The organism is Desulfobacula sp., assembly GCF_030611305.1.
Classification (GTDB): Bacteria; Desulfobacterota; Desulfobacteria; order Desulfobacterales; family Desulfobacteraceae; genus Desulfobacula.
This window is the reverse complement of sequence record NZ_JAUWQB010000020.1, coordinates 1-46,712: the sequence shown is the minus strand read 5'-3', so window position 1 is coordinate 46,712 and position 46,712 is coordinate 1. Positions and strand designations below refer to the sequence as shown.

General features: G+C 41.3%; 56 protein-coding genes. 33 read left to right on the top strand and 23 right to left on the bottom strand.

Features of this window, described 5'->3' with window-relative positions:
• The 6 genes from QAI40_RS05960 to QAI40_RS05935 all read left to right on the top strand — a co-directional run.
• Positions 1-1,053 (top strand): rhodanese-like domain-containing protein (locus QAI40_RS05960; protein ID WP_304511514.1); only part of this gene is annotated, 1,053 nt, incomplete at its 5' end.
• A gap of 43 nt (positions 1,054-1,096) precedes the next feature.
• Positions 1,097-1,447: a cytochrome c family protein gene (locus QAI40_RS05955; protein ID WP_299978703.1), complete on the top strand. Its 351-nt coding sequence runs from the start codon at positions 1,097-1,099 to the stop codon at positions 1,445-1,447.
• Between the two features lie 99 nt (positions 1,448-1,546).
• Positions 1,547-3,178, top strand: a complete 1,632-nt coding sequence (locus QAI40_RS05950) for a tetrathionate reductase family octaheme c-type cytochrome (RefSeq protein ID WP_299978705.1) — start codon at positions 1,547-1,549, stop codon at positions 3,176-3,178.
• The gene (locus QAI40_RS05945) at positions 3,179-3,823 is read left to right on the top strand and encodes a cytochrome b/b6 domain-containing protein (RefSeq protein ID WP_299978708.1); all 645 of its coding nucleotides are present in this window, start codon (positions 3,179-3,181) and stop codon (positions 3,821-3,823) included.
• A 111-nt stretch (positions 3,824-3,934) separates the two neighbouring features.
• On the top strand, positions 3,935-4,918 hold the full coding sequence (locus tag QAI40_RS05940) for a 2-hydroxyacid dehydrogenase (RefSeq protein ID WP_299978711.1): 984 nt from the start codon (positions 3,935-3,937) through the stop codon (positions 4,916-4,918).
• On the top strand, positions 4,915-6,264 hold the full coding sequence (locus tag QAI40_RS05935; protein WP_299978714.1) for a glycerate kinase type-2 family protein: 1,350 nt from the start codon (positions 4,915-4,917) through the stop codon (positions 6,262-6,264). Before QAI40_RS05940 ends, QAI40_RS05935 begins: the two co-directional genes overlap by 4 nt.
• Here QAI40_RS05935 and QAI40_RS17160 read toward each other — a convergent pair.
• Positions 6,174-6,419, bottom strand: coding sequence for a hypothetical protein (locus tag QAI40_RS17160; RefSeq protein ID WP_442875350.1), 246 nt, complete (start codon positions 6,417-6,419; stop codon positions 6,174-6,176). The two genes, QAI40_RS05935 and QAI40_RS17160, sit on opposite strands and share 91 nt — an antisense overlap.
• Positions 6,420-6,469: 50 nt before the next feature.
• Between QAI40_RS17160 and QAI40_RS05930 the strand changes: the two genes are divergently transcribed.
• Entirely contained in the window at positions 6,470-6,982 is a 513-nt protein-coding gene (locus QAI40_RS05930) for a DUF6125 family protein (protein WP_299978717.1), read from the top strand.
• Here QAI40_RS05930 and QAI40_RS05925 read toward each other — a convergent pair.
• Together QAI40_RS05925 and QAI40_RS05920 are read right to left on the bottom strand one after the other, a co-directional pair.
• On the bottom strand, positions 6,979-8,508 hold the full coding sequence (locus QAI40_RS05925; RefSeq protein WP_299978721.1) for a class I adenylate-forming enzyme family protein: 1,530 nt from the start codon (positions 8,506-8,508) through the stop codon (positions 6,979-6,981). The two genes, QAI40_RS05930 and QAI40_RS05925, sit on opposite strands and share 4 nt — an antisense overlap.
• Before the next feature lie 2 nt (positions 8,509-8,510).
• Positions 8,511-8,777 carry a hypothetical protein gene (locus QAI40_RS05920; RefSeq protein ID WP_299978724.1) on the bottom strand — a complete coding sequence of 89 codons (267 nt, stop codon included), beginning with the start codon at positions 8,775-8,777 and terminating at the stop codon, positions 8,511-8,513.
• Between the two features lie 117 nt (positions 8,778-8,894).
• Between QAI40_RS05920 and QAI40_RS05915 the strand changes: the two genes are divergently transcribed.
• A complete protein-coding gene (locus QAI40_RS05915; RefSeq protein WP_299978727.1) occupies positions 8,895-9,512 on the top strand; it encodes a class I SAM-dependent methyltransferase in 618 nt (205 codons plus the stop codon).
• A 92-nt stretch (positions 9,513-9,604) separates the two neighbouring features.
• On the opposite strand, the gene QAI40_RS05910 is transcribed toward QAI40_RS05915, so the two are convergent.
• The 4 genes from QAI40_RS05910 to QAI40_RS05895 all read right to left on the bottom strand — a co-directional run bounded on the left by QAI40_RS05910 (position 9,605) and on the right by QAI40_RS05895 (position 13,966).
• Entirely contained in the window at positions 9,605-10,171 is a 567-nt protein-coding gene (locus QAI40_RS05910; RefSeq protein WP_299978730.1) for a flavodoxin family protein, read from the bottom strand.
• 80 nt (positions 10,172-10,251) lie between these two features.
• Positions 10,252-11,511 carry a DEAD/DEAH box helicase gene (locus QAI40_RS05905; RefSeq protein ID WP_299978733.1) on the bottom strand — a complete coding sequence of 420 codons (1,260 nt, stop codon included), beginning with the start codon at positions 11,509-11,511 and terminating at the stop codon, positions 10,252-10,254.
• Between the two features lie 211 nt (positions 11,512-11,722).
• Positions 11,723-12,643, bottom strand: coding sequence for a DMT family transporter (locus QAI40_RS05900; protein ID WP_299978736.1), 921 nt, complete (start codon positions 12,641-12,643; stop codon positions 11,723-11,725).
• Positions 12,644-12,670: 27 nt separating this feature from the next.
• On the bottom strand, positions 12,671-13,966 hold the full coding sequence (locus QAI40_RS05895; protein WP_299978739.1) for an MFS transporter: 1,296 nt from the start codon (positions 13,964-13,966) through the stop codon (positions 12,671-12,673).
• Positions 13,967-14,179: 213 nt separating this feature from the next.
• Here QAI40_RS05895 and QAI40_RS05890 point away from each other — a divergent pair, with 213 nt between their 5' ends.
• Positions 14,180-15,094, top strand: a complete 915-nt coding sequence (locus tag QAI40_RS05890; RefSeq protein ID WP_299978742.1) for a DMT family transporter — start codon at positions 14,180-14,182, stop codon at positions 15,092-15,094.
• Positions 15,095-15,203: 109 nt separating this feature from the next.
• Here the strand turns inward: QAI40_RS05890 and QAI40_RS05885 are convergent, their stop codons facing one another.
• Positions 15,204-15,551 (bottom strand): DUF2784 domain-containing protein, encoded by a 348-nt coding sequence (locus tag QAI40_RS05885; protein WP_304511513.1) that lies wholly within the window; start codon positions 15,549-15,551, stop codon positions 15,204-15,206.
• Positions 15,552-15,747: 196 nt separating this feature from the next.
• Between QAI40_RS05885 and QAI40_RS05880 the strand changes: the two genes are divergently transcribed.
• The 5 genes from QAI40_RS05880 to QAI40_RS05860 all read left to right on the top strand — a co-directional run bounded on the left by QAI40_RS05880 (position 15,748) and on the right by QAI40_RS05860 (position 19,271).
• Positions 15,748-16,635, top strand: coding sequence for a DMT family transporter (locus tag QAI40_RS05880; protein WP_299978747.1), 888 nt, complete (start codon positions 15,748-15,750; stop codon positions 16,633-16,635).
• A 172-nt stretch (positions 16,636-16,807) separates the two neighbouring features.
• Positions 16,808-17,236 (top strand): acyl-CoA thioesterase, encoded by a 429-nt coding sequence (locus QAI40_RS05875; RefSeq protein WP_299978750.1) that lies wholly within the window; start codon positions 16,808-16,810, stop codon positions 17,234-17,236.
• Positions 17,237-17,430: 194 nt separating this feature from the next.
• Positions 17,431-17,874: a MarR family winged helix-turn-helix transcriptional regulator gene (locus QAI40_RS05870; protein ID WP_299978753.1), complete on the top strand. Its 444-nt coding sequence runs from the start codon at positions 17,431-17,433 to the stop codon at positions 17,872-17,874.
• A gap of 33 nt (positions 17,875-17,907) precedes the next feature.
• Positions 17,908-18,612 carry a pirin family protein gene (locus tag QAI40_RS05865; RefSeq protein WP_299978756.1) on the top strand — a complete coding sequence of 235 codons (705 nt, stop codon included), beginning with the start codon at positions 17,908-17,910 and terminating at the stop codon, positions 18,610-18,612.
• 29 nt (positions 18,613-18,641) lie between these two features.
• The gene (locus tag QAI40_RS05860; protein WP_304511512.1) at positions 18,642-19,271 is read left to right on the top strand and encodes a nitroreductase family protein; all 630 of its coding nucleotides are present in this window, start codon (positions 18,642-18,644) and stop codon (positions 19,269-19,271) included.
• A gap of 142 nt (positions 19,272-19,413) precedes the next feature.
• Here QAI40_RS05860 and QAI40_RS05855 read toward each other — a convergent pair whose 3' ends face one another.
• Complete coding sequence (locus QAI40_RS05855) at positions 19,414-19,725, bottom strand: cupin domain-containing protein (RefSeq protein ID WP_304511511.1); 312 nt, start codon at positions 19,723-19,725, stop codon at positions 19,414-19,416.
• A 455-nt stretch (positions 19,726-20,180) separates the two neighbouring features.
• Between QAI40_RS05855 and QAI40_RS05850 the strand changes: the two genes are divergently transcribed.
• A complete protein-coding gene (locus QAI40_RS05850) occupies positions 20,181-20,306 on the top strand; it encodes a hypothetical protein (RefSeq protein WP_299983640.1) in 126 nt (41 codons plus the stop codon).
• A 67-nt stretch (positions 20,307-20,373) separates the two neighbouring features.
• Positions 20,374-20,880: a rhodanese-like domain-containing protein gene (locus QAI40_RS05845; RefSeq protein WP_299983638.1), complete on the top strand. Its 507-nt coding sequence runs from the start codon at positions 20,374-20,376 to the stop codon at positions 20,878-20,880.
• Between the two features lie 97 nt (positions 20,881-20,977).
• Here the strand turns inward: QAI40_RS05845 and QAI40_RS05840 are convergent, their stop codons facing one another.
• Positions 20,978-21,181: a cold-shock protein gene (locus QAI40_RS05840; protein ID WP_299983636.1), complete on the bottom strand. Its 204-nt coding sequence runs from the start codon at positions 21,179-21,181 to the stop codon at positions 20,978-20,980.
• Between the two features lie 361 nt (positions 21,182-21,542).
• Here QAI40_RS05840 and QAI40_RS05835 point away from each other — a divergent pair, with 361 nt between their 5' ends.
• Both QAI40_RS05835 and QAI40_RS05830 read left to right on the top strand, forming a co-directional pair.
• On the top strand, positions 21,543-21,734 hold the full coding sequence (locus tag QAI40_RS05835; protein WP_299983635.1) for a hypothetical protein: 192 nt from the start codon (positions 21,543-21,545) through the stop codon (positions 21,732-21,734).
• Between the two features lie 108 nt (positions 21,735-21,842).
• Positions 21,843-22,421 carry a flavin reductase family protein gene (locus tag QAI40_RS05830; RefSeq protein ID WP_299983633.1) on the top strand — a complete coding sequence of 193 codons (579 nt, stop codon included), beginning with the start codon at positions 21,843-21,845 and terminating at the stop codon, positions 22,419-22,421.
• Positions 22,422-22,870: 449 nt separating this feature from the next.
• Here QAI40_RS05830 and QAI40_RS05825 read toward each other — a convergent pair whose 3' ends face one another.
• The gene (locus QAI40_RS05825; protein WP_299983631.1) at positions 22,871-23,806 is read right to left on the bottom strand and encodes a sugar phosphate isomerase/epimerase family protein; all 936 of its coding nucleotides are present in this window, start codon (positions 23,804-23,806) and stop codon (positions 22,871-22,873) included.
• A 513-nt stretch (positions 23,807-24,319) separates the two neighbouring features.
• Here QAI40_RS05825 and QAI40_RS05820 point away from each other — a divergent pair.
• Positions 24,320-24,643 (top strand): zf-TFIIB domain-containing protein, encoded by a 324-nt coding sequence (locus QAI40_RS05820; protein WP_299983629.1) that lies wholly within the window; start codon positions 24,320-24,322, stop codon positions 24,641-24,643.
• A 64-nt stretch (positions 24,644-24,707) separates the two neighbouring features.
• On the opposite strand, the gene QAI40_RS05815 is transcribed toward QAI40_RS05820, so the two are convergent.
• Positions 24,708-25,097 carry a M48 family metalloprotease gene (locus tag QAI40_RS05815; protein ID WP_299983628.1) on the bottom strand — a complete coding sequence of 130 codons (390 nt, stop codon included), beginning with the start codon at positions 25,095-25,097 and terminating at the stop codon, positions 24,708-24,710.
• Between the two features lie 310 nt (positions 25,098-25,407).
• Between QAI40_RS05815 and QAI40_RS05810 the strand changes: the two genes are divergently transcribed.
• Positions 25,408-25,788 carry a M48 family metalloprotease gene (locus QAI40_RS05810; RefSeq protein WP_299983626.1) on the top strand — a complete coding sequence of 127 codons (381 nt, stop codon included), beginning with the start codon at positions 25,408-25,410 and terminating at the stop codon, positions 25,786-25,788.
• Between the two features lie 304 nt (positions 25,789-26,092).
• On the opposite strand, the gene QAI40_RS05805 is transcribed toward QAI40_RS05810, so the two are convergent.
• Together QAI40_RS05805 and QAI40_RS05800 are read right to left on the bottom strand one after the other, a co-directional pair.
• Positions 26,093-26,854: a dimethylarginine dimethylaminohydrolase family protein gene (locus QAI40_RS05805; RefSeq protein ID WP_299983624.1), complete on the bottom strand. Its 762-nt coding sequence runs from the start codon at positions 26,852-26,854 to the stop codon at positions 26,093-26,095.
• Between the two features lie 27 nt (positions 26,855-26,881).
• Positions 26,882-27,049, bottom strand: coding sequence for a hypothetical protein (locus tag QAI40_RS05800; protein WP_299983622.1), 168 nt, complete (start codon positions 27,047-27,049; stop codon positions 26,882-26,884).
• 444 nt (positions 27,050-27,493) lie between these two features.
• Here QAI40_RS05800 and QAI40_RS05795 point away from each other — a divergent pair, with 444 nt between their 5' ends.
• A complete protein-coding gene (locus QAI40_RS05795) occupies positions 27,494-27,937 on the top strand; it encodes a PilZ domain-containing protein (RefSeq protein WP_299983620.1) in 444 nt (147 codons plus the stop codon).
• A gap of 258 nt (positions 27,938-28,195) precedes the next feature.
• Here QAI40_RS05795 and QAI40_RS05790 read toward each other — a convergent pair whose 3' ends face one another.
• From QAI40_RS05790 to QAI40_RS05765, 6 genes are all read right to left on the bottom strand, one after another.
• Complete coding sequence (locus QAI40_RS05790) at positions 28,196-28,447, bottom strand: hypothetical protein (protein WP_304511509.1); 252 nt, start codon at positions 28,445-28,447, stop codon at positions 28,196-28,198.
• On the bottom strand, positions 28,438-29,205 hold the full coding sequence (gene istB / locus QAI40_RS05785) for an IS21-like element helper ATPase IstB (protein ID WP_304511508.1): 768 nt from the start codon (positions 29,203-29,205) through the stop codon (positions 28,438-28,440). The genes QAI40_RS05790 and istB overlap by 10 nt, the downstream gene beginning before the upstream one ends.
• Positions 29,202-30,080 carry a Mu transposase domain-containing protein gene (locus tag QAI40_RS05780; protein WP_304511507.1) on the bottom strand — a complete coding sequence of 293 codons (879 nt, stop codon included), beginning with the start codon at positions 30,078-30,080 and terminating at the stop codon, positions 29,202-29,204. The genes istB and QAI40_RS05780 overlap by 4 nt, the downstream gene beginning before the upstream one ends.
• A gap of 38 nt (positions 30,081-30,118) precedes the next feature.
• Complete coding sequence (locus QAI40_RS05775; RefSeq protein WP_304511506.1) at positions 30,119-30,691, bottom strand: hypothetical protein; 573 nt, start codon at positions 30,689-30,691, stop codon at positions 30,119-30,121.
• Positions 30,692-31,069: 378 nt separating this feature from the next.
• Positions 31,070-31,843 carry a DUF4215 domain-containing protein gene (locus QAI40_RS05770; protein WP_304511505.1) on the bottom strand — a complete coding sequence of 258 codons (774 nt, stop codon included), beginning with the start codon at positions 31,841-31,843 and terminating at the stop codon, positions 31,070-31,072.
• 307 nt (positions 31,844-32,150) lie between these two features.
• Positions 32,151-33,164 (bottom strand): YCF48-related protein, encoded by a 1,014-nt coding sequence (locus tag QAI40_RS05765; protein ID WP_304511504.1) that lies wholly within the window; start codon positions 33,162-33,164, stop codon positions 32,151-32,153.
• A 459-nt stretch (positions 33,165-33,623) separates the two neighbouring features.
• On the opposite strand from QAI40_RS05765, the gene QAI40_RS05760 reads away from it, so the two are divergent.
• Positions 33,624-33,878: a glutaredoxin family protein gene (locus QAI40_RS05760; protein WP_304511503.1), complete on the top strand. Its 255-nt coding sequence runs from the start codon at positions 33,624-33,626 to the stop codon at positions 33,876-33,878.
• Positions 33,879-34,101: 223 nt separating this feature from the next.
• Here QAI40_RS05760 and QAI40_RS05755 read toward each other — a convergent pair whose 3' ends face one another.
• Together QAI40_RS05755 and QAI40_RS05750 are read right to left on the bottom strand one after the other, a co-directional pair.
• Entirely contained in the window at positions 34,102-34,362 is a 261-nt protein-coding gene (locus QAI40_RS05755) for a hypothetical protein (RefSeq protein ID WP_304511502.1), read from the bottom strand.
• A gap of 27 nt (positions 34,363-34,389) precedes the next feature.
• Entirely contained in the window at positions 34,390-35,676 is a 1,287-nt protein-coding gene (locus QAI40_RS05750) for an MFS transporter (protein ID WP_304511501.1), read from the bottom strand.
• A gap of 302 nt (positions 35,677-35,978) precedes the next feature.
• Between QAI40_RS05750 and QAI40_RS05745 the strand changes: the two genes are divergently transcribed.
• The 4 genes from QAI40_RS05745 (at position 35,979) to QAI40_RS05730 (ending at position 37,613) form a co-directional block, all read left to right on the top strand.
• Entirely contained in the window at positions 35,979-36,170 is a 192-nt protein-coding gene (locus tag QAI40_RS05745; protein ID WP_304511500.1) for a hypothetical protein, read from the top strand.
• 14 nt (positions 36,171-36,184) lie between these two features.
• A complete protein-coding gene (locus QAI40_RS05740; RefSeq protein ID WP_304511499.1) occupies positions 36,185-36,796 on the top strand; it encodes a hypothetical protein in 612 nt (203 codons plus the stop codon).
• A gap of 12 nt (positions 36,797-36,808) precedes the next feature.
• Complete coding sequence (locus tag QAI40_RS05735) at positions 36,809-37,138, top strand: hypothetical protein (RefSeq protein ID WP_304511498.1); 330 nt, start codon at positions 36,809-36,811, stop codon at positions 37,136-37,138.
• A 127-nt stretch (positions 37,139-37,265) separates the two neighbouring features.
• Positions 37,266-37,613, top strand: a complete 348-nt coding sequence (locus QAI40_RS05730; RefSeq protein WP_304511497.1) for a TraR/DksA family transcriptional regulator — start codon at positions 37,266-37,268, stop codon at positions 37,611-37,613.
• 638 nt (positions 37,614-38,251) lie between these two features.
• Here QAI40_RS05730 and QAI40_RS05725 read toward each other — a convergent pair.
• Positions 38,252-39,295 carry an OmpA/MotB family protein gene (locus tag QAI40_RS05725; protein ID WP_304511496.1) on the bottom strand — a complete coding sequence of 348 codons (1,044 nt, stop codon included), beginning with the start codon at positions 39,293-39,295 and terminating at the stop codon, positions 38,252-38,254.
• An 852-nt stretch (positions 39,296-40,147) separates the two neighbouring features.
• On the opposite strand from QAI40_RS05725, the gene QAI40_RS05720 reads away from it, so the two are divergent.
• The 7 genes from QAI40_RS05720 to QAI40_RS05690 all read left to right on the top strand — a co-directional run.
• A complete protein-coding gene (locus QAI40_RS05720; RefSeq protein ID WP_304511495.1) occupies positions 40,148-42,007 on the top strand; it encodes a thiamine pyrophosphate-dependent enzyme in 1,860 nt (619 codons plus the stop codon).
• Positions 42,008-42,028: 21 nt separating this feature from the next.
• The gene (locus QAI40_RS05715; RefSeq protein WP_304511494.1) at positions 42,029-42,616 is read left to right on the top strand and encodes an indolepyruvate oxidoreductase subunit beta; all 588 of its coding nucleotides are present in this window, start codon (positions 42,029-42,031) and stop codon (positions 42,614-42,616) included.
• Entirely contained in the window at positions 42,603-43,793 is a 1,191-nt protein-coding gene (locus QAI40_RS05710; protein ID WP_304511493.1) for a CaiB/BaiF CoA transferase family protein, read from the top strand. The genes QAI40_RS05715 and QAI40_RS05710 overlap by 14 nt, the downstream gene beginning before the upstream one ends.
• A complete protein-coding gene (locus QAI40_RS05705; protein WP_304511492.1) occupies positions 43,793-44,479 on the top strand; it encodes a GntR family transcriptional regulator in 687 nt (228 codons plus the stop codon). Before QAI40_RS05710 ends, QAI40_RS05705 begins: the two co-directional genes overlap by 1 nt.
• The gene (gene meaB, locus QAI40_RS05700; RefSeq protein ID WP_304511491.1) at positions 44,472-45,443 is read left to right on the top strand and encodes a methylmalonyl Co-A mutase-associated GTPase MeaB; all 972 of its coding nucleotides are present in this window, start codon (positions 44,472-44,474) and stop codon (positions 45,441-45,443) included. Before QAI40_RS05705 ends, meaB begins: the two co-directional genes overlap by 8 nt.
• A gap of 13 nt (positions 45,444-45,456) precedes the next feature.
• Complete coding sequence (locus QAI40_RS05695; protein ID WP_304511490.1) at positions 45,457-45,855, top strand: cobalamin B12-binding domain-containing protein; 399 nt, start codon at positions 45,457-45,459, stop codon at positions 45,853-45,855.
• 244 nt (positions 45,856-46,099) lie between these two features.
• On the top strand, positions 46,100-46,712 hold a 613-nt coding region (locus tag QAI40_RS05690), incomplete at its 3' end, for a methylmalonyl-CoA mutase family protein (RefSeq protein WP_304511489.1).

Genomic DNA, 46,712 nt, shown 5'->3' with positions numbered 1-46,712 from the left:
GCAACCAAAACAGTAAAAACCGCTGCAACTCCAGTCGAAGACACCTCATGGATGTTTCATGACATCGTGGATGCCAAATTTGTAAAAGCACACATGACTGTTCCCATGCCTGAAAATGTGATGATTGTTGATGCAAGGCCTTACAAGGGCAAATACATAAAAGGACATATTCCCGGGGCGATCAGCATTCCATTTTCTCAATTTGATAAAAAAACGAATCTTCTGCCAAAAGATAAAAACGTTCTCCTGATTTATTATTGTGAGGGAGTTAAATGCAAACTCAGTCACAAATCCGCCAAAAAAGCTGAAAAACTGGGCTATAAAAATGTAAAAGTATATGCAAAAGGATATCCGGAATGGATCGGCCTGAAAGGAAATTATGGTTCTCTCAGTGCTGAGCATGTGGCAAAACAGATCGCTGCAAACAACACTGTGATTGTTGATGCAAGGCCAAAGAAACCCAAATTTGACAAAGGACATATTCCCACAGCCATCAGTATTCCTTTTTCTCAATTTGATGCTCTCAACGGAAAACTGCCAAGGGATCTTAATACCCCGGTTATTTTCTATTGCGGTGGTCTTAAATGCCGACTAAGCCATAAATCAGCAGCAAAAGCCCTTGAAATGGGATACACCAAGGTGGCTGTATTTGCCAAAGGTTATCCTGAATGGAAAAAGACATATGGTGCTTCCAATGAGACCGTGCAGGTGCAGGCCGGTGAGGTTGAAGGGTCTATTGATCTTGAACGATTCAAATCCATTATCGCAAACAATCCTGAGTCCATCATGCTCATTGACGTAAGAGATGCAGACGAATTTGCAAAAGGGTCCTTTAAAACCGCCGTTAATATCCCGATCGAAAATCTTGAACCCAAAATCAAGGGTCTTCCCGATGACAAACCCATTGTTTTTGTTTGTCCAACCGGTGCAAGGAGTGGAGAAGCTTATTACATGATCAAAGACGTAAGAGAATCCTTAAAAGATGTCTATTATGTGGAAGCTGAAATTGATTTTAAAAGTGACGGAAATATTGAAATTAAAAAACCCAAATAACTTTAGGGTTTACTAAAAAATATAAAATTATAAAGGAACTAACATGTTTAAAAAAAATATGACCGCCCTCATGGTGATGGTATTTTTACTTGTATCTTTTTCCATGGCTTTTGCCTCTGAAGGACCGGACGGCAACGATAGAAAAGGCAAATACACATATCGGAAGGTATATAAAGCATGTGCGGCAACCGGCGAGATTGAATCTGCCACACCCAAAATAAGCCCTGCAGATAAAACAATGGGGCAGTGGAAAGAAATTTTTGAAAATAAAAATTTTGATGAATTCGGCTGCAAGGATAACTGGACAGGACTTCCTGATAAGGATATCCTTGACATTTATTCATATTTCTATAAACATGCATCAGATTCGCCCACACCTGCTAAGTGTAAATAAAAATTCTAAAAACTGATAAAAATTAAAAAGGGCGGCTATTTTTTCCCCGCCCTTTTAATTTAAGAATTAAGAATATTTAACAAGCTCATGGAGATGTCTATGGAAAAACGGTATTTTATAATGACCGGCCTGACTATGCTCGCTATAACAGCGCTGGTTTTATCCTTTCAGGCTGTCTTTGCATCAACTCCCCCTGACGAAGAAGAAGCATTGGGACGTACCCTTGCCAAACAGGCTGTGAAAGACAGTAAACGCTGGACCACAGTCGACCATGCAAAGATCGATGCCTTAAACCAGGATTTCACATCTGGAGAAGAAATCACTAAAGCCTGCTTGTCCTGTCATTCTGAAGCAGCCACCCAGTTCCATAAATCCATTCACTGGACCTGGCTCGCCTCTGGAGACAAAAGCGATATGCGATATGGCAAGGCAGGTTATTCTGTGAATAATTTTTGTATTTCAGGAAATGCCATGGAAGACAAAAGCTGTCTGGCATGTCATCCTGCCTGGAATAAGGAAGGGTCTCAAGGGACAGTCAACTGCCTCCAGTGCCACAATTCATCGGGATTTAATTTTGAAGAAGCCCTTGGGGACATTGAGGCATTCTCAGAAGATGATGATCCTGACACCAAAGAAATGGTGACCGATATCCAGCAGGAAATCAAAGAAGCAGTTTCCAAGGTAACCTTTCCCACAAGAAAAAATTGCGGAGAATGTCATTTCAAAGGTGGTGGTGGTGATGGCGTAAAACACGGCGATCTTGACACCTCTTTAACAAAGCCGAACCGGATGCTGGATGTGCATATGGGAACGGACGGCAAAAATTTTTCGTGTACCCGGTGTCACACCACGGTTGATCATAACATTGCAGGAAGGATTTATACAAATCCTGCTGTTGAAACACGAAAAAGCCTGATTGAAGATGATCTGGCTCCCAAAATCACCTGTGTCTCCTGCCATAGCAGTGAACCCCATAAAAATGATTCGAAAATGAACGACCATACAGATGTGGTTTCCTGTCAGGCCTGTCATATTCCAAAATATGCAAGGGTGAATCCCACAAAGATGTGGTGGGACTGGTCAAAAGCAGGCAGGATGAAAGATGGCAAACCTTATCATGTAGAGGGTCCCTATGGAAAACAGACTTACAAATCCATCAAAGGAGAATTCAAATGGGAAAAGAATGTAACGCCTGAATATTTCTGGTCCAATGGATCCCAGACCAGCACAACCGCCGATGATGTCATAGACCCTGGGCAAATTGTAAAAGTCAGCCATCCGGTTGGCGACAAAACTGATCCTGAGGCCCGCATTTTTCCGTTTAAAATTCACCGGGGGAAGCAACCCTATGATAAAATTCATAAAAAACTTCTGGCACCCCTGCTTTCAGGAAAAAACGGGTACTGGACAACATTTGATATGAATGACGCCATTGAACACGGCAATAAGGCCATTGGCATCCCCTATTCCGGAGAATTCGATTATGTGGAAACAACTTATGCTTTTCCCATCACCCATATGGTTGCCCCCAAAGAAAATGCACTGAACTGTACCCAATGCCATATCCGGAAAAACTCCAGGCTTGCCAATATTACAGGGCTGTATATGCCTGGACGAGACAGATCAAACTTGTTTGATACCATTGGATGGCTATCGGTTTTTGGTGCCCTGGCAGGTGTATTGCTTCACGGTATGGGACGGTTCTTTACACGGAACGGCAAGGAGAATTAAATGGAAAATAAAAATACAATCAAAATTTATCTTTACACAAGATATGAACGTTTCTGGCACTGGCTCCAGGCATTTATGATCATCAGCCTGATCGTCACCGGCCTTGAAATTCATGGGACATACAAATTGTTCGGCTTTCAGACGGCTGCCAACATCCATAATTTTGTTGGCCTGTCCTGGCTGATTCTATTTGCTTTTTTTGTATTCTGGCTATTCACAACAGGGGAATGGAAACAATATATTCCCACAACAAAAAAGCTGTTTTCAGTAATTCTCTATTACTCCTGGGGTATTTTTCAGGGCAAGCCCCATCCCGTGCAGAAAGCAAAGGGTGCTAAGCATAACCCCTTGCAGCGGCTGGCATATCTTGGTATTTCCGCCATGCTGCTGCCCGTGCAGATGGCAACAGGTCTTTTATACTACCTGTATAACGATATACCGCAGGTTTTGCCCCTATCGGTTTTGGCGGTCATACACACCCTGGTTGCACTTTTCCTTTTAAATTTTCTGGTCATCCACCTTTATATGACCACCACGGGTCATTCCCTTTTCAGCCATATTGCAGGAATGATTACAGGTTGGGAAGAAATTTACGAAACCACTGAAATTGCAGACTGGGAAACCCAGGCAACAAAAAAGGAATAAACCAGCTTTCGAATTCAGACCCCGTATTTTTTTATCAAAATCCTGATGCTGAACCCTGTTAACCTTAAAGTTGTTGTGATACATTGTGAATAACCGAAAGGACTGAACCCCATGAAAAAGAAAATACTGGTATCAAGGCTATACCCGAATGCAGGAATCAGGCTCCTGGAAAAAGAGGGTTTTCGTCTCACCATGTGGGAAAAAGAAAACCCCATGACACAAGTCGAGCTTATTGAACAGGCAAAGAGCCATCATGCCCTGCTCTGCACCCTGACCGACCGAATTGATCGGCATTTTTTAGATGACTGCAGCCACCTTGAGATCATTTCCCAGTTTGCCGTTGGGTATGATAATATTGATATTGCCTCGGCCACGCGCCTGGGCATTCCTGTCGGATTTACCCCTGATGCCATGAGCGAAGCCACCGCAGACATCACATTCGGCCTGATGATAGCTGTTGCACGGAAAATGTTTTTTCTGCATAAAACCATTATCAACGGCCGGTGGGGATATTTCACTCCTACGGGAAATCTTGGCTTTGAACTGAAAAATAAAACCCTGGGTGTATTCGGGCTTGGACGTATCGGTATTAAAATGGCCCAGCGCTGTAAAAACGCCTATAACATGGATATCATTTATCATAACCGGACCCGGAATAAAGCAGCGGAAAAACTTTTGGGTGCAACATATGTCGAACTTGACGATCTCCTGGCACAAAGTGATGTGCTGTCGGTTCATTGCGCATTGACACCAGAGACAAAAGAAATTTTTAACTGCTCAGCCTTTAAAAAAATGAAACCATCAGCAATTTTTATTAATACCGCCAGAGGACCTATCCATCATGAAAAAGACCTGACCCGGGCCGTCCTTGCGGGTGATATCTGGGGAGCAGGCCTGGATGTGACAAACCCTGAACCCATGCAGCCCGATAATCCCCTGTTGTTCATGGAAAATGTCTGCGTTCTTCCCCATGTAGGGTCGGGCACGATAGAAGCCAGAAATCAGATGTCTGTGCTGGCAGCCATGAATATCATCGAATTTTATCGGAACCGCCAGGTACCCCATATCGTCAATCCGGAGGTTCTGGAATCGTGACCATTGAAAATTCACTGTTACAGAAAATGAGACAAGATGCTGTCGATATCTTTAATGAGGGGCTTGGGGCAGTAGATCCAAAGATTTGTGTTCATCGCTGCTGCAGGCTTAAAAACAACGTTCTCAAGGTAAACAATAAGGCATATAATCTGGACAAATTCGAACGGATCATTGTTCTTGGCGCGGGAAAGGCCGGGGCATCCATGGCCTGTGCCGTGGAAGAAATCCTGCAGGACAGGATAACTGCTGGAATTGTCATTGTAAAGTATAACCATATTGAAAATCTGAAAAGGATAGCGATTGTCGAGGCCGGTCACCCGGTGCCTGACACAAACGGGGTTGCCGGTGCAGAGAAACTCTTAAAAATGGCCCGCCAGGCTGATGATAAAACCCTTGTCATCTGCCTGATCTCCGGTGGCGGTTCCGCGTTGATGACTCTCCCGGCCCATGGGATAACCCTGGAAAACAAACAGAAGACCACAAAGATACTACTTGGCTGCGGAGCCACTATTCATGAAATCAATACCATCAGAAAACATTTGTCCCGAATAAAAGGGGGACTTCTTGCACAAACCGTGTATCCGGCCCCCATGATTTGTCTTGTTCTGTCCGATGTGGTGGGCAACGACCTTGATATCATCGCTTCAGGGCCTGCTGTGGCGGACAAAGGAACCTTTGGGCAATGCCTTGAAATCATTGAAACCTATGGCATAAAAGATCACCTGCCCAAAACTGTTCTTCAGCACTTCAAGAAAGGTTCCAAAAACCTTATCCCTGAAACCTTGAAACAGGGAGACCCCGTGTTTGAAAACGTTTTTCATACCACCATCGCAAGTAATATCAACGCACTTTTAAGCGCTGAAAAAAAAGCAAGACAACTGGGATATCACACGCAGATTCTTTCTTCCATGATTGAAGGGGAAACCACTGACGTGGCAGATGTCCATACTGCCATTGCCCGGGAAATCCTTGCCACAGGACACCCTTTGAAACCACCGGCCTGCATCCTGTCAGGCGGCGAGACCACCGTAACCATAAAAGGGAAAGGGAAAGGGAAAGGCGGCCGCAACCAGGAATTTGCCCTTGCTTCTGCCATAAGGATAAAAGATCTTGAGCATATCGTCATCCTGAGTGCAGGCACGGACGGTACGGACGGCCCCACAGATGCGGCTGGCGCCGTTGCCGATCATACTACTATCCAAAGGGCTGTGGCCCTGGACCTGAAGCCTGAGCTATTCCTTGAGGAGAACAATGCCTACCCATTTTTTGACCGCATTTCAGATCTTTTCAAAACAGGGGCCACCAACACCAATGTCATGGACCTGCGGATTATGTTGATCCGGTGATCCCGGGAAGGATAGTCCTCCAGCATGGCAAGATCATCCGGGGTAAAGCCTTTTATGCTTTTATTCATCTGACGGTTGAACCTGTCCAGAAAAAAATCTGCCGGAAGTGGAACATCGTCTTTGCGGCTTCGAAGGGTTTCTTTTTGTAATATCATGCAAATGTTGTATAACAGATAAAATCATAACTATAAAAAAAGGATCTTCCATGAATTTAGACATTTTTAAAACCATGAGCAAAAAGGAGCTCCAGACCTATATTGAGTTTCTTTTATGGAACTACAGGGTCATGGATGCATTCTGGTTTATCAGGATAGCTGAAAAATTTGATCAGCCAACGGCAGAAAAAATCAATGAACAGGTCTGGGACCGTGTAGCAGGGTATGCTGCCAAAGATCTTAAGGAAAAATTTAATATTTCTGAAACGGGACTCAAGGGATTTGTCCGGGCATTAAAATTATTCCCCTGGTGTATTCTTGTGGGCTACAATTTTGAGGAAAAAAAAGATGAGGTGATCATTACGGTGCCTTCATGCCCCACCCAGGAAGCCCGTCTCAAACGCGGCCAGGGAGAATATGTCTGCAAACACATGCACATGAAGGAGTTTGAAAGCTTTGTAAAAGTGGTTGATGAGCGCATCAACGTGGAGTGTGTGTTTGCGCCGCCAGACCCTCACCCGGATGACATGTTCTGCAAATGGAGCTTCACTTTGCGGGATTAAGAAAGATCCCCTTTTCTGACCTTACCAAGGGAGGTCCGGGGAAATTGTGATTTAAAAGTTACCTTTTTAGGCCATTTGTATTTTGCAAGCTTGTCATGACACATGGCAATGACATCCGCCTGGGTCAGGGATGCACCAGATGACACGATGACAAAGGCATGCCCTGTTTCACCCCATGTCTCATCAGCCATTCCTATGACAGCCACATCCTCAATCTCCGGGTGACGCTTGAGAATTTTTTCTACTTCTGCCGGATAGACGTTTTCCCCGCCTGAAATATACATATCCCCTGCTCTTCCCTTCAGGTAGAAAAATCCGTCCTCATCCATGCGGGCCAGATCCCCTGTACGGAGAAACCCGTTTTTAATGGTTTCTTCTGTCTTCACAGGGTCCTGCCAATACTCTTTCATCATGATAGATCCCCGGACAACGATCTCACCTGTTTCACCCGGTTTTGCCGCTCTTCCCCGTTCATCCAGGATGGAGACTTCGGCATGAAAAACAGGCCGTCCCACAGTCCCCGGCTTTTTCAAGGGGTCATCTTCAGACACCCATAACAGGATTGAAGTTTCTGTCTGGCCCATGATCTGGCGGAAGGCAAGGCCAGCGTCAGCACATTTTTTGATCAGGTCCTGGCTAAGTTTTTCCCCGCCACCGGCACATACCCGCAGGGAGGAAATATCACTTCGCTTTTCCGGATCAACTTTTAACAATTCCCTGTATACTGTGGGAACCCCTAGAAATTTGGTAACCCGATATTTTTCAATATCTCTGTAAATCGTAATAGGATCGAATTTCCTGTGAAGAATAATGGTTGCCCCTTTATAAAAAATCGGAGCTGCCTGGATAAAAAGACCGCCCGAATGAAACAGAGGCAAAAAAATCAGCATGATATCACTGAAATGAAGCTTGAAAAAAATATCTGCATTCAGGCAGTTAAAAAATGTCTTTCGGTGGGATAGAACCGCCCCCTTTGGTTTCCCGGTTGTACCGGACGTATACATGATCACCTGGGGCTCTTCAGGATCGGCAGGACCAAGAGACCTTGTCAAAAAAGCCCGCTTCCCGTCAAATTTCCCGGTTTCTTCAACAAAATCAAATCGCCTGCCGTTGAACTGAGCCTTTCCCACAACCGCCACCATCATGGGAGGCAGATAGCTTTCCAGCTCAAGTGGGTTCACTGCATTGGCAAATCCATCTCCATGGACAAAAAGCCTTGGGCGGCAGTTTTTAATAAAATAATCCAGTTCAACCGATGTAATACGAAAATTTATGGGAACAAAAATAGCCCCAAGCCTGGCACATGCAAGAAACAGATCGAGAAACTCGGGACAGTTATTGAGCATCACGGCTACACGGTCACCCTTTTCAATCCCTATGGACTGAAGCCAGCAGCTTGTCCGGTCCGCCCGCCTGCAAAGCACTTGATAAGAAATGGTCTGTTCTTCAAATATGATCGCCGGTTTGTCCGGTGTCAACTCAGCCCAGCGCTGCACCCACCAGGCAATATTCATGGATTTAATCATTTTTATTGCAACCCGATATTATCAAAAAACTGTTTGCGTTTCATCCGGTATAAATCCTTATCTTCCTTAACCAGATAAAAAAACCGGTTGTTATCATCATCAAAACACTCAAACAGACCGGTATAATCTTTCTGGTCAGTAACATCGCAAATACGGGACACGTCATCATTAAATTTTTGACAGACCGTTGCCCAGTCTTCCTCTTTGGCCTTTTTTTTAACGGTGATTTTTTTTGATGCTTCTTTAAATTCCGCCTGGATGGATCTCATACTTTCTCCCCCAAACTCTATAATATTTGAATAAAAAATTAAACTTATCGAAATGATCTTAACAAATGACAGCAGATGATGTAAAACAAATTTAAAAAGGAACTAGGACTGGATTAAATGGGAATTTATCATAATTATATTTTTCCAAAACTGACCCACTGGGTTTGTTCTCGGAAAGATTTCATATATCAGCGTAAAAAGGTTGTTCCGCAAGCCTTTGGAAGAGTCCTGGAAATTGGCATCGGGTCAGGGCTGAATTTGCCATTTTATAACCCGGAAAAAATCGACTTTGTATGGGGTTTGGATCCTTCAAAACAATTGCGAAAAATTGCAGAAAAAAATGCTGCGAAGGTTCCATTCAATGTCGAATTCATAGATTCATCCGCTGAAGAGATTCCGCTTGAAAAGAATTCAGCAGACACTGTGGTGGTTACTTATACCCTTTGCTCGATCCCTGATGTGGTGAAAGCTTTAAATGAAATGAACCGGGTTTTGAAACCAGGGGGCGAATTGATTTTTTATGAACATGGGAAGGCACCGGATGATCATATTATCAAATGGCAAAACAGAATGAACCCCATATGGAAATTAGTCAGTAACGGGTGTAATCTGAACAGACCCATACCCCTCCTTATCGAAAAGGGTGGTTTTAAAATCAAAAATCTTGATATGAAGTATACGAGCAGTCTAAAACCGGTAAGTTTTAATTACTGGGGCGCTGCTGTCCATGGATAGCCCCCTTCCCTGTCCAAACCAAAAACTCCCTTAAAACAGTCTGCAATCCGCCTGTCCATACAAAAAATTCTGGATTTTACCTTATGAACTGATCAGCCGACAATCTTTCTGGCAAATTCAACAACCTGCTGTTGAACCAAATCATTGAGCTTGTCAGGGGTCGTGCACGAACCGATATAAAGCTCACCGGCATTAATGGCCCTGTGGGGTTTTTGCATGCGCCTGAAACCCGCAAACACTCCCTCTGCATTGTCTTCATATGGTCCGGCGCCCGTCACCAAAAGGGCCTGCCGCTGTCCTGCAACAAGGGATGCATGGTCTGGCTGGTGATAGTTTGTGTACAGACTGTAAGTTCTGTCAATCACTGCCTTGATCTGAGCGGTAAAGCCCCAGAAATACAATGGAGAGGTAAAGATAACCAGTTGTGAGTTTATCATTTTCCCCAGGATTTCAGGCACGTCGTCCTTTTGAATACACCCTATCGTATCGGGTTTTTCCTTGCACTTGGCGCATCCCATACATCCGTTCAGGTTTTGAGAATTCAAGTAGATAGTCTCAACTTCATGACCCAGGAATACGAGTTCTTCTTCAACCCAGCCAATTGCTCTGGCAGTATTGCCTTTTTTCCTGGCACTGCCCTGCAATACAGTTATTTTCATTGTGACTCCTTTTATTCAATTTTATTTTTTAACTTAAAATTTCATAATCGCTTTTACCGGAAACATCAATAGTATTTTGCTTATCGTGCCCTTCTACCGGCTTGTTTAATCGGTTTGAGACCGGAAGGAAGCCAGCCGCCGGAATTTTCCCTTCGCCTCCTGGCCTTTTGCGTATTTTTCCGAACAACTACCGGTGTCGGTGTCGAAACGGCTACGGGCATCCGAATCCCGGATTTCTTCACCGGAATCTGCAGTTTAAGGAGACGCTCAATTCCGACCAAAAGATTCTGCTCTTCCCGGCTTACCAGGGAATGTGCGATGCCATTAGCACCGGCACGACCGGTTCGGCCGATCCTATGTATATAATCTTCCGGAACATGGGGAAGGTCAAAATTAACCACATGGGGAAGCTGCTGGATATCCAGACCCCGGGCGGCAATATCCGTAGCGACCAAAGTCTGAACGGCACCGCTCTTGAAATCAGCAAGAGCCCGTGTTCGAGTGGCCTGACTTTTATTGCCGTGGATAGCGGCAGCACTGACACCATCACTCAAAAGCTGTTTTGTCAGCTTATTGGCCCTGTGCTTGGTCCGGGTAAACACCAGGGCCCGGCTCCACTTGCCGTTCCGGATCAGGCTTGAGAGCAGGAATCGTTTGTCTGTCTGGGACACCTGATACACCCTCTGGGTCACTCCTTCGGCTGCCGTATTCCTGCGGGATACTTCAATCAGAGCCGGATTGTTTAACAATCCGTCAGCCAGCCGCTTGATCTCATTTGAATAAGTAGCGGAAAAAAGCATATTCTGACGGTTTACAGGAAGACATTTGATCACCTTCCGGATATCGTGGATAAACCCCATGTCCAGCATCCGGTCAGCCTCATCCAGAACCAGAACCTCAACCCGGGATAAATCCAGTGTTTTCCGGCCCAAATGATCCAACAGTCTTCCGGGTGTAGCCACCAGAATATCCACACCGCGTCTGAGTTTTGTAATCTGGGGATTAATCTTTACACCGCCAAAAATTACAGCGGTATGAAGAGACAGATGCCTGCCGTATGTTTCAAAGCTTTCGCCCACCTGGGCCGCAAGTTCTCGGGTGGGTGTCAGGATGAGGGTGCGCGGGTGACGAAACTTCTTTTTTGATTCGCTCAGACGCTGAAGAATCGGCAACGCAAAGGCCGCCGTTTTTCCGGTACCCGTTTGGGCACCGGCAAGAACATCCCTGCCTTCGAAGACCATAGGAATCGCCCGGGCCTGAATGGGTGTGGGAATAGTGTAACCCTGTGCTTCAATAGCACGGAGCAGATCGGTCCGAAGACCAAGTTTTTCAAATGACATATATATTACTCCTGTCAAAGCCCACCCCATGTCACAGGGGCCGATCTAGGCGGAGATGATAAATTTTGTAAGGATTGAGTCAAACAGAAAGGAATCAACCACAACTCTTCAAGGTACCGACCGGATGGTACTACTAAAAAAAAGGCAGTATACCATAGATTTTTTTAAACGCAAGCCCCAAATCATGTATTCATAAAAAAAATGTCAGGGGTTAATCCAGGGCTTTCTGGATTATTATTACACCTGAAAGGGAGAGCACCATACCCAGAATAAACACTGGCCCCAGGTCCTGATGACCCGGAAGAAACCCCGCTGCCGCCGTTACTGCTGCAAGAAGGGCGGTTGCCGGGGGTTGAGCATTGGTTGTAATCGCCACCTGGACCGGCGTGAGATGCTGCAAAAGGATGTTCCACAATATCATCATCACAGAACTTGTGATCACAATCATATATCCAAGCCCGAACCATCCGGCTGTTGAAACCGCCGAAAAATCAAAAGCCATCATTGATCCGGCCGCCACGGGCAGCATGACGAGAACACCTAAAATCAGGCTCCAGGCCGTGACGGTCAGCGCATTCTTCTTCCTGCATATGTCACTGGCCATAACCGTATACAGCACCCAGCAGAAAACAGCACCGATCAGCCAGAGATCACCGGTTCTCATTTCACTGATCTGAGCCCCTGATGCCCATGGCCTTAAAACGATCACCACTCCTGAAAATGCAATAAAAACACCTGCAAGTTTCCGGAAAGAAGGCATTTTCCCGACCCGAATACTTGAAACCAGAAGCACGCCAAGTGGAGTCATGGCATAGAGAAGGGCGGAATGTCCCGGAACGGTAAGTTCAAGACCTTTTAAAAAACAATATTGATTCAACGGGACCAGCAATATGCCCAGCCCCAGAAGTCCAAACCATTCCCTTAAGGTAAAATCAGGTTTAGGGATTTTCCATCCGGTAAATATAAGAAAAATCACAGCAGACCCCAGACCCCGGGAAACGGTTAAGACCATGGGATTTGCAAAGCTGACAGTTGCAGCCTTGCTGAAAATAAACGTGCCGGCTGCGCCGAGCACATGAAGCGCCATGAACAGATACAGATAGTTTTTAGACATAACAGATTTTTGCTTCAATGATCATTCCTTTTTTTCATTTTTGATTCAGGCTATCTGGCGGCAATGGGTCTCTTTGGTAAAAAACAGGAGAAGGACAGATAAAATTATCCATGCCATCATGGGGATAAAGCCATATTCATAGGCATCAAGGGAATAAATTCTTACCCCGTCCATCATCTGACCCGTCCAATGATAATCCAGTATTCGTCCCACAAGCGGCTGGAGCAACATAGGCCCCATCATCACCCCCATATTGGTGAGGCCGGCGGCCGTTCCGGACAAGGACAAAGGAACAGATTCCATGACAAAGGCAAAACTGATGATGATGCAGCCTGAAAAAAAACCAGTAACAAAAAGGACCATGATCAGCTGAAAAAAGGGAAGGCTTTCTCTAAACAGGATCAATGACCACCCCAGAGCCACCACCATGATTGCGGCAAGATACAGAGATTTTCGTTTTCCCATATGATCGGACAGCCACCCTAAAAAAGGAGCCCCCATGGCCCAGCCAACGAGCAGGACAGAGGTGAGGGCAGCAGCCCTGGCCGGGCTCAAGCTGTGGTGAGAAATCAGGTAGGGTACCCCCCACAGGCCGGAAAAAGTAAGGATACATCCCGCAATTCCACCGGGAATAACAAACAAAAGCCAGATATTCCTATATTTAAACACTTTGAAAAGGTCCTGCCAGATTCTGCGCTCAGACAATGATACAGACGTCGGCATTGTTTTTGTAAAACCAGGATACCCTTTTTCCTGGGGCGAGTCCCGGACAACAAACCAGATCACCCCACCCAGCACAAGGGTCATCACACCAGTAACGCTGATGACCTGACGCCAGGCAAAGATATCCATGAGAAATCTTAAAGGAGGGCCTGCAGTTACAGCTCCAATGAGCCCGATGGATAAAGCATTGCCTGTAACAAATGCATAGATTTTTTTTGGAAACCAGGAAGAGGAAAGCTTTAACAGTCCCACAAAGGCAACAGCCACAGACCCGCCAATGAGAAGCCGGCCAAATCCGGCCCAGAAAAATCCAGGTGACAGGGCAAACAAAAGGGTGCCCAGGCCCGCCACCAGACAACCAGCGGTCAAAAGTTTTCTGGGACCTAAGGTGTCGGCCAATATACCCGTGGGAATCTGCATGGCCACATAAGCATAAAAATAAAGACCGGATAGATGGCCCAGACCCGAAGCAGAGATATGAAAATCCTGCATCAATTCCTGGGTCATAACTGCCGGGGCTACCCGCTGAAAAAATCCGGCCAGATAGAAAAGGGCCCCCAGGCCCCATATAAACCAGGCCAATGTCATGGGGGGGCCGGTCAATTTATTTGTTTCCATTGATATTAGTGGTTCTCCTTTTTCATGCTCAATTTGATATGATGCCCGATTGTCTTTACAACAAGATGGAGCTGTTTTCTTATATATTAAAACCTGTAATTTAAAGGAATATTTCATTTTTTGAAACACAATTCTTATGTTTTTGCTTCTGTGCTCTTTTTTTTCGGACAACCAGGGCATATTAGGCTATATTCAGAAAGGAGGAAACAGAACATGTCCGACATACTCAAAAAACATTCGGTTTTTGCCGGTTATCTTTTTGCCATTGGTGCCACAGCCATGTGGTCAGGAAATTTTATCGTCGCACGAGGGCTCAGCGACAGTATCCCGCCTGTCAGCCTTGCTTTCTGCAGATGGATGGTGGCAGTGATTGTTTTCACACCCTTTGCCATCAAAAATCTTATTCAGGAATGGCCGATCATAAAAAAACATATCACATACTTTTCAATCACATCCTTTCTGGGCATTACAACCTTCAACACCCTTATTTATTTTGCAGCGCAGACAACAACGGCAATGAATCTCTCGCTTATTTCCATCACATTTCCCATATTTATTATCCTCTTTTCCAGATTTCTCTATAACGAAGTTTTAACCGTCAAAAAAGGGGTTGGCATCACAATCGTTTTAAGCGGTGTCCTGTTTCTGATCACAAAAGGGAAAATCTCCACCCTCTTAAGTATTTCTTTCACTATTGGTGATGTCTGGATGTTAACAGCGTCGATCATATTCGCCGTTTACAGCCTTTTTTTAAAAAATAAGCCGGAAGGTTTGAGTATTAAGGCGTTGCAGCTTTCCACTTTTATCTTGGGACTGGTTTTTTTGTTTCCATTTTTCTTATGGGAGCTGTCCACGGTCCATCAATCCTTTTTAAATCAAACCACCATCCCGGCAATTCTTTATGTCGGGATCTTTGCATCGCTGTGTGCCTTTGTGCTGTGGAATAAATCCATTGTCATACTCGGCCCCTCAAAGGCAGGCATGGTATATTATACTCTTCCCCTCTTCGCTGGTTTTTTAGGATATATTTTTTTGCATGAGAGCATCGGCATGATTCATTTCTACAGCATGATATTTATTTTTTCCGGTATTATCGTCACGAATCATGAATCGAAAAACAAGAAATAAATTATATCAAAGTATCATACCAGGGAATGTAATGTGACTGATTTAGTCAGAGTACCAGCAGTACTCGCTTGAAAGATGGTGAATTCGCTTTTTGATTATTATTTTTTATTTACACCTTTCTTTTTTTTAAATAAACAGCATAAACAAGTAAATTAAAAGTCAACACCCCGAGCCCGAGAAAAATCTGAACCTGCCGTGTCAGCCCGTCAGGGTAAATAATCTTCAATAAATAATGGTGAATAAACCCATGATCATACCAGCTTTGCCCGGCCAGAGTCCTGAAATGGTTTTCCAGTGGCGTCAGGGGGCAGATCCAGCCGGCAAATTCAATAAGCACTGCCCAGAAAACCGCAGGAATGTGCAGCCATGACATCCATTTCCTGTAAAAAATGAGCAGGCCGCCGAACACCACAAACAGGATAAACGCGAAGTGTAGCATCAATGTGCAATTTGCCAAAAACAAATATATCAAAACGAAAACACTGGACGATATAAAAACAATATTAAAAAACTGATTGGATGTTTTGAAAAAAGTCGCATAAGAAATAGTACCATATAAAAAAAAGATTCAAAAGAACATGTTTTCTGAAGAATGTCCTGCTCTGGCTATTTAATTCATTGATTTTTATTTATTTTAAAGGCATAAATCCATTATGAAACCCAATAATGCTGCTTTAGATTTTAAAGGGGTGCTGCTGCTTATAATTCTTTGTGCAAGCTGGGGTTTTAACCAGGTGGCCATTAAGGTTGCAATTGAGAGTATCTCTCCGGTTCTCCAGGCCGGTATCCGGTCAATCGGTGCAACCATGCTAGTGCTGATATGGATGAACATACGCCGCATTCCTGTCCTGGCAAAAGACAATACCCTTTGGTGGGGAATCGCTGCCGGTCTTCTCTTTTCATTAGAATTTATTCTGATCTACTGGGGTCTTGATTTCACCAATGCATCACGGGCAGTCATTTTTCTGAACACATCACCATTTGCTGTAGCCTTAGGTGCCCAGCTCTTCATTCCCGGAGAAAAACTCAACAAAATCCAGCTGTCCGGTCTTTGCCTGGCCTTTATCGGCATAATTGTCGCATTCAATGAATCCTTAAACCTTCCCACCAGACAGATGCTCATCGGGGATGTCATGCTGACCGGTGCGGCAATCATCTGGGGTGCAACAACCGTCGTGATAAAAGCAGGCCCCCTTGCGTCTATTGCGCCGAGCAAAACACTTTTATACCAGCTTGCTGTTTCTGCAATAGTTCTTCCTGCCGTCTCCCTGGCATTCGGAGAGCCGGGTATCACAAGCATGACTCCTTTAGTTATCACAAGTCTTTTTTACCAAATTGTCTGGATCGCTTTTATCACCTATATTGCCTGGTTCTGGCTGATCAGCAATTACGCTGTATCAAGGCTGGCATCATTCACTTTTTTAACACCTTTTTTCGGGGTAATTGCCGGGGCTGTATTTCTCAACGAACAGATAACCCTATACCTTATATGTGCTCTTGTTCTGGTAGGGACAGGGATATACCTTGTAAACCGACGTTAAAATCGAGGATATTTTTTTGCTTTAATCTTCAGACTATTATGATTAAAAATAGCAATGATACCATCTCATTTAAACAATTTGTTCTTGACAACTGAGGAGTATGCCTCTAAGGAAATAAAAGAGAATGTTAATCCCAGATGATTTCAAGCAAGTGTTAAAATAAAGGAAGATCATGGAACGAACTGAAATTAAAATGATAGAAGATTTTATTTTTGAAACTGAACTTGCGGTAAGACTTACAGATATAAATTATGGTAACCATGTTGGAGATGATGCATTTGTTTCCCTTATTCATGAAGCAAGGGTAAGGTTTCTGAAAAGTTTCGGTTTTTCAAAATCAGATATTGCTGGAAAAGCGTTAGTTATTTCAGACCTTGCTGTTTCATATAAATCGCAATCGTTTTATGGCGATAAATTGAAATTTGAAATAGGTGCGGGTGGGTTTAACAAATATGGGTGTGATATATTTTACAAGGTAACAAATATAAAAACCGGTGACGTGGTCATACTTGCAAAAACAGGCATTGTTTTCTTTGACTTTACCAAAAACAAGATTACGACTCCCCCGGAGGCGTTTTCATCTCAGTTTTCACCTGCCTGATTAGATTCAAGAATAAAAAGCAATAAAGAAGCCGATAAAAATCGAGCATTCTCCATCCTAATCTGTGCGGATTGTAGCCAGAAGTGCTCAGTAAATTTTTAATCATTATTTTTTCACGTTATTGTCAGATAACTTGACTTATGTTTAATGTTGATTAGCTTAATATTAAACTAATGAACGTTGAGGTGATTATGATGCCTATTAAAAATTTGGAACATGAAACAAGAATTCTAAATCTTTATACCCGACTGATGAGGGCGACCAATACCGTAACAGAAAAGATGCATAAGCACCTTCAAAATCATAAACTATCCATCAGTCAGTTTGGTGTTTTAGAGGCCCTGCACCATTTGGGACCATTAAGCCAGAAGGATATCGGTGACAAAATTTTAAAAACCAGCGGAAATATCACTCTGGTGATTGATAATCTTGAAAAAAGAGATCTTGTTAAACGGACAAAAGATCCCGATGACAGGCGCAGGTTGACTATAACGCTTACTGGGTTGGGTCATGATCTGATTAAAAAAATATTTCCGGGTCATTCAAAAACAGCCCTAAAAGTCTTTTCTGTTCTTGAACCTGAAGAACAGCACACACTGGGCTTATTATTGAAAAAATTAGGAACCAAAAATAAATGATAAAGCGTAGATTCAAATAAAAAGAGAGTTATCATGATAAATATAATCAAATCAAAAGACAGGCACTTTAGCGACATGGGATGGCTTAAAACTTACTGGCTGTTTTCTTTCAGCAACTACCATGATCCGAAAAATGTCTCACATGGCATGCTCCGGGTTTTCAATGATGATGTTGTCGATGCCCATACCGGTTTTGATATCCACCCCCATGAAGAGATGGAAATTGTTTCCATTATTCTCGATGGAGAGATGACGCATAAGGATACCATGGGGAACGAAACAGTCATTCGGAAAAATGATGTACAACGAATGACCGCAGGTACAGGATTATTTCATTCTGAAAAAAATTCAAGTGATAAACCTGTACATTTTTACCAAATCTGGATTAAGCCGGACAAAAATCGCCTTGAGCCTTCTTATGACCAGAAAACCTACAACCCGGAATTGTGGAAAAACAAACTGGCTATTGTGGCATCAAACAAGCCGGATGAAAGTATCGTAAAATTAAATACCGATGCGTCACTATATCGTGCTCAATTGGATAAAGGCAAGGCTGTTGACTGTTACCTATATGATAATAGGATGCCCTTTATTTATGTGATAAGCGGCCAAATTGAAATAAATGGCGAAAAATTAAAAAAAAATGATCAGGCAAGAATCAGTAATGAAACTAAACTTTCAATTACCGCAGTTGATAGTTCAGATTTAATTCTGATTGATGTTCCGGCATACAATTAGAAAACTTAAATGACTTTAAGGAGATACTTATGAATTTTCAAGACATCGTACAAAAAAGACGTTCTATAAATTTCTTTGATCCAAAGAGAAATATTTCAGAAGATAATTTGATTAAAATGATTGAACTGGCAAGCAATACACCATCGAGTTTTAATCTGCAACCATGGAATCTCATGGTACTGAAGACCCTGAAAGAAAAGGAAAGGTTAAAAATCTTGGCTTGGGATCAACCCAAGGTTGTCGAGGCTCCAATTGTTCTGATTGTTCTTGCAGACATGGATGGATGGCAGGAAGACCACCCGACTTTTGAAAAAAACTGGAAAAAAAGTCTTGAAACAGGGTCAATGCAATTGGAACAGCGGGAATGGTTTCTCAATGCCACAAAGTCTCTTTACAACTGGAGCCCGGATGCCAATCTTGCTTTTGCTGCCAAGAACACTGGATTTTTTGCAATGAGTCTGATGTATGCCGCAACGAGCTTGGGGCTTGAAACTCACCCCATGGATGGATTCGACCATGAGGCCGTTAAAAAAGAATTTAAGATTCCTGATAATTTTTGGATACCGCTGTTGCTTGCAGTTGGATACAAACAACCTGATTTAGAATTACATCCAGCAAAATGGAGAAAAAAATATAATGAGATAGTGGTTTCGTTTTAGTTTATTGCTTTGTGATTAAGCACAGGGCCATGGAATTATACATTTTTATGGTCCTGTCTAATTATTGTTTCAAAAATTGATATTGAGCTAAACAAATCTTCAACACCTGTATCCACTTTTTAGGAGGAAGATCACTTAATTCTTAAGGCTGTTTTAATGACACGTCCAAAACCTTTACTGACTTATCGAAGGTTTTCCAACCATGTTGTTCCCCTGATGGTATAAAATAAGACTCGTTAGGCTTGAGTAATCTATAGTCTTCACCAATAAACATTTGTATTTGTCCCTCTAAAACCATACCGCACTGATCAAAAGTATGTTTGTGTCCTGCATCTTCTTTTCCTTCACCAATTTCCATACATACCATAATCAAGTTATCTCCAAATTCCGCCTTGCTCATAATACCCGGCCTGAATTCTTCCAATTTTAAGGTGCCTAAGTTCCAGAAAGCCATTTCACCCTCCCTTCATTGAATAGTCTGACATTGAACACCATAGGAATAAAGCTCTGAAAGTCTTATCAGTCTTAAAAATCATTTGATTAAAATGTTAAATCTTACCCTTTTTGGCTTTCTTATCTTTGCGCTTTTCTTTCAACGTTTTTTCTGATTTTTTCTTAACTTTTTTTTGAGTATCTCTTCCTTTAGCCATGAATTCCCCCTTTGTTTTGGTTGATTAAATATAATTATTGATTGTATTTCCATCATATTTGGATTGCAAGTAATCATTTCGTAACAATTTTAAAAATACCTGTAAATAAATATTAAAATTTGCAAAGGTAACATTATCGAGGACAATTATGCTCCTCAGCATAAATATATAAAACAAATAAAGCGGCAACTATAATTTATATTTCGATAATTCTAAAAATATAGTTGACAACTCGTTTTTTGATCTTTATACTTGGGTCATGAAAAATGAAATTGCGGCAAAAAAATTGGTAGAACTTGGGCACATCACACGACTTGAAGTCCTGAACGAACTTGTAGACTTTCTTAAATCTGAATGCTGTACTGGAGAAAATTGTAAACGCTAAAAAAATTTGCTTAAATATTTCGAAATATTTAGAAATATAGAATAAACCTAAAAAAGGAGGTAAAATTATGTTAAACACACAAATTTTAAAAAAAATGGAAGTAACCGACGATCTAAACCCCAACCAGGCTATGGACCTCATTAGCAAAGGCAATCAGAATCTGGTTATCCTTGATGTTTGCACTGCAAAGGAGTTTAAGGACCGGCATCTTGAAAATGCAGTAAATCACAGTTTTATTTCAAGATCTTTTAAGTCCGTTATCAATTCCCTTGATAAAACCAAGGCATACCTGGTTTATTGCACCGTCGGCGGGCGAAGCAAAATAGCAACGAAATTGATGAAACAGCTCGGTTTCCAAAAAGTCCACAACCTTATTGGCGGTACACTGCTATGGGAAGAATTTGAATACCCATTTGCGGAAAATGCCAATAAAGTACATGGATTCTCAATTTGTCCAATCCTGAACTCAATGCTGATTGTTAAAAAGAGCAAGAGATTGCTCTCCTCTGGATATAAAAAAATTGTCCGGTCTTTAGGAATCACGAAAATTGAATGCGAAAACGAAAACGGATGATTTCCTAAAAACAGAAAGACCCCGAACGATATCTTGTTCAGGGTCTTTTATTTTTCAAGTCATCAAGATGACTTTTTTAAGCAAAAAAAACTGTTACCTAAACAACGGTTACATTTGCTGCTGCAGGACCTTTCTGTCCTTCTTCGATGTCGAAAGAAACGCGGTCCCCTTCATTGAGGGATTTAAAACCTGTTGTGTTAATGCCTGAGTGATGTACGAATACATCTTTTCCGCCGTCTTCTTGTTCGATAAATCCAAAACCTTTTGAGTCGTTAAACCACTTTACTGTACCATTAGCCATGTTGGCAATCTCCTAAAAAAAAATAAAAAAATACAAGTTTCTAACTTTGGGGGTAATGCCGCTTTTTATTGTCGGGAATATACACCTTGGGAGGGAAACCTATGTGCTATTACAATATAGCACAATCTAAGTACAATATTAGAATGTCGATTAGAAGTCAAGCATTAAAAATTATTTTTAAATTTTAAGCGGCATGTTAGTCCTTATATTTGCGGATTATGGATAACTCCTAAGTGGTTTATCTAAAAACGTTGTTTATCTAAATTCAAAAACCCTTGAATTCTCCTTCCCCAAGTGTAATAAACCAATAATAAACCCAGTTTCGCATTCATTATAACCTGAAACAGGAGAGACGACCTTCATGTATCTATATGAAGAGAAACGAGCAGCAATCAGGGAATGTATTGAAAATCAGCGATCTAATTCAGAATTCAATTCAGGAAAAAACAAAGGGAATCATATTAAAAGATTTCATGATACAGCCGGGGGTAGGAAAGTTTCTCAGATTTTATTTGACGCCAGGGATGGGAAAGAAGTTTTTACACCGTTTTAAAAAAGTTTGGTTAAGATGAATTTTGTGATATTTAATCAACAATCACTTCACAATATTGATGAGTAGTGAAGTCAACTAAGCATAACATTATTTCTCAGGAGATTATAAATGAAAAAATCAATAGGCGCAAAAACCATAGTTTATCCCGCTCCCGTCCTTATTGTCGCTACATATGATAAAGATGGGAAAGCCAACGCCATGACTGTCGCATGGGGTGGTATTTGTTGTTCCAAGCCACCGTGTGTAACTGTGTCATTGCGTAAAGCCACATACAGTTATAATTGTATTGTTAAAAGTAAGGCATATACTTTGAATATTCCATCCCAGAAATATGTTAAAGAGGCTGATTATTTAGGTATGGCTACGGGTAAAACCGAAGATAAATTCAAGGCCACGTGCCTAACACCCATAAAAAGTGACCTGGTCAATGCCCCCTACATTGAAGAATTTCCTTTAATACTGGAATGTAAACTCATTCATACTTTTGAGATAGGATTACATACACAATTTATTGGTGAAATTATCGATGTTAAGGCCGATGAGTCTGTGCTCAATGATGATGGAATGCCGGATATCAAAAAAATTAATCCGATCGTTTATGCGCCATCCTGTCAAACCTATCACGGTATCAGTGATAAGATTGGGGATGCATTTTCAATTGGGAAGGGTATAAATCCTGGAAAATAACAACCGGTCATTTAAACACCAGTTTTTGTATGATGGGAATTCTCAGAACCGTACCAGAAGTGCTCAGTAAATTTGATATATTATAAAAATTAGTGCGGGGAAATGGCCGGGCATGATGCTAATAGTTTATATAATTGAATAAAAATTTCAAAGCTGAAAAATCTCCATATACCATATATAGGGTTGTGTAAAAATTTTAAAACATCCAGACTAATGAATACAATGGCTCACCGGTAGAATTTTGATTCCGGGCAGCATTACAGAAAGAAGTCAACGCCTTTGGATTAAAGGCTCACAGCAACTGTAGATAGACAAAAGGCTTACTAAGTACGCTCCTCAAAATCTTGCTAACTTCAATGCCGCGAAAACTCCCAGACTGATATTTGCTGAAATGTACAAAAGCTTCCGTTAATGTGAACCAGCTAAAGCTCACATAGCCCGATTTTTCCCTAAACATATACAAATAACGGCTTGACAGGAAATAACAGGCCCAGCCTCTTTTTATCTATGGATGCCCAATACGTTTCTACAGTAATCAATGTTCGGATCAGGGCAGCCCGTTCAGTCTCCATGGCGGACTCCATATCGTCCAGGGGACACTCAAGATCCAGCTCGATGTTGATCCGCTTCACATTCGGATTCTGACCGATCAGCTCATATGATTTTTTCATGTCCAGGTCCCCTTCGCCCACAGCTGCCCCGGTGAACTTTAGACCCCAGGGCGTGATGACGATTTTATTGTCCCTGAAATGGTTTGTAAAGGCACGGGGAGCCAGGTTTTTCACGGCTGAAATTGGACTTTCGGTGACATGGATGGCATTGACCGTATCTATGCAGGCCCCGACCATGGGATGATTGATTTGATCCAGGACCCAGATCACCTCCTCGGAAAAGGCATCCGTATGATTTTCAAGGGCCAGCCGGACCCCGGTCTTTTCAACCAAGGGGAGGGCGGCAATGACTCGTTCAACAACCGATTCAAGCTGGGTCATCATGTTCGGGTGGAATTTGCCGCCGGCAATGGGCCGCGGACGTTTCAGGTTCATCCCGATTTTGGTGAGATCTGCACCGATTCGGTGGGCAATATTGATCCCTTCTTCTACCTCAAATTGAACCGCAGAATCGTAATGACCGCTTTTCAGTGCAAAATTAAATTCCAGATACAGGTTCTTATCCCGAGCATATTCCCTGACGGTTTCAAGGTAATCAGGTGTCAGCCGGTCCAGGGCTTTGGCGTCCAGATGAAGGCCTTCCAGCCCCAGTTCAAGGGTGTAGTCCATCATTTCCATAAAGGTCATCTGCCGGTCCCAGGGCAGCTTGAACCCGGCCCAGTCCTCTGCAACGCCATGGTGATAAAGGCTGTAGGTGTGCATTCCCAAATGCATTTGAAGTCTCCTTTTCAAATTTTACCTTGATCATTGCAACAGCCTCTAATATACGTCCCATACTGCCGCTTTTCAAGCCAAAAAGTGCCCTTTATGAACCTACATTTCAAGTTTTAAAAAAAATTCGAAAATAAAAAAAGTAGGATTACTCAACGTATAATGATGATATAAAGACGGACTAAGTCATATGAAAATTCACTGAGTATATCTTTTTCAAATAGTCTCCCACCAAAAACTGCTGAAACCGTTTAAAAATAGACATAGGGCTTGCTTTTCAATTTGATAAAATCTATTAACCATTGTCAGATGAATTATTAAATTTGCAGACTACAAAGAGAACAAAAAAATGATTGCAACTGATTTTCAACATACTTCAGTGTCAGGCAATGAATGAGAGTGACGTCTTAAAGAGATGGAGATATGGTAATTTGTTATATTTTTTAAAGAATCTGATACGTGTGGGGCTGGCCATCATAAATAAGGTTGAACTAAGTTTAATAGAGGAGGTATTTCATGGTAAATGAACGTATTATTGTTAAACCCAGTGAAGAGGATCTTTATTTTAAAGAAAAAGACCGGTTGCTGATTGAAGAATTGAGAGTTGAGGCTGCAAAAGAAACTGAGGAATCTTATAGCAGTGCTCACAAGAACCACTGTTTTAGATGCGGTACCCACAGCTTGGTGGAAGTGGACCATAAAGGTATCAGTATCGACATATGTGTCAATGAAGGATGCGGTGCAGTTCACCTTGATCCGGGTGAAATGGAAAAGATCCTTGATGGTGAAAAAGGAGTTTTTAAGAATGTTAAAAACTCCGTATCTTCAATATTTAAATAGGTTTTTGTATATAAAAAACTATGGCCCGGATTGTCGGTATAGTGAAGAAGTAGCCTAAAGAACATTAAAACAGGCTGATAATCCGGGCAATCAATTTATCAAAGAATGAAGCGGCACCAATTTTTTCAGGTGGGTCAAGCTTCTTTTTCAGGCGCTTTGCCCTTGCAGCAGGTGCAGGATGACTGGATAAAAACGAATGTTTTTTCCCCAGGCCATCCAGTTTTTTTAAAGCTGATATGGCAGCATTAACATCAAATCCGTATTTTTTTAAAAACAGAATGCCAAAGTCATCGGCCTCCCTTTCTTCTGCTTGTGAAAACTGGGCGCTTAAAAGTGTCTGGGCCAGCCCACCCAAGACAGATCGCGCAATGTCTCCAGCAATATTTTCCTGGGAGGCGATTCCTTTCCGCACTGCGCTTGCAGCATATGGAAATTTCTCCTGTAATACTGCCATGAGATTATAAAGCTGAATTAAAATCTTAATGATGAAAAAAGATGATATGCTAAATAGTGGTTTTCAAATTTTGTCTGGATTGAGCCCTGCGAATTCCGGCCAACGCCTTTGTATTATATAGCATCTTGGAAAGCCTTATATCGGTTGTTGCCTTCATAGACTTATACTTTTTCTGCTATCTGAGAATATCTTAATGGCAAAGGTTAAAGTTGATAGGGTATTAAAAATCCTGTATATAAAAAAAATGATCAAACAGCTACTTATATGTTTATTTTGCGTATTTGTTTTTTTTGGGTGTGAAGATACCAATTTGCAGCTTGCAACAGAAGCAGGGATTGACGTGATTAAGGCCGCCACCTTAAGTGATGGAGAAGTTAAGCTCATTGCAACAATGGCCGCAAAACAGTCAGATTCAAAAAACCATATTGCAGGGACCGGAAATCCTTATGGAATGAGGTTGAAAAAACTTGTGGGGAATCGATACAATTCAGATGGGTATGTATTTGATTTCAAGGTTTATTGGTCATCTCAGATCAATGCTTTTGCCATGGCAGACGAAACTATCAGGATTTATAGTGGGTTGATGGACATGATGAACGATGAGGAACTACTTTTTGTGGTGGGACACGAAATGGGCCATGTGGTGGAAAAACATATTAAAAAAAAAATTATGCTGGCCTATTCAACTTGATATAAAAATCACTGATTCTTCTTGAAGTACTATCGTTTATAGATGGTATTATCTGTCATGAGTCAAATTCGGCAAATTACCGAGCGCTTCTTTCACCAGTCCGGGCTTTTAGAAATTTACCATGGTACAGGATATGGTATTGATAGATTTTTTAGTTTCAGATTAGAAATTATAGTATATGGGGAAAATCAAAATCAAAAAAAGGCAAACGCCCATTAAAATTTATTGGTGAGTAACCGGATTATTCAAAATCAATATCCAGGAATTTCGAAAAATGTGATCTATATGAATAAAGTTTGTAACTTTAGAATCTCAAAGAGAGGCAGCTTAATCCACCGTCCAGTTTTCTGAATTCGGATATATTTACTGTGACAGTTTTATACCCAGCATCTTTGACCCTCCGTTCCGTTTTAGGGAAACCAGCCGGGACAATAACGATGTCATTCACCCATATAGAATTTGCAGCATAATTTTCTTCCTTAGGAATAATTATCCTGTTGAAATTTTTGAAATCTGGATTATTGATGAATTCACCTGCAACAAGCAGGTTATTGTTTTCCAGATATGACAGGCCTGTTTTAAGATGAAGCATTTCGTTCATTTCTACTGTAGACCCTGTATAGCCATATTTTTGAAGCAAATTGATTAACTGTTCTGCACCTTCTGGATTTGTTCTGTCAGATAATCCGATATAGAAGTGATCTTTAACCCGCATGACATCTCCGCCCTCACAGGTGCCTGGGGCTTTTATATGTTCGATGTTTTTATAGTATTTTTTTATACTTTTTAAAATCTCTTTTTCTTCTCCCTTTCTGCTCTCTATTCCTGGATTGGTGATAATAGCGACCTTTTCTGAAAGTACAGCTGTGTCTTCAATAAAGGTTGAATCCGGATAGTGTTCATCAGCATCAATTATGTCAGCATTTACATGACAAAATTCCATTATTTTGATATAGTTTTCATGTTGTATAAGGGCATTTTTAAAATCAGGTTTACCAAGCTTGGCATTGCTGATACCATCTATCATTGAGCGACCCGGTTTTCTAACAATAATATTTTTAAACATTGTTTTCTCCTGAAAAAAGCTATTTTATCAGAATCGTGGGCAGATATCCATTAATGATTCCTTTTCCATCAGGTGAGCATCATCAATAACAAATACCGGGAACATACTGTGATTTTCCGATGCCATCTGCATGATCTGTTTTTGCAGCTTGATCAGCAAAGGAACTGTGCAGCCACTGGTCACCACACCGAGCACATCGGCAATCGCCTTGATCTGTACTTTTAGACTAAACTACACATTCATATTTCTTTAGGAAAGTGAAAAACTCTTTTTTACAGTGGGAAAGTATTCTCTTTTTTATGGACTTGGAAAACTCAATGGTCATTTAGTCTGGACATTACATAAAGTCATTTTAGCAGGGATATTATTGCCTTCAATTTTATCAGAATGATCAAATAAGGGGATGCTGCTATGTTTTTTATATATTGCTTTAATGCGGGGAAAAGGCCTGAGTTAATATCCCCAATTCCATTTTTAATACCATCTAAAATCAATTATGTAAATCAGGGAAACTTCTATTCATTCCTATCTGATACAAAACGAATATTAATAAAAACTTGTTGAATCTTTATAAATCTTTTATATTAAAGAAAATCCTCACACGACAGCTTTCTCTAACCATAATCGGAGGTATCATAAATGCTGCTGGACGAAATTATAAAAAGAATTCTCGATCTCACAGTCGAACAACAAAAGGAAGTCATGGAATACCTTGAAGCTATGCAGCAAGGCCAAGAGAGAAGATATTCAAGACTATCAGCAAGATTGAAAATTGATGCTGTGGTAGATGAAGATAAGCTTATCCAGTCTGATATTCGGGACATAAGTGCCAGTGGTGTCTTTATGAATACAGATCTCAAATTTGAACTAGGCAAGAATGCTCGGGTTGTTGTTTCAATACCAGGTCACGAAAAGCCTGTTAAGTTATATGGTGAAATTACGAGAATAGAGGAAGGCGGAATGGCCATAAGGTTTGAGAAGATGAGTCCGTATTTTGAGAAGGTTCTGGATGATGCTATTTGGAAAGATAGGGATCGGAGTGGTGTACTATGGCCAAAAAATAAAAGAGAAAAAAAGGTTTGATTTCCTTCTGGTACTTTAATTAGTTTAATCTGGAAGAATACCTTCTGGGAGTGGGCTTGGCTCATATAGTGTAATTTGAAAATCACCGGTCACAGCTTGTGCATTTAGAAATTACAACCAAAAAATGACCCCCTTTTATAACCCAATTTTGACCCCCCTTGATTAAAAAAATAGCCTTAAAAACTTTTCCACCACCTAAAATCTGGCAGAGCCCCAAGGGAGGGCAGGATCCTGCCCTCCCTTGGGGCTGGTTCGATTTCATGTGTGTGATTCTTTCAGTTCCAAAGCTTTGTGGATATTGACTTCAATATCCTTTCTGGTAACGTCACAAATCAAAACAGGATAATCATAATTATACCCGCTGATCAACAAACAGCCATCAACATCTGTCAGCATTTGGACTCCCCTGTTTTCTGCTATATCTTCAAACCAGGTCGTATTATCCCTGGTGATATTTATATCAATTGTCTCAAGCCTACTTTTGGCAATATTACAAACGGTTATTTCCATGATTTATTTCTCCGATTTTTCAATGTTTCAGCTAACCTGTAGCTATCCCATGAACAATCTATAACATGGGCTCTGTGTGTCACCCGGTCTAATAAGGCAGCTGTAAGAGATGGGTCCCCAAATATTTGAGTCCAATCTCCAAATCCTTTGTTGGTCGTTATAATTACCGGTTTGCGTTCATGCCGTTCGGCTAAAACCTGGAAAAGTAGTTCTGCTCCTGTTTTGGAAAAGGGTACGTACCCAAGTTCATCTATGACCAGAAGTCCATAATTGAAATATCGTTTTATTAATGCCCTTAATTTTTTTTCATCCCTGGCTTCTGTTAATTCATTTACAAGGCCGCAGCCTGTGATAAATTTTGTCCGGATGCCCTGGTCACATGCTTCAATACCCAGAGCTGTTGCAAGATGGGTTTTTCCTGTGCCGCTTTTGCCAAAGAATATGATATTTTTATTTCGTTTTATGTAACTTCCACCTGCAAGATCATTTATGAAACGTATATCCAAATCCGGCGCTGCATCAAATTCAAATGTATCAAGCGGTTTATGCAGAGGGAACGATGCTTCTCTGATCCTTCTTTTTCTGCCGTTCTCTTTGCGAACCTGGACTTCTGCTTGTGTTAAATTTAATAAAAATTCATCATAACCCAATTTGTTTTCCAAGGCCTGACGATGGATATGTTCAAGGTTTTTCATCATTGTGGACAGTCTTAAAAAATGAAAATCCTCCTGGAGCATTGCCGTCATGGCTGCATTCATATGGCACCTCCGATCTGGCTGTAAACAGAGATATCAGGGGTCGGAAGAATCTCCCAGTTTGGAAGGCTGCTAAAGGGGGTTGGCTGTTCTAATGAATTTATCAGTATTTGAAAGACAGCATCGCTACAGCTCACATTTGCTTTCAATGCTTTTTCAATTGCAGCCTGGATATCCTGGTTATTATATTTTTTATGGAGCAGCAGGACCTGAATAAAATCTTTTATTCCCTTTGTCTCGCCTTTACTTGCACAAAATCGGGCAAGCAGTGCTTCGTAGCTGGCAGGCCAGGTCTTCCTCCACTGTTTTATCGGACGGGCGCTTGCAAATGCCCGGGGACGCTGCCCGATAAGCTCCAGATAGTGGGAGGGATCAAGGCTCCATTGGTTATTATTATAAAGTCTTGGGTGCTCTGCCATTTTTTTGTTGCCATAATAAAGATCAACACCATCAACTTTTAAAACTGCCCTGATTTTCAGATATGCATACTCTGTCGGTACTGAATAACGATTTTTATCTATTATTACAGTGGAATACTTATCTGACTTCCCATTTACCGTTTGGATATTACTAAATTCAATAGCCGGGAGGTCAAGCAGATGGTGCTTTTCCTGTTCATACATTTCATTAACAGAACTTTCTTTACCGCTGATACGATGATCCCCATATGCCTGGCATTCCTGTAAAAGCATCCTGTTTAAATCTTCAAGGGTTTCAGCCTGTGGAATTGGCACCATGTAATTACGCCTTGCATATCCAACAAGACCCTCGACTTCGCCTTTTTCATGGCCCTCTCCAGGCGTGCAAAATCGGGGTGTGAAATTGTAATATGCTCTGAATTTTTTAAATTCTTTTTGAAGAATACGATCTTTACCCACAAGCACTTTTTGAACCGCAGTTGTCAGATTGTCGTAAATTAAAACAGGGAAAATACCACCAAAATATGAAAAGCTTGAATATGGGCATCAAATAAAACCTGCTGCCTTTCACAAGGGTAACAGCGGACAAAATGTTTACCGGAAAATTTTGAACGTATACATAAAAATTTAAGTACCGTTTTCAGGCCACCAAGGATTGCAGTGCATCTTCCCCAGTCCACTTCAGCTTCCTGACCCACCGGGGGATCCAATGGAATAAAAACCTGCCTGGCACTGACCCCTATTTTTTGCCTGGCAATTCTTACGTAGCGCAGAACAGTTGAAATTGAACCTTGATAACCTTTTTCATTTTTGAGCCGGTTGTAGATCCTGGTTCCGGTATGCCGTTGCTTTTTGGGATTATCCTTATCATTTACAAGCCAATTGGCTATCGTCCCAAGGTAAGGCCCAAGTGATGGAAATGGTTGGTTTTGCCGGGTGCTGTAACCCATGTATTCATTTTTTAACACTTTTTTGACTGTGTTCCTTGAATGGCCTGTTTCTCTTGTGATTTCTCTGATCTTTTTGCCATAAACCCTGTGTGCAATCCGTATGTACTCATATTGATCCACTGTTAGCATCCTCCTCTCCTCTGATAATAGATTTGCTCAATTGAAATCTGTATTATCAGAAGTCTATTACAGGTGGGTCAATTTTGGGTTGTAATTTCTTGCTTTAATGGGTCAATTTTAGGTTAGCAAAACTATGCATTTCCTATTTAGATATAAAAATTTATTTTCAAAATCTTATCAAAATCGGTTTAATTACCCATTTGAAGCTTAACTTAGCTCCAACAGTCTTACTGGAAGATCAATCATCTGTTTCTTTGAAATTTCTTATTTAATTTATCAGCATAGTCACATTATTTGGGTGATCGTATATCAAAACGCGGGGCTTTAAGCATGCGCGCAATTTCTTTCTTCAAATCTGTTTCATCCGGGTTCTGAACACTATTCTTCCTGGCACTGGTAGCATCCGTCGTTAGGATCATTATTGCCGTCGTCACACCTTTCACCTTTATCATATTCAATTACACCATCTCCACAATAGGCTTGTTTACAATTTGTCCGGCAGGCGCCAGGAATCTCATCATGGTTTTCTATTCCATCGTCACATTGTTCACCGCTGTCGATGACACCATCACCACAGTCTGCCCGTGTGCAGTCGGTACGACAGGCATTCGATATGGTATCCGAGTTGTTCGCCCCGTTGTCACACTCTTCCAATCCCTCTTTTTTACCATTTCCGCAAATCGGTATATGATAGAGCCGTCCGTTTTGGCATCGAAATTCATCCAAACCATAAGAGCTAGGAGCGCCGTGAGTTTTCTGCTCACCCTTGCTGCGACCGATGCCGCCTATAAAGAGAATGCGGCCATTGCAATTTGGATTTTTTTCGCACACTTTGGCCAGCAATCTATCCCGGTTGGCGGCATGGGCCGCCTGTTCCGCAGCCGCTTGACAGGCCCGCCTCCGTGCCTTGCCCGGACTGGGCACTGTCCCCTTGCTCGTGCCCCTTCCCTTATACTTAAAGGGCTCCGTATGTGTGTACTTTTTGCCATTGATCTCGTATTTGATCATTTCGGCCCCATTGCAACTACGTGTTAAGGTTTTACAAAAACCTATATCAGGTAACCCTACCAGCAATAGAATGAAGAGAGTGACAAAAAGGTTTACAAAAAGAAACTTCCGCCTGACATGCTTGGAATCATCTGGTTCAGTCATTGATTTCCTCCTATATATTGAAAATGGTTTCTGGAACAGATAAACATAACTTTAACGTATATTCAAGTATTGGGTAATACTTGTTTCTTTAAACTGCTAAAGAGCTAAATCACCGGTGAAATCCGGTGCATTTCGTTTTTAGGACATTTAACAAAGAGTCAGCCACCATGTTCGAATATTGTTTTATCACCAAAAGATCATAGGGGATATGGTAAAAAGACCGGTTCACATCCTCGCGCAAGAGTTCGAGAATATCCATTTTCATATCAGACAGCAGTATACTTAGTGATTAAACTTGGTCTCCGGGTTATTTGGGTGCATACTTGATCACATCACCCCAGCTGGTAAAGGCATAACCCGATGTGGGTGAAAACATATGGATGTCCACTAAATTGCAATAACTATAACAGCTTCTTATGGGAGTGGGATCAAGGGTCCAGTGAAAACCTGCGTCATTTGTTCTTAACACCCTGCCATGGTCACCTGAAATCCATCCGATTCGGGAAATGGGAAAAGAGATTTTATGCAGTGTTGTTTCTTCCCCCATGCTCCAGTTAAGGGCTGTCTTCCATGTTTTGCCTTCATCTGTTGTCATTAAAAAACTACCTTTTGAGCCGACAATATAAGCCCACCCAGCTTCTGTTGCATGGATATTCCGCGGAATAAATTTTTTGCTCATATTTTTTATGTTATCGGTTTGGACAACCCAATTTCTGCCGCCGTTCCGGGAGTAAAGGATGATAACCCTGGCGCCTTTATTATATCGATAACCAGTGATCCATCCTGTTTTATTAGAGGAAAATGAGACACCGGTGAAAATCCATTTTTTCGAAAGTTCTGGATTGATCTCCTGCCAGTTTTTCCCGTTGTCAGGGCTGTAGACAATAGTATTATCATGGCCGACAACCCAGATATTTTTACCCCTGATATCGATATCATTCAAGCTTTTAGTGGTTTTATAATTTGTTGGATACCATGTTGATCCGCCATTTACTGTTCGTATCAAATGGCCTTCGTCTCCAGCAATGAATCCAACTCGAGTATTCTTGAAAATAAGCGTTTTAATATGAAAAGAAAATGTTCTTAAATCCAGCCAGGATGTAGGTGAAGTACCTTTCATTTTTTTCAGGTGGGATTTATTGTTATTAAGGTTCTGGTATGCCCAGGCATGATTTTTATCGACAAAGACAACAGCACCGGGCTTGAATACAGCTGAAGTAGCATGTTTGATCTGGGTCCATTCCTCCGCAGCCCATACCGGGCTCAATAAAAAGAAAAAAAAGGACAGCAAAAGGGTTGACACAATGATTGGAGCTTTCATAAAGACCTCCTGATAAATATGCATGTCCGCATATCACTCTAAATGTTATATATGGACATATCTGATTATTAAATCTGAATCAAGAATTCCTTATCAACATTTTTAATACCTTAAAGGTATTTCAATAAATCAACAATGGTGAAAATATAATTGATTCAGGAAGGGTCTGGCAGAATGTTCTTTATTGGAGATTAATCACCTCCCCGTATTAAAATTCTTATATCAAAAATAACGGTACTATAAATTGTGGTGCAAGGCAAATAATTTTCCACAAATTAAATTCATCTATATGGGAGAAGGCATAATCAAATCAATAAAGCATCCAGTAAATTTTATTGGAGATAGAGATTCGCCTTTAGAAAAGTGATTTCGATATAATTCCTGCCTTAAAATATTGATGATCATCAAATTAATGCTTACTGTAATTTGGCCGAATAAATTATCAAAAAAGAGGTTGCTATGCTAAAAGTATATGTTGCTAAATGGTGTCCACACTGTACAAAGACCGTTGAATATTTGAAGACCAACAATATTGAATTTGAATATTTTGAAATGGAAAAGCAATCCGAAAAGACAGTTCAGAAAATCATTGAAGTAAATGGTGGCGATGACTGGGTTGTACCAACACTTGAATTCAATGGAAAATGGCGGAAAGGCAAAATTTATAATGAAAAAGAACTGGGTTCCGATTTACAAAAATTAGGATTAAAATAATCAGAAGTGACTTCTCCCTATCCATTCCCCTCCCCCACTTAAAATATTATAAGTGACTTATCAAAATTCAAACAATAAATTATTCCTTCAGCGCTCAATTCCTCTCTTTCAAATAATATACAAACTCGTGGCGATTCATAGAATGGACAGCGATATATAAATCCCAATTTTCAAATTTGAAAAGAAAAATTGATCTGTAAAAAAAATTGTGCCCAAAATTTACTCATTTATACTTTTTCATATCATACTTTTTTGCCAATTTAACTCGTTCCTCGGTTGGTAGTGATGTGATATGTTTTTTCCAACCAGGGCACCAATTTGTATGCCATCTCCATATTCGTCCTAAAAATGATTTTGGATTATTATCATATTTTGCTCTAAAACTGCAGTTGCCGCAGTTATGTTTTGCCATTTGTTCTCTCCCTATTGAGATCTCTATCTCATAAAACAACTCATTTGAAGTAAAATTTTGGGCAATGTTCATATAGTTCTCAGACAAGGTCCTTTTATACTATCCAATAACAAGTCTATCACGCCTTAACGACCAAAACATAACAGCGATCGATAAAGTCAATAATATCACTCCGAGGGCAAAAACACCACTAAACCCAATGTATTGGTATAACCAGATGCCAAAGAGAGGTGCAATCAGTGCCCGAATGCCAACCATGCTAAGATGTACTGATTGGTATTTGCCTACATCGTCGTTCTTACAAAAATAAGCCGAACCAATATTCCACAAAAGTGACATAGTCGCAGCAAACAAGCCATTCCAAGCAAAAGAAATAACTATCAGATAATAAAACCTGTAAGCACCAATATCAAAATAGTAGGGGTAATATTCAGTGAGTCCCATAAAGAACAAGTACATAAGCAAAGTTAAAAAAGTGAAGGCAGCAAATTTTCGTGGGTCAATCCGACCAATAAGATTGCCAAAAAATGGCAACAACAAAATCGCGATAAGGTTATACGAATTTTTATAAAACGCAATACTAGTGTAATTCAGCCCAAGTTCTTCAACCAAAAAAAGTGTAATAATAGCAGCAGTAAGCATAAATGAGAACCCGTACAGCATAAACCCTAACTCAAAATCACGATACGGTTTGTTGAATTTAATAATTGCCTTCATGTCTCTGAATGACTTGCGAAGCGATTCCATTATAGAAAGAATTTTCTCTCCAGTTTGCAAGTAGTCCACCTTCACTGCCATAGAGAGCGAAAACAGGGATATAATCCCTAAGACTCCGATGACAGGATAAACATATACAAACGAAAATGGATCAACATCAAGAACCCAACCAAAGACAAAAGTAGTGATCATCATGACAATTTTATTGGTCATCGCGGCATAACTATAAAGCGTCCCAAAATGTGAATTGCTATAATTATTTTTAAGAATACTATTGATTATTGGAAACACAATAGGCATCGCCAAATAGTAAAAAAGGAAAATAAGCAGAAAAAAATAATGATAGAAAACCATATCATTTGCCGAAAGCAATTCACGAGGAAAAACTATTACCAAAAGCATAGGTAACCTGGTAATAATAGCTGTCATCCTGAGGATATTTTTCTTTTTGTATCTCTTTAATAATTCATGGATAACAACAGAGAAGACAAATACAATCACACTAGTCTGAAAAAGAATCGCAAGCTGCATCTCTGTACCCTTAAGGCTTTTAACAAAGACAAACTCGTTAAGAACCACAACTCCAGCCAATACCCCTTCAATTATTGAATAAAGAAGGTGGAGTCCAAATACCTTTTTTTCATTTGTTTCCAGATCAACAATCTTCAATTTCTATTCTCTGAGCTTACCGGGGGCCCTTTTTTCATTTCTGAATTTTATCCAATTTGTTAAGTCTTTTTATCGTGTAAGAAATTTATCTTTATACACAAGTCTCATAACTTTTTAAAGCTTCTCTTGATTTGTCTTTTTTTTTATTTCAAATGAACTGAAATGATTATTATTGAATATGAATTACAAAAAAACATTGTTAATCACAATTCGAAAACCCTTGAATTCTTCCTTCCCAAGTGCAATAAACCAATAACAATCTCAGTTCCACATTCACCATAACCTGAAATGGGAGAGATCTCATGTATCTATCTGAAGAGAAACGAGCTGAAATCAGGGAATGTTTTGAAAAGTATCAATCTAATATAGGGCTTGATCCTGGAGAAAATAAAATTTCTAATACCAAAGGTTTTCAGGATACAGCCGGGGGTAGAAAAGTTTCTCAGATTTTATTTGATGACAGGGATGGAAAGGAAGTTTTTACACCGTTTTAGATGGAGTGTGATTAATGGATACACAAAATCAAGCTATAAAAAATCTTACAAAAACTTGGCCATTCATTAAAGAAGAATGCCTTTCTGTTCTTGGGTCAGAATTACACTATCAAGCAATGATTTACCATTGTCTTAGAGAGTATGGTCAAGTTCCTAAAGATCAAATTGGTATGAATGTAAAAATGTGGATTGATAATCCTGTCTCAGCTCTCTTTAAAAAATTAGACAAACAAAAACAAGAAGATTATCAAGGGGGATTTGAACCAATTCCCGACATTGTTTTATTCTCTTCATCAATTCATGGAGATTGGAGAAGAAGAAATAGGGAGAATACATTAAAACATATGTTGTTGGTAATTGAGGTAAAAGCATCCGAAAGAGAATCGAGCCGTCTTAGACCAGGAGAAATTATTGATGATATAAAAAAATTAGCAGCTCATCGAGAAGAAGTTATCGCTCTGGATTCAAATTTTTATCCTGTAATGATGATTATTGATTCGGCACCTGATATTAATGAGCGAATGACTGAACAAGCGCTTTTAAAAGCTAAAGGTATGGCTGAATCTTTAAACGTCGGTTTTCTTTATGCTTCTCCAGAAAATGATATTTTTCTGTTACAAAAATAAAGTGATATAAAAATGAAAACAATCAACAGAACAGGAATCACAATAATCCCCAAGCAACCATACATTGACTGGGCGGATAGCTTTAATGATGTAAAGGTATATTATAAAGAGGCTGTAACAACAATTTTAATCCCTGATGAATATGATGAATTTAATTATGAAAAATTTATCAAAAAAACCTATAAACAGATATTTGAAGAACAGCTTGAATCATGGATGGCTGATCCGGATATTTGGCCAAAGAAACGAGATTATAAAATGTTTAAAAAATGGTTTGATGTTCTTTGTTCAGATATGACATGGGATTATGGGGATGGGGATATTGAGCATGTTGAGGATTGAATTGAATAGGACGCTTGAAATGAGCACTTGAGCTGACTGAAGACTGGATGGATTTGATACCTGTATTTATTTCTATTATAATCGAACACGGGTATAGACGATAAATAATATTAAAATATGAAAGAATATGAATCCAGAAGAAAAAGAAGAGATCAGAAAAGTGATATCCGAGAAAATTTGCGAGCTGGAAAAGAGTGTTGAAATATTTAAAAAACTATCAAAACCAGTGTCGCCGGATAATGCCATTGGTCGGATTACACGTATGGAAGCGATCAGCAGCAAAAGCATTAATGAAGCCTCCCTTGCAAAATCAAAACAAACATTGAAGACGCTTAATAAAAATCTTAAAATGATCGATGATCCGGATTTTGGTTTTTGCGGGCATTGCCAAGAGCCAATTCCATTTAAAAGACTTCTGATTATGCCGGAAGCCCCTTTTTGTGTGTTATGCACAGACAAACTCAATGGCAGATAAAGGACGAAAATCCTGTAAGTGATGGTCACCTGTTGATAATATTCATCAACTTTTCACATACTAAAAATTAAGCGATATCCGTCCCGCTATGGAGCGGATTATAGCCAGAAGTAAACGCCTAAAACTCATCAAGATTTGATCTGGTATCATTGATACTCTGAACTTCTAATGGCAATTTCCATTAGGATAATAATACTTAACTCTGGTAAATCAGTTTTTCAGACCCAATACTCATGCTATTATCATAATCTGAATCTTCAACATATGTTAATTCAGGAATATAAACTGGTTCTATCTCAGGCGGATCATGGTTGCGAATATCTCAAAAGATCCAGGTGTTTTAAAATTTGTTCTATGATATCAAAATCATCAATAATGCTGATAATTTTCATTGTCCCCTGACATTTTGGGCAAATCAGAGGATCGACTTCATATATTTTTTGAATTAACCGAGCCCAATTCTGTTTTGCTTCACTGAAAGACATCTCATTTGACATGATAGTCGGGATTGCATTATCAGCATTTGCCTTCTTTCTCAACCCTCTGGACTTGTTTTAAAAAAAGCCGTAATACCGCACAGTATGCTCATATCTGCAGGAAATATGTGTTACAAATCTTGCAAGCCAATCTACACGCCTCTATTCTCCGCCATTCCCCTTAATCAAGAGTTCGATCCGGCGGTTTTTTGCCTTGCCCTCCACTGTGTCGTTAGATGCAATGGGTCGCTGAAAGGAGAATGCCCGCGACTCAAAACGAGACTCTTCTATCCCTTTTTCTACGAGGAAATGTACAATATTAATGGAACGAGCAGAAGCCAGTTCCCAGTTTGTTGCAAATATCGAGACAAGCTTAAGGCTGATCGGTACATTGTCTGTATGTCCTTCAACTATGATATTCACATTCTTGCGATTCTTGAGTGTCTCTGCTACCTTGGAAAGCACGGATTTCCCTCTGTCAGACAATATTGCGATCCCGGACGGATAGAGTACAGTTGCGGCCACCGTAATCTTGACGCCAGTTGGCTCCTGTTCAACCTCGATCTCGGTTTCAGTTGCGAGTTTCTCTTTAAGCACATCATAGGTTTCATGAGTGGACGGGCGGTATACTATCTCAAACTCGAGATCATTCACGTTTGATCCATAATATGTGATAGTGTTGTGCCGGTGCACCCATTTGCCTTTGCGATTGGATCGGTATTCAATTGGTTCCAAATTTGCAGGAAACACCCATGAATAAGAGATCTTTTCAAAGTTGTCGGGGCTGTTCCAGATTCCGTAATGGCCGTCAGGTGTCTTAACTTTATCTCGGTAATTACTAAAATTATACACACCATCTTCAGTGACATGCAGGCCGGCTTCAAGTTCAACCCGCTCCATGCCGGCGAAATTTCTTCCGGGCATTTTCAGAATGGTGTAGCCGTTTTTTGAAACCGTATCCCATGCGTATTCATTAGGATAGATGTAAAGAAAATTTTTGATATAATCCTCTGTTTTATATCCTTCCCTGTTTCGAAACCACATGTTGTAATTGGGGTAGTCGGAACGGTTAGTCGTATATATCAATGCGTGCCGGCCATCTTCCTCCAGGAAATAAATTTGCTCTGAAATAACACCTGATGCGTCTGCAAACGATGCAGACGCAAGCAGGCAAAGTGCTATCAATAATTTTTTCAAATGAGCCATTATAAAACCTCCTTTTCATTTATCCCTAATTTCCAATTTCTATTCTAATTTTTTCCTAATTATCATGGGTAAACCCCCGGCTTTGCCGGGGAGACTCCCAAAGTTTGACAATTACGGGAATAATCATAAGCCTCCAATGATGTGAGCCGCTCAAAGATCATAGAAAAGGAGACTTTCAATGAATAATTATAATAAATTAAACCATACGACATGGGATTGCAAGTATCATTTGGCCTGGATTCCAAAATACCGAAAGAAGATGTTGATCCTACCCCGAAAAAATAGAGATAGAGTTAAACTACTTATGAAAAATTTTTGAAGTTAAAAAATGAACAATCTGGCTATGATTGTGGGGTTATAAAATGAATTTTCGGCCCCATGATTTAATTTTTCAGAAGTCGCTTTTTAGGGCAACTCAAAGTTACAACTACTTGCATTAGTATTTCTAAATTTTCGAATGAAAAAATGTTTTGATTTGTACTGGTATCTTAAAGGTTTCAAATAGTTGACTATGTCTATAACTGCTCGGTTTGGAACAAACAAAGCCATTAAAAACAATTATTCGTTGTGTCAGATCCTTCCATCCAATTTCAGGTGATTTAAAATTTGATGTGGCAATGCCATACCCGCAAAAGTTGTATTTTAAAGAAATGCGATGAAATTACTGTAAATTTTCGGGTGATTTTCAGAGAAAATAGCACTTGACACAGATTGATTGTATACCGTATACAGTATACTAGTTATTATTGCAGTAAACCCTGATCTGTTTAAAAAATGGAGATGTTCATGAAACCTTGCAGAATTTGCAATGTTTTAACCCTTTTGACTTAAGATTTTATTGAGGATCTTGTAATGAAAGAAGAGTTTTTATTAGGAAACGGCGCAATGGCTCTTGGACTTTTAGAAGCCGGCTGTCAGATCATGACATCATATCCGGGCACGCCAAGTTCTGAAATCCTTCCCGAGATGGTAAGGTTTTCAAAGGCAGCCAACCTGAACACCGGTATTGAATGGTCTGTAAATGAGAAAGTGGCGTTTGACAATGCCTTTGCTGCTGCCATATCCGGCAAACGGGCTGCCTGCTGCATGAAAATGGTGGGCCTGAATGTGGCTGCGGACTCGTTCATGTCAGCGGCCTATATCGGCAATATTGGCGGATTTGTTATTATCTCGTGTGATGATCCGGGACCCCATTCATCCCAGACCGAACAGGACTCAAGGATGATGGCACGGCTGGGTAAAGTGCCGGTTTTTGACCCGGCAAGTCCTGAAGAAGCAAGAGAAATGATAAAAACTGCTTTTGATCTGTCCGAAGAATTCCAGGTACCCGTATTAGTAAGACCTGCCATCAGGATCTGTCATGCCCGGCAGAACATCAAATATGACAGGCTTGAAAGCAATATGACCAAAGCCGAGTTCAAACGGGAACCCTCACGATGGGCATCCACCCCGAAGTTCAGATTTATGCAGCACAAGGCATTGAATGAAAAACATGTACAGATCGCGGAAAAATTCAGCACCCTGACACCCTACAATATCCACAATCTTGCGAAAGGAAAACATTATCCTTTCGGCGTTGTCACCGGCGGTGTGCCGTCCAGTGTTATCCGGGATCTGTTTGAAGAATATGAAAGAGATGATATCCCGGTTTTAAAACTCGGGGCGCCCTATCCTTTCCCGGAAAAACTCAGCGACGAATTCATGGATGCCTGCGACAAGGTTCTGGTGATTGAAGAGACCGACACGGTTATTGAATATATGTTAAGGGATAAACATAAAACTCTGGGACGCTTATCCGGCCATGTTCCCATGGAAGGTGAGCTTTTGCCTGAAAAAATTGAAATGATGTTGAACAAGGCTCTTTTAGACTGCGCCCTGGACCCATTGTCAGGCAGCGACTGCGGCATGGAGGCCTTCGGGCTTGTGGGAAGCCTTGAACTTCCCATAAGAAAACCCACCCTTTGCCCGGGCTGTCCCCACAGGGCTTCTTTTTATTCCATCAGAAAAGCACTGCCCAAGGCAATTTTCCCGTCTGATATCGGGTGCTACACCCTTGGAATCAATTTAGGTGTTGTGGATACAGTCCTTGACATGGGGGCCGGTATTACCATGGCATCGGGATTCTGGAACGCTTATATCCAGGACGATGTAAAAAAGCCCATTGTGGCCACCATGGGGGATTCCACATTTTTTCATTCCGGCACCACAGGCCTGATCAATGCGGTTTACAATGATGCAAGGTTTATCCTGGTCATCTTGGACAACCATATTACGGCCATGACCGGTATGCAGCCGGCCATTACCCAGGGAGACCGGGTGGACGGCAGAAAAGGAAATGCCATCTCCCTTGAAACCATTGTAAAAGGCTGTGGCGTTGAATACTTAAAGGTGGTTGATCCCTATGACACTCGACATATGATCAAGGTGGTTAAGGAAGCTGCCGAGCATGTTAATGATCCTGACGGCGGTATTGCAGTAGTTATTGCCCGCCATCCCTGTGTTATCGCCTTCAAGGACGAGGCCATTCCTGAAAAATTCGAGATTGAAATTTCCGATGAATGTGATGACTGCGGTTTCTGCCATCTCAGGTTTGAATGTCCTGCCATGGTCAGGAACGAAGAAACCGAAAAGACTGAAATAAATCCGGTCCTCTGTGTCCAGTGCGGTGTCTGTCTGACCATCTGCCCAAAGAATGCGATTGAAACAGTATAACCAGATATGGAGAACATCAATATGAGAACTATGAATTATGTATTAAGCGGTCTGGGCGGCCAGGGAATTTTATTCATGACCAGGATCTTTGCCACAACTGCTTTAAATAAAGGATATAATATATTGGGCGCAGAAACCCACGGCATGGCCCAGCGGGGAGGTTCTGTTGTGTCCCATCTGAGGATCGGGGATGCAGCATCCAGCCTGATCCGGGCAGGTGCGGCAGACTTTCTAATATCAATGGATGAGTCAGAAGCCTATCGGCACCTGCCCTATCTGAAGAAAGGCGGGAAGCTTTTTGCCAATGCATCGTCCGATGCCTTCCCGGATGAACGGGTGGCAGGCTATCTTGATAAAATGCAAATTGAGCCTTATGCCATGGAAGCGGGTAAAACCGCCATGGAACTCGGATCTCCCAGATCCACGAATCTTGCCATGATTGCTTTTTACTCCGCCTTTGGAGTGGGACCTTTGAGCGCAGATGATTTAAGGGCTACGGTGGATAATATCAGCCCCGGGCCGTTTAAGGAAAAAAATTTAAAAATTTTTGATACCTGCCATGACGTCGGCAGGAAAATAATTTCAGGAGACCTTTATGGAACTTTTTAAGAATCTCACGGTACTATCACTTGAACAGGCAACCGTTGCCCCATATCTCACATACAGACTGGCCCAGGACGGAATGAATGTCATAAGACTGGAACACCCGGTATATGGAGATCCCAACCGGTTCATCGGAGAAAACGTTCTTGATGAAAAAAGGATGAACTCCTATTTTCTGTGCATTAACTCAGGGAAAAAAGCTTTGTCATTGAACATGGCTGATCCCCAAGGGCAGGAGATATTTAAAAAACTGATTAAAGAGCTTGATGTTGATATTTTTATAACAAATCAGTTACCAAAAAATTATGAAAAGCTAGGCATGGCATATGAAATAATAAAAGAGGTCAAACCGGATATTATCTGGCTGGGTCTTACCGGGTTTGGCCCGGATTCCAATGAAGGTGCCTATGATCCGATTTTGCAGGCAAGATCGGGCTTAATGGAACTTACCGGTGAAGCTGACGGAGAACCCCAGGTTCTGGGCATTCCCCTGCCGGACATGGGAACCAGCGAACATGGATACGGCCTTTTGATGAAAGCGCTCTTTAAACGGGCGGTCACAGGAGAAGGCACACGGATTGACCTGTCCATGTTTGAATCCACCGTATCCTGGCTGACCGTTCCCATTGCCCTTTCAAAGAGCTTTGGTGCGAATATTTCCAGACGCGGAAACACCCATGAATTTTTCAGCCCGGTATCGGTTTATAAAACCAGCAACGGGTTTGTCTACCTTGCCGTGGGTAATGATCGTCAGTGGGAATCCGTAGTATCGCAGGATATGTTCAAGTCTCTTGCAAAAGAAGAGTATAAAAAGAACAAAGGCAGGATTACAGATGTAGTAAATCTGAACAAGGCCATTAATGCCATCACGGAAAAGCACACTTCTGAAGAACTCATTGAGTTGTTTAACTCTATTACCGTGCCCATCTCAAAGATCAAGAACGTGAATGAAGTGGTGGAAGATCCATTGGTCGCAAGACGGATCCTTACATGTAAAGACCCAAAGACCGGCACAAAAGTAACCCTTGCTCCGCCGCCCAATATGACACCCTTTCTGGAAGAATGTGACCAAAAACTTTCCTTTCCTCCCAGATTTGGAGAACAGAATCAGGAAATATACGGTAATCTCTTAGGGTATGACGAGGCCACTCTTTCAGAGTTTAAGGAAAAAGGTATTATTTAATGAAGTTGGATAACAGCTTTAAGGAAAGAAATTCCTTAGGCCATGATGTATTTGAATATTTGAAAAACGCCATTATTGACCAGACCATTGAGCCGGGTTCAAGGCTTGTGGAAAGCAAAATTGCCGACATGCTGGGTATCAGCAGGACACCGTTGCGCGAGGCCTTGCACAAGCTTGAAAGAGAAGACTGGATTGAAAAAATCCCGTCAGGCGGATTCCAGGTGGTCACCCTGACTAATGCTGATATTGAGCAGACCTTTGGTATCAGGAGTGTTCTTGAAGCATATGCAGCGCGGCTAGCTGCTGAAAATTACCAGGACAAGGATCTTGCTCCCTTAGAAAAAAAGATGAATGAATTTAAGAAGTGTCTCGAGACAAAAGACAGTGACAAACTTCATAAAATTAATACCCAATTCCATGATCTTCTCTACAGCCTGAGCAAAAGCCCGAAACTGATCAAAATGATCAACCAGCTTCGAGCCCAGATCTCAAGGTTCAGGCAGATTATCCTAAAGCAGGATGAGTATGCCCATAGGAGCAGTGAAGACCATTTCAAAATGCTTGACGCCATTAAAAATCGTGATGGCAAAAAGGTTGAACAACTTGTACGCCAACACATTATCAAAGGGAAAAACGCGGTTTTAAGCGAATTAAAACAAGAGGAAGAAAAAAGAAAGCGTGCCTGAAATCAAGGACATACTGGAAGGAAGCAAAATTGCAGGAGCAAGGATGATCCGTCTCATTGAAGACAGCGATCCATCGGCATTTGAGATGCTAAAGCTACTCTATCCCCATTCCGGCAATGCCTTTATCATCGGTATCACCGGGCCTCCCGGCGTGGGCAAATCCACCCTGATTGATGCACTGATCCTGGAATTTCGCAAACTTGACATTAAAATCGCCGTCATTGCTGTTGACCCTACAAGCCCTATTTCAGGCGGCGCCATTTTAGGAGACCGGCTGCGCATGCAGCGCCATGCAACAGATGAAAAAGTGTTTATCCGATCCATGGCATCGAGGGGCCAGAAAGGTGGCCTTTCACGAGCAACAAAAGATGCTGCCATTGTCCTGGATGCCATGGGATATGAAATTATCATTATTGAAACCGTGGGGGCCGGCCAGGGAGAATTTGAGGTCGCCACTATTGCCCATTCAACCGGGATTATCAATATCCCGGGAACAGGAGACGGCATCCAGACGGTAAAGGCCGGCATTCTTGAAACAGGGGATGTTTTTATTGTTAACAAAAGTGACAAACCTGATGCGGATGAGTTAGTACACCATCTTACAAGGATGATCAGCATGCGCAAGCCATTTAAAACAAACTTGGCTAAAACAAACTGGACAGCCAGAGTGCTGAAAACCATCGCTCGGGATGGAACCGGGGTTAAGGAACTTGCCGACACCTTTTTATCTCATTTTGATTTCATGAAAAAGAACAGTCTTCTTGACCAAAAAAGAAAAAAAATTGAAAAATCATATTTTACATCTCTCTTAAAGGATCTTATATTAAAAAAGGTACTTTTATTTGCGGAAACATCAGGAGAATACATGGAGGTTTTGAATAAAATTCAGTCCCGTGAAATGGATCCCCTGAGTGCTGCTGAACTTGTGGTTAATAATATCTGCGTTTTAAAGAGCAATAATTAAAGGAAGATGACTTATGAAAAACAAAAAGAAAATTCGGGTACTGATAGCAAAACCCGGCCTTGACGGTCATGACAAGGGAGCAAAGATTGTTGCCCTTGCCTTAAGGGATGCGGGTATGGAAGTGATCTATTCAGGACTCCACCAGACCCTTGAACAGATCACGCAGACTGCCATACAGGAAACCGTGGACGTAATCGGTTTAAGCATCATGTCCGGGGCACATCTGCCCATATCTGAAAAGCTCATTAACATGATGAAAGAACAGGGGCTCGATGATGTTAACCTGACCGTAGGCGGGGTCATTCCTCACCGGGATATTCCCAAACTCAAAGAAATGGGAGTGGCCGAAGTGTTTCCCGGTGGAACTTCTTTTGAGGACATTATTACCGGTATAAACAAGTTGTTTGAATAACATCAGACCTCGATATTTTGTTAAAAAGTATGCTATTTTTTTGGACAAAAGCAATGCGTTAATAATACATCAAGTTGCTTGTTACTGGTTACTCGTTGCTTGTTACTGGTTACTGGTTTCTGGTTGCTGGAAATAAACGAGTAACAAGCAACGAGCAACCAGTTTAAAGGTTTAGCATCATTTTTCAGTAATAAATTACGAAGTCTAAACATGGGTCATTTCCCAAACATGGAGAGGTAAAACAATGGGTGTTGCAAAATATACCAAAGATGAAAAAGGTGCTATAAAAGAGGTGACCTACCAGTCCGGCATAAAAGTAAAACCGGTCTATGGTCCACAGGATCTTGAAAAGGCGGGATTTGAATATGAAAAAGATCTCGGAATTCCAGGTGAATACCCCTTTACCCGCAGTCTTCATCCGCAAAGCTATCGAAGCCGTGCCTGGACTACGAGACAGTACACTGGATTCGGCACCCCGGAAGAGACCAACGAGCGGTTCAAGCTTATGATCGCAAACGGTCAGAACGGACTGAACGTGGCCTTTGATCTGCCCACCCAGATGGGTTATGACTCAGACCATCCCCTGGCTGAAGGTGAGGTCGGGCGTGTGGGCATGGCTATTGACTCACTAAAGGATTTTGAAACCGCTTTTGCCGGCATTCCCCTGGACCGGATCGGGTCCGGGTTGACCATCAATGCCGTAGCCACCATCATGATGGCCATGTATCAGGCAGTGGCAGAAAAATTCGGGTATTCCAAAGAGCAGATTTCCACCACCCCCCAGAATGATATTTTAAAGGAAATGATCGGTCGGGGTGCCTGGATTTTTCCTGTTGAGCATGGCGTAAGGCTTGTCG

Excerpts from the sequence above, each read along its gene's own strand:
- QAI40_RS05705 (WP_304511492.1), top strand. The coding sequence starts at position 43,793 with ATGAAGTTGGATAACAGCTTTAAGGAAAGAAATTCCTTAGGCCATGAT.
- QAI40_RS05755 (WP_304511502.1), bottom strand. The coding sequence starts at position 34,362 with ATGAACATTGCCCAAAATTTTACTTCAAATGAGTTGTTTTATGAGATA.
- QAI40_RS05860 (WP_304511512.1), top strand. The coding sequence starts at position 18,642 with ATGAATTTTCAAGACATCGTACAAAAAAGACGTTCTATAAATTTCTTT.
- QAI40_RS17160 (WP_442875350.1), bottom strand. The coding sequence starts at position 6,419 with ATGATATTACAAAAAGAAACCCTTCGAAGCCGCAAAGACGATGTTCCA.
- QAI40_RS05710 (WP_304511493.1), top strand. The coding sequence starts at position 42,603 with ATGGAACTTTTTAAGAATCTCACGGTACTATCACTTGAACAGGCAACC.
- QAI40_RS05880 (WP_299978747.1), top strand. The coding sequence starts at position 15,748 with ATGAAACCCAATAATGCTGCTTTAGATTTTAAAGGGGTGCTGCTGCTT.
- QAI40_RS05855 (WP_304511511.1), bottom strand. The coding sequence starts at position 19,725 with ATGGCTTTCTGGAACTTAGGCACCTTAAAATTGGAAGAATTCAGGCCG.
- QAI40_RS05850 (WP_299983640.1), top strand. The coding sequence starts at position 20,181 with ATGAAAAATGAAATTGCGGCAAAAAAATTGGTAGAACTTGGGCACATC.
- QAI40_RS05765 (WP_304511504.1), bottom strand. The coding sequence starts at position 33,164 with ATGAAAGCTCCAATCATTGTGTCAACCCTTTTGCTGTCCTTTTTTTTC.
- QAI40_RS05915 (WP_299978727.1), top strand. The coding sequence starts at position 8,895 with ATGGGAATTTATCATAATTATATTTTTCCAAAACTGACCCACTGGGTT.
- QAI40_RS05940 (WP_299978711.1), top strand. The coding sequence starts at position 3,935 with ATGAAAAAGAAAATACTGGTATCAAGGCTATACCCGAATGCAGGAATC.
- QAI40_RS05735 (WP_304511498.1), top strand. The coding sequence starts at position 36,809 with ATGAAAACAATCAACAGAACAGGAATCACAATAATCCCCAAGCAACCA.
- QAI40_RS05840 (WP_299983636.1), bottom strand. The coding sequence starts at position 21,181 with ATGGCTAATGGTACAGTAAAGTGGTTTAACGACTCAAAAGGTTTTGGA.
- istB (WP_304511508.1), bottom strand. The coding sequence starts at position 29,205 with ATGAATGCAGCCATGACGGCAATGCTCCAGGAGGATTTTCATTTTTTA.
- QAI40_RS05760 (WP_304511503.1), top strand. The coding sequence starts at position 33,624 with ATGCTAAAAGTATATGTTGCTAAATGGTGTCCACACTGTACAAAGACC.
- QAI40_RS05805 (WP_299983624.1), bottom strand. The coding sequence starts at position 26,854 with ATGTTTAAAAATATTATTGTTAGAAAACCGGGTCGCTCAATGATAGAT.
- QAI40_RS05910 (WP_299978730.1), bottom strand. The coding sequence starts at position 10,171 with ATGAAAATAACTGTATTGCAGGGCAGTGCCAGGAAAAAAGGCAATACT.
- QAI40_RS05815 (WP_299983628.1), bottom strand. The coding sequence starts at position 25,097 with ATGGCAGTATTACAGGAGAAATTTCCATATGCTGCAAGCGCAGTGCGG.
- QAI40_RS05925 (WP_299978721.1), bottom strand. The coding sequence starts at position 8,508 with ATGATTAAATCCATGAATATTGCCTGGTGGGTGCAGCGCTGGGCTGAG.
- QAI40_RS05830 (WP_299983633.1), top strand. The coding sequence starts at position 21,843 with ATGAAAAAATCAATAGGCGCAAAAACCATAGTTTATCCCGCTCCCGTC.
- QAI40_RS05695 (WP_304511490.1), top strand. The coding sequence starts at position 45,457 with ATGAAAAACAAAAAGAAAATTCGGGTACTGATAGCAAAACCCGGCCTT.
- QAI40_RS05890 (WP_299978742.1), top strand. The coding sequence starts at position 14,180 with ATGTCCGACATACTCAAAAAACATTCGGTTTTTGCCGGTTATCTTTTT.
- QAI40_RS05730 (WP_304511497.1), top strand. The coding sequence starts at position 37,266 with ATGAATCCAGAAGAAAAAGAAGAGATCAGAAAAGTGATATCCGAGAAA.
- QAI40_RS05725 (WP_304511496.1), bottom strand. The coding sequence starts at position 39,295 with ATGGCTCATTTGAAAAAATTATTGATAGCACTTTGCCTGCTTGCGTCT.
- QAI40_RS05825 (WP_299983631.1), bottom strand. The coding sequence starts at position 23,806 with ATGCATTTGGGAATGCACACCTACAGCCTTTATCACCATGGCGTTGCA.
- QAI40_RS05870 (WP_299978753.1), top strand. The coding sequence starts at position 17,431 with ATGCCTATTAAAAATTTGGAACATGAAACAAGAATTCTAAATCTTTAT.
- QAI40_RS05950 (WP_299978705.1), top strand. The coding sequence starts at position 1,547 with ATGGAAAAACGGTATTTTATAATGACCGGCCTGACTATGCTCGCTATA.
- QAI40_RS05740 (WP_304511499.1), top strand. The coding sequence starts at position 36,185 with ATGGATACACAAAATCAAGCTATAAAAAATCTTACAAAAACTTGGCCA.
- QAI40_RS05955 (WP_299978703.1), top strand. The coding sequence starts at position 1,097 with ATGTTTAAAAAAAATATGACCGCCCTCATGGTGATGGTATTTTTACTT.
- QAI40_RS05930 (WP_299978717.1), top strand. The coding sequence starts at position 6,470 with ATGAATTTAGACATTTTTAAAACCATGAGCAAAAAGGAGCTCCAGACC.
- QAI40_RS05715 (WP_304511494.1), top strand. The coding sequence starts at position 42,029 with ATGAGAACTATGAATTATGTATTAAGCGGTCTGGGCGGCCAGGGAATT.
- QAI40_RS05820 (WP_299983629.1), top strand. The coding sequence starts at position 24,320 with ATGGTAAATGAACGTATTATTGTTAAACCCAGTGAAGAGGATCTTTAT.
- QAI40_RS05845 (WP_299983638.1), top strand. The coding sequence starts at position 20,374 with ATGTTAAACACACAAATTTTAAAAAAAATGGAAGTAACCGACGATCTA.
- QAI40_RS05945 (WP_299978708.1), top strand. The coding sequence starts at position 3,179 with ATGGAAAATAAAAATACAATCAAAATTTATCTTTACACAAGATATGAA.
- QAI40_RS05795 (WP_299983620.1), top strand. The coding sequence starts at position 27,494 with ATGCTGCTGGACGAAATTATAAAAAGAATTCTCGATCTCACAGTCGAA.
- QAI40_RS05790 (WP_304511509.1), bottom strand. The coding sequence starts at position 28,447 with ATGGAAATAACCGTTTGTAATATTGCCAAAAGTAGGCTTGAGACAATT.
- QAI40_RS05920 (WP_299978724.1), bottom strand. The coding sequence starts at position 8,777 with ATGAGATCCATCCAGGCGGAATTTAAAGAAGCATCAAAAAAAATCACC.
- QAI40_RS05770 (WP_304511505.1), bottom strand. The coding sequence starts at position 31,843 with ATGACTGAACCAGATGATTCCAAGCATGTCAGGCGGAAGTTTCTTTTT.
- QAI40_RS05905 (WP_299978733.1), bottom strand. The coding sequence starts at position 11,511 with ATGTCATTTGAAAAACTTGGTCTTCGGACCGATCTGCTCCGTGCTATT.
- QAI40_RS05875 (WP_299978750.1), top strand. The coding sequence starts at position 16,808 with ATGGAACGAACTGAAATTAAAATGATAGAAGATTTTATTTTTGAAACT.
- QAI40_RS05720 (WP_304511495.1), top strand. The coding sequence starts at position 40,148 with ATGAAAGAAGAGTTTTTATTAGGAAACGGCGCAATGGCTCTTGGACTT.
- QAI40_RS05835 (WP_299983635.1), top strand. The coding sequence starts at position 21,543 with ATGTATCTATATGAAGAGAAACGAGCAGCAATCAGGGAATGTATTGAA.
- QAI40_RS05895 (WP_299978739.1), bottom strand. The coding sequence starts at position 13,966 with ATGGAAACAAATAAATTGACCGGCCCCCCCATGACATTGGCCTGGTTT.
- QAI40_RS05865 (WP_299978756.1), top strand. The coding sequence starts at position 17,908 with ATGATAAATATAATCAAATCAAAAGACAGGCACTTTAGCGACATGGGA.
- QAI40_RS05745 (WP_304511500.1), top strand. The coding sequence starts at position 35,979 with ATGTATCTATCTGAAGAGAAACGAGCTGAAATCAGGGAATGTTTTGAA.